Below are 57,671 nucleotides of genomic sequence, written 5' to 3'. Positions count from 1 at the left end.
AAAGAGAAAAATCATAAAAAAGTCTCGCTCATTGCAGATGAGACAAAGCCCAAAACTTTAGCGTTTTATGAGAGTTTAGGTTTTAAAAATATTGGCAAAAAAGAAATTTACAAACACAGATATCATCATCTGATAAAGGAAATAATATGAAAAAATTTAAAGTCGCAAATATCCACTGCCAAAACTGCGCAAATACTATAAAAAACGCACTTGAAGATGATTTTGGAACTATTTTAGTTGATCTAAGTTGTGAACCAAAAGTTGTGAGTGTGGAAATTTCAGATGAGCGCGTGCAGGAGTTTAGGGCTGAGCTTGAGGATCTTGGATTTAGCGTAATAAAAGAGTTTTGATGAGCGAGCGAGTTAAGCTAAATATCGCTGGCATGAGCTGTGTGAATTGCTCAAATTCTATACAAAAGGCAGCTTTAAAAATACCAGGTGTTAGCGAGGTAAATGTCAGCTTTGCAAATGCCAGTGGAGAGTTTGTGATAGAGAGACCAGAGATTTTGCCAGCGCTTGAGGCAAAGATAAAAAAGCTTGGTTTTGAGATTGCAAAAGATATAGATGAGCTTGAGAGAAAACGAAGTGAGCATATAAAATCTTTGCGTGATAAATTTGCTTTTGGTGCAGTCTTAAGCGCTGCTATCATGGGCTTTGAGATGTTTGGTGAAAAAAATTTCATAAACTATTTTATGATGATCATCTTAGCGGCTCTCGTAATGTTTTATAGCGGTAAGAGCTTTTTTGCTCACGCTTTAGCTGCTTTAAAGAGTCGTAACTATGATATGAATGTGCTTGTTGCACTTGGAACAGGCAGTGCATTTTTATACTCGCTTTTTGTGTTTTTGTTTCCCAATGCCCTTGATAGCGAGCTAAATAATATGTATGTTTCAAGCTCAGCTATGATAATTACCTTTGTATTACTTGGTAAATTTTTAGAGGAGCGCTCAAAAGCAAAGGCTGGAGACTACATTAAAAATTTGCTTAAATTTTATCCAAAAACAGCACTTGTTATAAAACCAGATGGGCAAAATGTTGAAGTTAGTGTAAATGAGTTAAATGTAGGCGATATAGTTGTTGTTAAGAATGGATTTAATGTCCCAGTAGATGGGACGATAGTGCAAGGTGGCGCAGAGATAGATGCCTCTATGCTTACTGGTGAGAGTTTGCCAGTTTATAAAGAAGTAGGGGATGTTGTTTTTGCTGGGACGCTAAACACAAATGGCTATATAAGCGTAAAAGTAGAGAAAAAAGCAGCACAAACCCTGCTTTCTCAAATCGTCATACTTTTAAATGATGCGAGTGCAAAAAAGATGCCTATTTCGCGTCTTGCTGATAGAGTCGCAAATATCTTTGTCCCAAGTGTAGTTGCTATAGCTATTCTTACTTTTTTAGTTTGGTTTTTTATGGGTGCACATTTATCATATGCTATATCAAGCGCGATTTGCGTGTTGATAATCTCTTGCCCATGCGCACTTGGACTTGCTACGCCAATAGGCATAATCTCTGCGCTTGCATGCGGGGCTAGGAGCGGAATTTTGATTAAAAATCCCGAGGTCTTAGAGCTTATAAAAGATGTTAAATTTGCAGTTTTTGATAAGACTGGTACGCTTAGCAAGGCTCAAATAAGCGTAGCAAGTCACACTTTAAGCGCCCCAGAGTTTATGCAAATAGCAAGCGTTGAGGCACTTAGCGAGCATCCTATATCAAAAGCTGTTGTGGAATTTGCTGAGCAAAACTACCAAAGAGTAAGAGCTGCTAGTGGTGAGTTTAGCAATATCGTAGGTCAGGGTATTAGCTATAAAGATGAAAACGGGCTTATATTAGTTGGCAACGCAAAACTTTTAACACAAAATAATATTGCTTTAAGCGATGAGCAAAGGGCACAAATTTTAGCTGCTACAAGTGGAGGAAGTGGCGTTGTGCTTTGTGCTATAAATGATAAATTTGTTGGTTTTATAAGCATAAGCGATAAGATTAGAGATGAGAGCAAGAGTGTTATATCACAACTTAAAGCATATGGCGTAACTACTGTCATGCTGTCTGGGGATAATGAAAATGTAGTGAGCTCTGTTGGCTTAAAGCTTGGCGTTGATCAAACCTATGCAAACGCTATGCCACATGAAAAACACGAAGTTATCAGTAAATTTAGCAAAGAGGGTAGGGTGCTTTTTGTTGGAGACGGCATAAATGACTCGCCATCTTTAAAGTCTGCTGATGTTGGCATAGCGATGAACTCGGGCTCAGATATAGCAAAGGCTGCTGGAGATATCGTTCTTATTAAAAATGACCTACAAGGCGTTTTAAGCTCTTTAAAGCTTGGAAAAAACACCATAAGAACGATAAGAGAGAACCTTTTTTGGGCATTTATCTATAATATCATTTGTATCCCAGTCGCTGCAGGGGTTCTTTATCCGATGTTTGGCGTACTTTTAAATCCAGTTTATGGCGCTTTGGCTATGTGCTTTAGCTCTGTGACGGTTGTTTTAAATTCACTAAGACTTCGCTTTTTAAGACTTTAAAACGGTAAAAATTCAGCAAAAATAGTTATAATTTTGCAAAAATTTAAAGGAATACGATGAGAGTTGGAGAGCTTTACGGCGTAGTTTCACTCGTTCTAGCAAGAAATTTTAATTCAGCACCAGACATAACCGATGTTATGAAATTTAGAAAAAGCAATAGCTGGCTGATTCAAAGAGATAGCAAAGCAAATGTTCTTGGAAGTGAGCATTTTGCTAAATTTTTAGCTGGCGAGAGCGTTGCTATAATTAGCGATGACTTTATACATTTGGGTAAATTTCTAAAAGTAAGCCACTATATAAATGGTGCAAATGAGGATCTGACTAAGTTTTACGAAGTGTGTAAATTTGAGCCAAAATTTGGCGAAATAGACTCATTATCAAACCAACTTTTACTCATAGCAAGCGTCTTAAAAAAAGAGCTTGACGAGCAAAATGGTAAATTTTTGATACGCTTTTTAACGGCATATTTTTTGCCCTACGCAACAATAGCAGCAAAAGATATTAGTCAAAATGCTCAAAGTGAGTTTTATAAGGCTCTTGGGTATTTTTTGGATGATTTTTGCATTGCGCTTTGCGAGATGTTTGGCATAAAGCAAAAATAGTTTATATTTTTTCGTAGCCAACTTGCATTATGGCTAATTTTATGCCTAATACTCCAAAATTTAAAAATTTTAGCTATAATCTCTAAAACCTAAAAATAAGATATAAAAATGAGTGAAATTAAAAAACTTAAAGAGCAGGTTAAGGAATTTTTACTAACAAGATACGGACTAAGTGGGCTTATAAACTCAGATATAAAAAATCTTAATTTTTATATAAGCGACAAAACCCATAGTATGATAAGCACGATCCACGAGCCTTCTGTTTGCATAATCTTGCAAGGTGCAAAGTCGGTTGGCTTTGATGGACAGATGTTTGAGTATAACGAAAACACCTATCTTTTAACTTCTACACATATTCCGCTTAATGTTAGCCTTACAAGAGCGTCAAGTACCGTGCCTTATGTGTCTTTATCGCTTAAATTTAGCCTAGAAGAGGTCTATGAGGTTCTAAAAAATATAGACTTAGATGATAAAGCTTTGCAAAAAAATCAAAAAGGTCTGTTTTTATCTGAGCTAAACGATGAGCTTTTAGAACCAGTTTTAAGACTTATTTTACTACTTAAAAAACCACAAAATAACATAAAGTTTCTTGCAGAGCTGATTAAAAAAAGAGATACTTTATTTGTTGGTAACTTGTGAAAAAAGTGGAGCATTTTTAAGGGATTTTGCCTACAAAGGAAGTAGTGCAAATAAAATAAGCCAAGCTGTAGGCTTGATAAAGCAAAATTTTAGCGATAAGCTTAATATAAAAGAGCTCGCAAAAAATTGCGATATGAGTGAAAGCTCGTTTTATCAGCATTTTAAGACGATAACATCATTGTCTCCACTTGCTTTTCAGAAAAAAATTCGCCTTGAAGAGGCTAGAAATTTACTTTGTATGCAAAAGGGTAGTGTGTCGCAAGTTGCTTATAATGTAGGTTATGAGAGTGCGTCACAGTTTAGTCGAGAGTATTCGCGTATGTTTGGTGTTTCGCCAAAGCAAGATTATAAAATTTTAAGCTCTAGCATTGCTTAAATTTAAACTAAATTTTATAAAATTAGCAAAAAACAAAAAGGAAAAACTATGAAAAAGATGTGGGAAGGCAGATTTAGCGAGGCGAGTGCGAAGCTTTTGGAGGAGTTTAACGCCTCTATACATTTTGATAAAAATTTATTCGAACAAGATATTGCAGGTAGCAAAGCACACGCTAAAATGCTAGGCTCACAGGGCATTTTAAAACCAAGCGAGAGCGAGCAGATCGTCGCTGGGCTAGACACTGTTTTAGCTGAAATTCGAGCTGGTGAGTTTGAGTTTCGCGCCGAAGATGAGGACATCCATATGGCGGTTGAAAAGCGGCTAAGTGAGATTATCGGCAAGGAGCTTGGTGGCAGACTTCACACGGCACGAAGCCGAAATGATCAGGTTGCGCTTGATTTTCGCCTTTATGTTTTGGAAAAAAATCAAGAAATTTCAAGCAAAATCAAAGCCCTTATCGCTACTCTAAACAGCCTTGCCGCAACACATCTAAACACGCTAATGCCGGGCTTTACGCACCTACAACACGCTCAGCCAGTTAGCCTTGCGTATCATCTGATGGCGTATGCGTTTATGTTTCGTCGTGACGCGCAGCGTTTTATAAGCTCTTTTGATCGAAATAATCTATCTCCGCTAGGATCTGCGGCACTTGCTGGCACGCCGCACAAGATCGATCGCGAGATGGTAGCGCACGAGCTTGGCTTTGCTGGTGTTACGCAAAATGCGATGGATAGCGTGTCTGATCGCGATTTTGCACTGGAAATTTTATTTAACATCTCTGTTTTGATGACCCACGCTTCACGGCTTTGTGAGGAGCTTATTTTGTGGAGTTCGCAAGAATTTGGCTTTATAACGATTAGTGATGCTTACTCGACTGGAAGCTCAATCATGCCACAGAAGAAAAACCCAGATGTAGCCGAGCTTATCCGCGGCAAAACAGGTCGTGTAAATGGCAATCTGGTTGCACTACTAACCACGATGAAGGGCTTGCCACTTGCGTATAATAAAGATATGCAAGAGGATAAAGAGGGTGTGTTTGATAGCGTTTCGACGGCACTTAGTTCGGTTGAAATTTTAAATGAGATGATAAAAACGGCGAAATTTAATGAAGAAAATATGCTAAGTGCGACAAAAAAAGGGCATTTAAGCGCGACTGATCTAGCGGATTATTTGGTTCGCGAGAAAAATGTAGCGTTTCGCGAGGCGCACTTCATCACTGGCAAAGCCGTGTCTTACGCTGAAAATTTAGGCGTGGATCTAAGTGAGCTTAGTGGGGAGCAGCTAACACAAGTTGATATAAATTTAGGCGAAGACGCTGTGAAAGTTCTTGATCTAAACGCATCAAAAGAAGCGCGTAAGTCAGCTGGTGGCACGGCAAATGCAAGCGTACAGGCACAAATCGATGAGATTTCGGCGTGGCTAGGAGTGCTAAAGTAGCAGTTCTTTGCAAAATTTTTATTAATAAGTTTAATTTTACACGATAGTATATTTTGTACCGTTGACTTATCTAGAAACACCAGATATACTATTTGGAGTAAAATTAAGGATAAATTCACATTTTACAGCTTAAGCGAACCAAAAAATTTGCTTAAGCTTTTATGTCTATGCTAGCTTTAGCCCATGCATTTATGTGTTTCATACTTCTCATCGCCTTTTATATCTAGCACAAGACCGATAAACTCGCTGTTTGATTTATATGCTAAAGAGGTATTAAAGCCCTTGTAGTCGCTTCTGTATTTACCGATTAACTATTGCGTTTGATATTTGATAGAAATGCACTATGTTCTTTGCAAAGTGAGCTATGACGCTTGCGGTTACGAACACCAAGAAGCGCTACTTTTTTACCTGTAAATCAACTTCACCAAAGTTCATCAAGCTTGTCTTTCCAAGCCTTAGTAAACCGCCATCACCGTATGTAAAGCTAGCTAAGACGATAAGCTCAAACTCAGAAATTTTACCACATCGGTATCTGCTATATCAAAAATTTCTGCTCCGCTAAGCTTGCTTGCTAGAATTTTGCACGCAGTTTCTGTAAAGTCCTTACAGTTGCGTAAAATATGCCAGCTTTTGCCATTTTGTCCCTTTTGATTTAGTTTTTACGATGTAAAATTTTACTTTGAATAGCTAAAAATGTAATAAAATTATAACTTATTAAAGTTTTGTTGGCAAACAAAATTTATGCAAAAAAGATATTTAATATGACAAAAAGGGCATATTAGCCCTTTAAATTTGTGTTATTAAAATGTACTTTGTGGATTTGTTGCGCTATCAGTCCAGCCAAGTTTTGCGCCGCTAAGCATATGAAAATGCAGGTGCATAACCTCTTGACCGCCGTTCTCGCCGCAGTTTGTGACAAGTCGGTAGCCGCTTTGATCCACGCCCATGAGCCTTGCTATGCTTTGGATAAATGTAAGCATCTCGCCCATCAGGCTAGCGTCCATCTCTTGGATGTTTGCGAAGTGTTTTTTTGGGATTATGAGTATATGGATCGGTGCTTTTGGGTTTATGTCGTGAAATGCGAGAAATTTATCATTTTCTAGTACTTTATTGCATGGAATTTCGCCAGCTACGATTTTTTCAAATATTGTCATTTTTGCTCCTTTGTTTTTGGTAATTATATCAAATAGGGCTTAATTTTATGTGCTTTTTAATAAAATTTTACTAAAATCTAACAAAAATTATAAAGGTGGTAAATTGCAAGAGTACGTAGATAAAATCCAAGCTTGTAAAGAGCTTGCGGAGCTTGAAAAACTCAGGGTTGAAATTTTTGGTAAAAAGGGCATTTTGACTTCAAAATTTGCTCTTTTAAAGGATATGGATGAGGATGAAAAAAAGGGCTTTGCAGCACAACTAAACAAAGATAGAGACGAATTTACCGCGCTTATCGATGCCAAAAAAGTAGCTTTAACGCAGGGCGAGCTAGATGCCAAGATGAAAAAAGACGCTGTGGATATCACGCTATTTAACGAGCCTGTCGCAAGTGGCGCACTTCACCCTGTGATGGATGTTATGGATAGGATAATTGAGTATTTTGTATCTCAAAATTTTTCACTTGAGACTGGTCCGCTGATCGAGGATGATTTTCATAACTTTGAGGCGTTAAATTTGCCAAAATACCACCCAGCGCGCGCGATGCAAGATACATTTTATCTAAATGATAACAGGCTTTTAAGGACACATACGAGCCCAGTGCAAATTCGCAAAATGCTCAATTCAAAACCGCCTATTCGTATGATAGCTCCTGGAACAGTTTTTCGTCGCGATATGGATCTAACGCATACGCCGATGTTTCATCAAGTTGAGGGTCTTGTTGTTGAGCAAGGCAATGGTGTAAGCTTTGCAAATTTAAAGAGCATGCTTGAGGGCTTTTTAAAGCACATGTTTGGCGATGTAAAAGTGCGTTTTCGCCCTAGTTTTTTTCCATTTACCGAGCCTAGTGCGGAGGTTGATATAAGCTGTATATTCTGTCACGGAGAGGGCTGTAGGGTATGTAAGCACACAACATGGCTTGAGGTTTTAGGATGCGGCGTGGTTGATCCAAATGTATTTAAAGCAGTTGGCTATAAGGATGTAAGCGGCTATGCCTTTGGGCTTGGAGTGGAGCGGTTTGCTATGTTGCTTCACAGGGTGCCAGACTTGCGTTCGCTTTTTGAAGGAGATTTAAGATTATTGGAGCAATTTAAATGATAATATCAAAACATTGGTTAAACGAATACATAGACTTAAGTGCGATTAGCGGCGAGGAAATTTCAAAGATTTTAAATTCTATCGGGCTAGAAGTTGATAGCTACAAAGAGATAAGCGTTCCTAAAGGTATAGTCGTAGGCTATGTAAAAAGTAGAGAAAAGCACCCAGATGCCGATAAACTAAGCATCTGTCAGGTTGATATAGGCGGTGAAAATTTACAGATAGTTTGTGGTGCTAAAAATGTCGAAGCAGGGCAGTTTGTAGCTGTAGCGACGACAGGAACTACTATGCCAAATGGACTTGAGATAAAAAAGGCAAAGCTTCGTGGAGTTGAGAGCTGTGGCATGATATGTAGCTCAACAGAGCTTGGATTAGTAAAGATAAATGATGGGATTATGGTTCTTGATGATAGTATCGGCGAGCTTAAGCTTGGCAAGAGCTTGGCTGAATTTGAGGCTATAAATGATGTTGTCATTGAGGTTGATGTTACGGCAAATAGAGGAGATTGCCAGAGTATTAACGGCATAGCTCGCGATCTAGCTGTAGCGCTTGATCTAAATTTAAAAGAAAACGCCCACTATTATGAGCCTGAAAATTTGCCGGGCATCGGAAGGATCGTATCTATCAAGGCTGACGATGGGCTAAAAAGCTCGTTTTTGTATAAAGCTGTTGAGCTAAAGGGAGGAGTTAGCGAAAATTTACTAAGCAAGCTTCGTTTGGCGATGATTGGCTGTGAGAAAACAAATTCATTTGAAAGACTGCTAGAGTACGCTACTTACAGCACTGGAGTATTGTTTCGTGCGTATGATTTTGCAAGGCTTAGCAAAAACGATGAGCGCGTTACTTTTGAGATTAAAAAGGGTGAATTTTCGCAAAGCATAGTAAGCTCAAACGGCAAAATTTTAAGCGTTGCTGGCATTTATCAAGATGATGTTGCAAAGATTGACGATAGCTCAAAGCTTGTTATCATCGAGGCTAATTACAGCGAGCCTGATGTGGTTGCTGAAAGTGTTGCGTTGGATAAAAATATGCCACGCGATGAGCATCTTTACCGCGCCAGCCGAGGTAGCGAACCTACGCTTAGCTATGGCATGGACTATCTTTTTAAACGACTTTACTCATTTAAAGAGCTTGGGCTTTATGCTGGAGCCTCTGGAGCTGCTATCAAAAAAGAGCAGACTATACTTAGCTTTTCTACTGCAGACATCAGTCGTATGGTTGGTCAAGAGATCAGTCGCGCAGAAATTTTGCGCATCCTTAAAAAACTTGGTTTTGAGATAAATTTCAATCAAGAGGCTGAAATTTTCAATGTCAAAGTACCATTTTTCCGTCATGATATCTTAAATATTCACGATATTTGCGAAGAGATCGTACGCCTTGTTGGCATTGATAATATCGTATCAAAACCGCTAAAATTTAGCGAACAAAATAGGCTAAATGATACATATCAAGAGTATAAATTTGCTCTAAATTTGCGTCGTCGTGCAGCTGGAGCGGGCTTTTTTGAGAGTGTGCATTATGTTTTTGATAACCAAGAAGAGCTTAGTGGACTTGGATTTTTGCCGTGCAAGGCTCAAATTTTAAATCCAATAAATGCCGAGCTAAATATGTTGCGTCCAACTCTTGCAAACCACCTTTTAAGCTCGTGCGAGAAAAATATCAAAAATTCTAAAAAATCAATCAAGCTTTTTGAATACGGTGAAATCTTTAGCGAGCAGGGCGAGCAGAGTATGCGACTTGGATTTGTGATGAGTGGACTCAAGTCTGAACCTACTTTGCTAAATGGTGCAAAGCCAGCTGAGGTCGATTTTATCAGCTTTGCAAGCGCGGTACAAAATGCTATCGGAGAGTTTAATCTCTTGCCAAGCTCTGAAATTTCCTACCTTAGTCCGTTTGAACAAGCAAGGATCATAAAAGATGGCGTGGATGTGGGCTATATCGGCAGGGTGCATATAAGCGTTGAAAAAAGAAGGGATCTGCCAAAAACCTACCTTTGTGAGATAGATTTTGATAGTCTTAAAAATGAGAGCGTTAAGGCTAAGCCATACTCGAAATTTCCAAGCATTTCGCGAGATTTAAGCTTGATCGTGCCAGATGGGTTAGAATTTTCTAAAATTTCAGCTTGTATTGGCGCGCTAAACATTGCTCAGCTTAAAGAATTTACCCCAGTTGATATATATCGCTCAGCAGATCTTGGTGCAAGTGCTAGTATTAGCGTGAAATTTATATTCCAAGATATGGAAAAAACGCTAGAAGACAGCGATGTGGCGGAGTTTATGGATAAAATTTTACAGAGTTTAAAAAATGAACTAAATATAGGGATAAGATGAAAGTTAAAGCCATACAAAATCCTATAAAATCAACACTAGAACAAATCTCAACCGATAAATCCATCTCGCATAGGTGTGCAATCTTGTCACTTTTAAGCGATCAGCCAAGCATAGTAAGAAATTTTTTAAGAGCCGAAGATACGCTAAATAGCCTTAAAATAATTGAAAATTTGGGTGCAAAAGTCGAAGATAGGGGCGAAGAGATTATCATCACACCATCCGCAAATTTGCGTGAGCCAAGCGTAGTTTTAGACTGCGGAAACTCAGGAACCGCGATGCGGTTATTTATGGGATTTTTAGCGGCTAGTGAGGGATTTTTTGTGTTAAGCGGAGATGAGTATCTAAACCGCCGCCCTATGGCTCGTGTTGGCAAACCGCTAGAAAAGGTCGGAGCGAAGATCGACGGAGCTAAAAACGGCGATCTGGCACCGCTTTGTATCCGCGGTAAAAAACTTGATTATTTTAATTACCAAAGTCCGATCGCATCTGCACAGATTAAGTCTGCGCTGATACTTGCGGCTCTAAAATCAAATGGATGTAAATTTTCAGAGCCAGAGTTAAGTCGCGATCATACTGAGCGTATGCTAAAAGGCATGGGAGCTGAACTTATCACTGATGGGCTAAATTTGGAGGTTAAGCCGCTTAAAGAGCCTTTAAAACCGCTACAAATAGATGTGCCAAATGACCCAAGCTCGGCATTTTTCTTTGCGGTTGCGGCGGTGATTATCCCAAATTCTCACATTGTACTAAAAAATATGCTTTTAAATAAAACTCGCATAGAAGCGTATGAAATTTTACGCAAAATGGGGGCTGATATAAGCTATAAAACGACAAGTGAAAAATACGAAATTATCGGCGAGATAGAGATAAAATACGCCCCTTTAAAGGCGGTTGAAGTTAGCGAAAATATAGCGTGGATGATAGATGAAGCCCCAGCCCTTGCCATAGCTTTTGCGTGTGCTAGCGGTACAAGCAGGCTAACAAATGCAAAAGAACTTCGTGTAAAAGAGTGTGATCGTATCGCGGTTACGGTGGCTGCGCTTAGGGCATGTGGGATCGATGCGAAGGAGCTTGACGATGGCTTTGAGATCACTGGTGGGACGGCAAATTCCGCGATCATCGATAGTCACGGTGATCACCGTATAGCGATGAGTTTTGCTGTGCTTGGGCTAACATGCGGTATGGTTATTGAAAAGAGCGAGTTTATCGCCACAAGTTTTCCAAATTTTAGTAAAATTTTGCGTCAGTTAGGAGCTAGTGTTGAAGATTGAGCTTGCGAGCAGTTATGGTTTTTGTTTTGGTGTAAAACGCGCCATAAAAATCGCCGAAAACGCTAAGGATGCCGTAACAATCGGTCCGATCATACATAATAATGATGAGATAAACCGCCTGAGTTTAAATTTTAATGTAAAAACTCTTGAGGGGATAGAAGAGATAAAAGATGAGAAAAAGGCAATCATCCGCACACATGGTATCACAAAGGGCGATCTAGCCGAGCTTCAAAAAAGTGATGTTAAGGTTATAGACGCCACTTGCCCTTTTGTTACAAAACCACAACAAATTTGCGAAAAGATGAGCAAAGATGGCTATGATGTCGTAATATTTGGCGATGAAAATCACCCTGAGATAAAGGGCGTAAAAAGCTATGCTGTCGGAAATGCCTTTGTTGTGCTTGAAGAGAGCGAACTTGATGGTGTGAAGCTGTCTCAAAAAGTTGCTGTCATAAGTCAAACAACTCGCAAAGTTGAGAAATTTATGCAGATTGTAAATTATTTAATGTTGCGCGTAAAAGAGGTGCGCGTTTTTAACACGATTTGTAATGCCACTTTTGAAAACCAAGACGCAGTGAGAGAGCTTTCAAAAAGGGCTGATGTGATGGTTGTTATAGGTGGTAAAAATAGTTCTAATACAAAACAGCTTTATCTCATATCAAAAGAATTTTGTCCTGATAGCTATCTTATAGAAAATGAAGCAGAGCTTAATGCAGCATGGTTTGATGGTAAAAATCTTTGTGGGATTAGCGCTGGAGCTAGCACTCCTGATTGGATCATACAAAATATCGTTTATAAAATAGAGAATTTTACACAAAATTCATAAAATGAAGCCAAAAGGGACTACATGCAAAGCTATGCGCTTATTTTAGCTTGCTTTATCATAGTTTTTTTGCTCTTTAAAAGCCGAAAAAGCGAGCTTGAGATAGCACTTTCAAAAACACCAAATTTAGCTCTTTTGCTAACTGATAAACATAATCACATAAAATTTATAAATAAAAAATTTGAAAGCATTTTTGGATTAAAAAGTAAAGAATTTATTGGCAAAAGCTTAAATGATCTTCTTAAAAGACTAAAATTTAGTGAGTTAAACGAGCTTTTTACGCTTCATGCAAAAGAACAAAATTCGCGTGAAGTCGTTATAAAAAATGGCGAAAATTATCTTAGATTTCGCCTTTCAAATGTTCTAAAAAATGCTATAAAATTCGAGGGCTACATCCTTAGCGTAGCTGATATAACACACGAGAAAGAGCTTGAGCTTGCCAAAGTAAAAAACGAGCAAATGCTACTTTTAAACTCCAAGATGGCGATACTTGGCGAGATGGTAAGCGCTATATCGCATCAACAGCGAAGTCCGCTAAGCTCGCTCATGCTTTGTCTTGATGAGATAGATGAGCTTGCTATGAGTGGGCAGACTGAGGGCATAGATTTACAAGTAAATCGTGCTAAGCAAAGCATAAAACTTATAAACGAAACGATCGGTTCTTTTGCTAAATTTTACAAAAATGACGATAGTGTAAGAGATGTTGATGTTTTGCAGATTATTGCAGAGCTAGTGCTTATTATTAAGCCAAAGCTAAATGAGCATGGCATAAAATTAGTTTGCGTGTGTGACAAAACTCAAAAATTTATCACTAAAAGCGTATCATCATATATAAAGCAAATTTTACTAAGTCTCATCTCAAATGCAAAAGATGAGCTTGTAAAATTTGCATCACAAAATTTTGAAGCAATACCTGAAATCACGATAAACTTAGAACAGATAGCGGATGAAATTTGCATAAGTATCAGTGATAATGGCACAGGCATAGATGATGCTAGCCGTATTTTTGAGCCATTTTTTACAAACAAGGAAAACGGCACTGGAATGGGGCTTTATGTTGCCTGTGAACTTTCAAAAAAGCTAAATGCTAGACTTAGTTTGCAAAGTGCGAAAGCACCAACCAAATTTTGTCTTTTTTTAAAAAATAGAAAAATTATTTTTTAGTCATACTTTTTAAGTATTATACCGCTATCGGAGAGAAGATGTATAGTAAAATCAAAGAAATTTTAAAAAATGTGAAACTTTTAGTTGTTGATGATGACGATATGCTTAGGCAGGGGTTAGAGGTTTCTTTAAGGAGTTATGTTAGTGAAATTTTCCTATGCAAAAATGCTGCTGATGCGCTTGAATGCTTTAAGAAACATAGCCCAAATTTAATACTTTCAGACATCCAAATGCCAAAAATGAACGGCATACAGATGGCTCAGATCATAAGAAAAGATGATGAAAATGTGCCCATTATATTTCTTACAGCATTTGATAGCGATGAAAATATGCTGGGAGCTTTGGAGTTAAAAAGCCAAGCTATGCTTAAAAAGCCATTTGATAAGCGTGAGCTGGTCATGAGTTTAAGCTTTGCTGCTAATAAATTTCAAAATGACTTTGCTAGTGTAAATTTGCAAAATGGTTTTACATTTAATGCGATGACCATGGAGCTTTTTAAAGATCACGAGCTTGTAGCGCTAACAAAAAAAGAGCAAAAATTACTTCATCTTTTGCTAAAAAACCAATCAAGAATGGTAAATTTTGAGATGATAGAAAATTATGTATGGTGTAGCGATGGCTGCACGCCAGATACGATACGAAATTTCGTTCATAAACTTCGTAAAAAACTCTATCCAGAGCTCATACAAAGCTGTCATGGCTGTGGATATACGCTAAGTTTAAAGCATGAAAATTTACGCACTGTTTCAAATATTAGTTATATTTAATAAAAAATTATATTTTAATCATATTTTTTCATTATAATTGCTTAAATTTTTAAAAGGAGATGTATGAAAAAACTTGTAATGTCCGCTCTTTTGGCATGTTTTTTGTATGCTGATGGTGAGGTTTATTCTGATGTTGTTAAGCCAGTTTTTGCTGATGCGGCATCTAAAACATCCATAGGTAGGCTGCTTCCAACAAATGCAGTCAAAATTTTAGAAAAATCTGGCGATAGAGTAAAGATAGAAGTTAGTGGCTATCAAAACCCAGCTGTGCCAAATGTTATCTATTTTAGCGATTCTGAGCGTGTTTTTACACTAGCTTTCGCAAAGACAGCTGAGTTTAAAACCCAGCTTGTTAAAAAGGGAGAAAATGGTAAGTGGGATATGGTAAAAACTACTGTATTTACGACAGATAGCGACTTTTATGATGATGTAAAACCTATGCTAACTCGTGCTGAAGAGCTATATAAAAATAGCTGTGGAGTATGCCATAAGCTTCACGATACTGACCACTACAAAGCAAATCAGTGGCCAAGCTTGTTTAAGTCGATGCTAAGCAGAACAGCGATAGATAAAAAAGATGAGTGGCTTGTTATTGAATATCTACAAAAAAACTCATCTGATGTGAAGATAAAATAAAAGGAGAAAAGATGCAAAGGCGAACTGTATTAAAAGGTATGGCAAGTTTACCACTTCTTTCAGGCGTAACAGCTACAAATTTGATGGCTGATGAAGCTAAAAAGTCGCTTATAAAAAATGGCAAAGTTCTTACTGCAGCACACTGGGGTATGCTAGATGTTGAGGTTAAGGATGGTAAAATTTTAGGCTCAAAACCATATCAAAAAACAAGTGAAATTTATAATGCACTTCAGTACTATACTCACGATATGGTTTATAAAACTCGTATAAAATATCCTATGGTGCGAAAAAGCTATCTTGAAAATCCAGATAGCCCAAAGCCAGAGCTTCGTGGCAAGGATGAGTGGGTTAGAGTAAAGTATGAGGACGCTATAAAGCTTGTGGCTAGAGAGCTTAAAAAAACAAGAGAACAAAAGGGCAATCAAAGTGTATTTGCAGGAAGTTATGGCTGGAAATCAAGCGGAAATGTGCATAATAGCAGAATTTTACTCCAGCGCTTTATGAACCTTAGCGGTGGCTTTGTAGGAGATTTAGGGGACTACTCAACTGGCGCAAGTCAGGTTATCATGCCACATGTTATGGGAAGCATTGAAGTTTATGAGCAGCAAACTAGCTGGCCTGTCGTACTTGAAAACTCAAAAGTTGTTGTAATGTGGGGCATGAACCCACTTGCTACGCTTCGTATAGCATGGACTAGTGCTGATGAGCATGGCTTTAAATACTTTGAAGAGCTTAAAAAGCGCAAAGATATTGAAGTTATCATCATTGATCCTATACGCAGTGATACTGTAAAATTCTTTGACAAAGCAAAACATATAAGACCAGTGCCAAATACCGATACAGCAATGATGTTAGGTATGATGCACTACCTATATACAAGTGGTAAGTATGATAAAGAATTTATGGCTGGCTATACTTATGGATTTGATAAATTTCTACCTTATTTGCTTGGTCAAACAGACAAAACGCCAAAGTCGCCTGAGTGGGCAGCTAAAATTTGCGGCATAGATGCTAAGCTTATAAAATCACTAGCTGAGAAATTTGTAAGTAATCGCACTATGCTAATGTCAGGCTGGGGCATGCAAAGAGCTCATCACGGCGAGCAACCACACTGGGCACTTGTAACGCTTGCTTCAATGATCGGTCAGATAGGTCTTGCTGGTGGTGGATTTGGTCTTAGCTACCACTACTCAAACGGTGGCGTGCCTACTTGCAAGGGAGGTGTTATCGGCGGTGTTAATGCAGCAAGCGTGGGTATATTTAATGATAAGGGCGAGTTTATCGGTACAGCTGATAGCGAGATAAAAGATGGTAAATTTGTAAAAAAAGCGGTTACAGCTGGCGAAGATGTCCCTGCGTGGCTTATTAAGACAACAGAATTTGCTTTCCCTGTTGCTCGTATAGCTGATGCTTTGCTAAATCCAGGAAAAGTTATAGACCATAATGGCAAAAAGATAACTTATCCAGACATTGACTTTATCTACTGGGTGGGTGGCAACCCTCTTGTTCATCATCAAGATACAAATACAAATTTAAAAGCATGGAGAAAGCCAAGAACAGTTGTTGTAAATGAGCCATACTGGACACCAACAGCAAAAATGGCAGATATAGTTTTCCCTACAACAACATCTTATGAGCGTAACGACATTACGATGACTGGTGATTATTCAAATATGAATATTGTTCCTATGAAGCAAGTAGTTGATAAATTTGAAGAGTCAAAAGATGATTATCAAATTTTCTCTGACCTATGCAAAGCATATGCAAAAGACCTTGTTTTGGCATATACAGAAAACGGCAAAGAGGAATTTGACTGGATAAAAGAGTACTATGACGCTACTTACGAGCAGGTAAATTCTATACCTGACTTTATCCATGAGATGAAGCCATTTAGCGAATTCTGGGCAACAAACAAGCCTGTTACATTTAGTTCTACGCCTGAGAGCGATGCATGGATAAGATATGGTGAGTTTAGAGAAGATCCTATCCTAAATGCACTAGGAACTCCATCTGGTCTTATCGAAATTTATTCAGATACGATTGAAAAGATGGGTTATGATGACTGCAAGGCGCACCCTATGTGGTTTGAGCCTATCGAATGGCTTGGCATGAAGGATAAGCCGGCTGAATTTCACATGCTAAGCCCACATCCAACGGATCGCTTGCACTCACAGCTTAGCCACACAAGTTTGCGTGATAAGTATGCAGTAGCAAACCGTGAGCCAGTTTGGATAAATACAAAAGACGCGAAAGCAAAAGGTATTAAAAACGGCGATTTGGTTCGTGTGTTTAACGCTAGAGGCGAAGTTTTGGCTGGCGCTGTTGTAACTGATGATGTTATGCCTAGCGTTATAAAGCTTTGCGAGGGTGCTTGGTATGATGGCTTTGATAGTGGAATTTGTAAAAATGGCTCACCAAATGTCCTAACTATCGATATCCCAACATCAAAGCTAGCAAATGGAAACATTAGTCATACTGCTTTGGTAAATATTGAGAAATTTAATGGCAAAGCTCCTGAGCTAACAGCTTTTAAAGATCCGAAAATCGTAAAATAATCCCATTGCCCCGCCGCTCATTATGGTGGGGCAAATTTAAATAAAATTTCTACACCAAACTAAATTTTTACTAAAATTTCAACCGAAAATAAGCCTTTTTTAAATATAATAAGTAACTTTGCCGCAAGGTAATAGAAAATTTAAAAGGATCAAGATGGCTGTGAACAGAAGCGTTCAGATTGAAGCAAATGAAGAAGAAGATTTTGCTGCGATGTTAGAGGAGTCCTTTAAGAGGACTGAGGAAGATAGCGAAGGCGTTATTGTTGGCGTTAAAGGTGATGTTGCGATCGTAAATATCGGCATAAGAGGCGACAAAGAGCTTGCCTTGTCTGAGATTACTGATGCAAGCGGTAAGCTATTATATAATGTTGGCGATAAGATAAAAGTTGTCATCACTGGTCGTGGGCAGGTTTCGCATAAAAAAGCCCTACGCAAAGAGAAAGTTAAGGCTTACATAGATGCTTATAGCCCTGAAAATCAAGACGAGATTGAAGTAAAAATCGTCGGCAAAAATAAGGGTGGCTTTATCGCGACTGACGAAAATGGAGTAGAATTTTTCCTACCAAAAACTCAAAGCGGCTTTAAAAACGCTAACGATATCGTTGGCAAGAGCTACAAGGTAAGAGTTATCAAGGTAGATAAAGAGGAGCAAAGTATTGTTGTTTCTCGCAAGAAAATTCTCGACGATGATCGCAAAAAACGCAAAGAGGCACTCTCTAGCATAATTGATAACGCTGATGTTATGGAAGGTGTGGTCAAAAAGATCACAACTTACGGTATGTTTGTTGATGTGGGCGGCGTTGATGGTTTGGTGCATTACAGCGAGATAAGTTATAAAGGACCAGTCAATCCTAGTACAATTTACAAAGAGGGTGATAAAGTTGCCGTTAAAGTTATCAGTTATGACAACGAAAAGCGCCACTTATCGTTATCTATCAAGGCTGCGATGCCAGATCCATGGGATGAGATTAAAGATGGACTAGAAGTCGGTGATACGATCAAGGTTATCGTAAGTAACATTGAGCCATACGGCGCATTTGTCGATCTTGGCAATGACATCGAGGGCTTTTTGCATATCTCTGAAATTTCATGGGATAAAAATATCAAAAATCCAAAAGATCATATCACTGAGGGCGAAGAGATCGATGTTGAGGTTATTGAGATCAGCGCAAAAGATCGTCGCTTAAGAGTGAGTCTTAAAAATCTACTTCCAAAACCATTTGATGAATTTAAAGCAAAATTTAAAGAAGGCAGTGTCGCAAAAGGCGTTGTGACGACAACTACTGCATTTGGTGCATTTGTTCGTATTGATTGCGTTGAGGGCTTATTACATAACGAGGATGCTTCTTGGGATAGAAATGATAAGTGCAAAGATCTGTTTAAAGTAGGTGATGAGATTGAGGTTAAGATTGTAAAAATCGACGACAAAGAGCAGAAAATTTCTCTTAGCCTAAAAGAGTTAAAGCAAAGTCCAGTTCAAGAATTTACTAAAAAACACAGTGTTGGTGAAGCTGTAAAGGGCAAAATTCGCGACATCAAAGACTTTGGAGTGTTTGTAGAGCTTGGCGAGAATGTTGATGCACTTATCCGTAAAGAAGATCTTGGAAGTGTTGATGCTAACACCCTAAATATAGGCGATGAGATAGAAGCAAGCATAGCATTTATAGATGATAAGAAAAATCGCATTCGCCTTAGCATCCGTCAGCTTGCACGCGCAAAAGAGCGCGAAGTGCTAAATGAGATAAACAGTGACGACAAGGTAACGCTTGGCGACATTATAAAAGAGCAATTAAAATAAATTTGCATGGGCAAGCACACTTTACTGGCAGTTGTTTTGTTTTTACTATTGCTAGTGGTCGTGCTTGGTATATATCTGTACAAATTTGCAAACGCGAACCAAACGGCAGTAGCTTATGCTCAGCCAGAGGTGCTAGATAACGAAACTGTCCAGCCAACTAGTATAAATGATGGCTGGATTTCTCAGCTTGCAAACATAACAAAACAGGACTTTTCGCTTGCTGTAAATGAAATTTATATCCAATACAAGCGTCCAAACAAAAATGCTTCTCTAAAAACAGCTTTTGAGCTTTTTATCGATAAAAACGATATTTACTCTATGTTTTGCCTAACTCAAACTCTAAAAAATACAAATGTAAATTTCACTATTGTTAAAGATGGTGTAAAGAGTAAAATTTTTCTAAACACACAAGACTCTGAATTGCTGCAGCGCATCATTTTGGAGCTTAAAACTTACAATATACACTCAAGCATAACGGAGGTAAAGATATGAAAACCATCATAGTTTGCGATGCGATCCATGAGGCTGGATTTGCGCTTTTAAATAAAGAGCAAGACATAAAAGTCATTGATACTGTAAATACGCCAAAAGATAAGCTGCTCGAAATTTTAAGCGAAGCTGATGTGGCGATCACTCGTAGTTCGACCGATGTTGATGAGAAATTTCTAAACGCAGCTAAAAAGCTAAAAGCGGTTGTACGAGCTGGAGTTGGTGTGGATAATGTTGACATAGACGGCTGTTCTCGCAGAGGCATCATCGCGATGAATGTTCCTACTGCAAACACCATTGCCGCCGTTGAGCTAACGATGACGCATATGTTAGCTGCTGCTAGAGCATTTCCTTATGCGCATAACGATCTTAAAGAGGCTAGAATTTGGAAGCGTGAGAAGTGGTATGGTGTTGAGCTTTTTGAGAAAAAGTTGGGCGTGATAGGCTTTGGCAACATAGGCTCAAGAGTCGCCACGCGCGCAAAAGCATTTGGTATGCAAATCATTGCCTATGATCCATACATCGAGCCTTCAAAAGTACTTGATATGGGTGGAGTTTATACGACAAATTTTGATGATATTTTGGCATGTGACTTTATCACAATTCATACTCCAAAAACTAAAGAGACGACAAATATTATCGGTGCAGAGGAAATTTCAAAGATGAAAGATGGCGTGCGTCTTATAAATGTCGCTCGTGGCGGACTTTACAACGAAGAGGCGCTTGTGGCTGGGCTAAAGAGTGGAAAAATAGCATTTGCTGGCATTGATGTGTTTAGCAAAGAACCAGCTACCGATCATGCGCTGCTTGACCTGCCAAATGTAAGCGTAACGCCGCATCTTGGCGCAAATACACTTGAAAGCCAGCGAAATATCGCGATCGAGGCAGCTGAGCAAGCAATTAGTGCGGCGCGTGGCATCAGCTATCCAAATGCTTTAAATTTACCGATAAAGACCGAGGATTTACCGCCATTTGTTGAGCCTTACATCGAGCTGGTTAGTAAGATGGCATTTTTGGGTGCGCAGATAAATAAAAAGGCTATCAAGGCAATCCGTATCGAAGCCTGCGGTGCCATTGCAGACTATGCAAATTCGCTACTTACATTTGCGATCGTTGGCGCTCTAAAAGAGAGTTTAGGTGATGGAATAAACTATGTGAATGCGAAATTTTTGTGCGACGAAAAGGGTATTGCGACAGAGGCTAGCGTGGGTGGCGAGAGTATATTTAAAAACCGTGTAATCGTAAAGATCACGACCGAAAGCGAGCTTGTTAGCATTAGCGGTACGGTCTTTGGCGAAAACCAGCCTCGTATCGTAAATATCAACGGCTTTAAGACCGACTTTAAGCCAAAAGGCAAGATGATCATCTTTAAAAACAACGATGTGCCCGGCGTTATTGCAAGCATTAGCTCTATCCTTGCAGCTGAAAATATCAACATCGCAGACTTCCGTCTAGGACGCGACGATCACGGCATGGCACTTGCAGTAATCTTAGTTGATGAGCATATCAGCAAAGAGGTGCTTGCTAAGCTAAATGCGCTAGATGCTTGCGTTTGGGCAAGTTATGTTGTAGTTTGATAAATTTTGGTGGCTTTTTAGCTGCCAAAATTCTCTGTTTTTATAAAATTCTGCCAAAAATTAAGATTTTAATTACAATTTCATAATATTTTATATAAAAATTTTGCTAACTTTCTAAGAAAATTTATAATTATTAATCTTTATAAAGCCGATAAAAACGGCAAATATACTATAATTTTTACTAGAAAACTTAAAAAAATAATTAAATTCTAGCTTGTTTTTATTTTTGTTTGTAATATTTATTTTGTTCTGCAAATTTTCCATATCTTTAAATATCCTTAAAGTAAAATTTATCTTAAATTTGCCAAGTGTTTAATAGAATTTTACTCAAAAACATAAAAACTTATTGCTAAAACTTCATTGAAAATATTTTAAGTTATAAAAAAGAAAAATAATAAAGCCTAAAATTTGAAATTTTTAACAAATTCTTAATAAAACTAATTAATGATATTTTTAGTTTGTATTAAGTTTAAAATTGTAGTAGAATTTCGTCATAAATTTATAAAGGAGACAAAATGGAAGAGTTATTTGTGCAAAACTACAATCCTTTTGGTGACATATGGCTATCTGCCATAATTGCTGCAATGCCGATTTTTGTATTTTTGCTTTTGCTTGTTGTGCTTAAATTGAAGGGATATGTTGCTGCATTTATAACGGTATCTTTTAGTATAGTCATTAGCGTTTTGTTTTATGATATGCCACTTATAAGAGCATTTATGAGTTTTATTTACGGATTTTTGTATGGGCTTTGGCCGATTGCGTGGATTATTTTATGTGCAATTTTGCTGTATAAGATAAGTGTAAAGTCAGGGCATTTTGAGAATTTAAAGACTAGCATCACGATGATCTCTGCGGATCACAGAATTCAAGTGATCTTAATCGCCTTTTGCTTTGGTTCATTTTTAGAGGGTGCCATAGGCTTTGGTGCGCCAGTTGCCATTTCGGCAGCGCTTTTAATGGGGCTTGGTTTAAAGCCTTTAAGTGCAGCTGGATTAAGCATGATAGCAAACACAGCTGGTGCGGCGTTTGGAGCAGTGGGGATTCCAGTTACTGCCTTAGCTGGAACGGTCAATGTTGATCCCCAGCTTATCTCGACGATGGTTGCTCGTATGCTACCTCCTATCACATTTACATTGCCTTTTTTGCTTGTGCTTTTGGTAAGTGGGCTTAGAGGGCTTCTTGGTGCATTACCGCATGTGATTATTGTGGCGGCAAGTTATACTATTGCTCAGTATGTAACAGCAAAATTTATAGGACCTGAACTTGTTAATATTGTGGCGGCCATAGTTTCGATATTTTTACTATCTATTTCGGTGCGAATTTTTAAAATCAAAGAAATTTTTAGAGTTGAGGGCTCTGGGCACATGACACAAACTAAAAAATTGTCCTTTGGTGATATTATTAAAGCATGGTTGCCATTTATTTTAATTATCGCAGCTATTGGACTTTGGAATTCATCTACATTTAAAAGCTTTGCGGCATTTGCGACTATCAAATTTGAGGTATTTAATCTACACAATCTAGTCGCTAGCATGCCACCAATAACTACAGAACAGCAAGCGATGTCGGCAGTGTATGGATGGGATATTTTGCGAGCCACTGGAACAGCTATTTTGCTTGCAGTTGTTCTTTCTGTAGGAATTTTACGCATAAATTTTAACATTGTTGTTGATAGTGCAAAAGAAACAATCAAAGAGATGGGATTGCCAATTATAACGATTGGTTTTATTGTTGCTTATGCCTACATCGCAAAATACAGCGGACAGGCCGCTACAATGGGGCTTGCACTTTCAAATACAGGCAATGCTTTTGGCTTTTTCTCGCCAGTTATAGGTTGGCTTGGTGTGTTTTTGACTGGCTCTGTTACGAGTGCAAATTTACTATTTGGCACACTTCAGCAAGTTACCGCAAGTCAGCTTGGGGTGCCAGATGTAATATTTATGGCAGCAAACACTGTTGGCGGTGTTGTTGGTAAGATTATAAGCCCACAAAGTATAGCTGTGGCTTGTGCTGCGGTTGGAATGGCTGGTCGAGAAAGTGAAGTTTTAAAATTTACATTAAAATATTCGTTGTTATTTATCATTTTGGCTGGAACTATAACTTGGAGTGTTGTAAATATATTCACATTTCTTGTGCCAGTTGTGGCAAATTTTAACTAAAAGGAGTAAAGATGAAGAGAGTTTATATGTATTCTACTTGTCTTGGCACTGCGATTATGGGCAAAACCGTAACAAATGCCATTTCACTGTTGCAACGCGAAGGAGTTGAGGTGGTCTTTAAAAAGGATCAAACTTGCTGTGGTCAGCCTTCGTTTAATACGGGCTATTTTGAAGAGACCAAAAAAGTTGCCCTTTATAATGCTCGCCTTTTTGACAAGGACTATCCAATCGTAGTTCCTAGTGGATCTTGTGGCGGCATGATGCAGAGTGATTATTTAGAGCTTTTTCATGGTGACAAGGATTATGAGTTTATCAAAAACTTTAGCTCTCGTGTTGTTGAGCTAAGCGTATATCTGGATAAAATTTTAAATGTCAGCTATGAAGACAAGGGCGAGCCAATAAAAGTAACTTGGCATAGCAATTGCCATGCCTTGCGTGTCGCAAAAAGTGTTGAAAGCTCGAAAAATCTAATTCGAAGATTTAAGAATGTCGAGCTTGTGGATTTGGAATTTGAAGAGGAGTGTTGTGGATTTGGTGGAACTTTCTCTGTCAAAGAGCCTGAAATTTCAAACGCAATGGCAATGGCAAAGATCAAGGATATTGAAAATTCAAAGGCAAGTTGTGTTGTAAGTGGTGATGGCGGTTGCTTGATGAATATCTCAGGCACTATGCGTCGAAATGGCAAGGACATAAAAGCCATGCATCTTTATGATTTTGTAGCAAATCGCCTAAATGGAGTAGCAATATGAGTAATCCACACGAAAATATAGTAAAACAAAAGCTAAACGATGCTCAGCTTAGAGAAAATTTAACAAATGCCATGCACACTTTACAACGCAACCGCAAAAATCTCATTCGCAGGCGTTTTAACGAGTGGGAAGGTTTAAGAGAGCGTGGTAAAAAAGCAAAAAACAACGCCCTTTCAAATTTGGGTGAGCTACTTGTAAGGTTTGAAGACAATGCTACAAAAAATGGCTTTAAAGTCCATTGGGCTTCGACACCGCAAGAGGCCTGTGAGATTATACATACTCTAATGATAGAAAAAAATATCGGCAAAATTTTGAAGGGCAAGTCGATGGCAAGTGAGGAAATTCACCTAAATCACTATCTAAAACACAAAGGTATGGAGGCAATCGAAACTGACCTTGGTGAGCTAATAATTCAGCTAATCGACGAGCCGCCTGTGCATATCGTAGTTCCTGCTATTCATAAAAATCGTTACGAGATCGGTGAAATTTTCCACGAAAAACTTGGAGCAGCCAAAGAGAGCGAGCCAGAAAAGCTCAATGCTATTGCTAGAACGCATATGCGAGAGGAGTTTAAAACGCTAAAAATGGGGCTTGGCGGCGTAAATTTTGCTATCGCAAACGAAGGTGCTGTCTGGATGCTAGAAAACGAGGGTAACGGCAGGATGTGCACCACGATCCCTGATGTAACAGTGCATATTTGCGGTATAGAAAAAGTTGTCGAGCGCTTTGAAGATGCCGTTACGCTTGATACTCTGCTAATCCCATCAGCTACAGGACAGTTTATAACAAATTATAACAACATCATCTCTGGACCACGCAAAGATGGCGAGCTAGACGGACCTATGGAGTGTCATATTATCATGCTTGATAATCACCGCACCGATATGCTTGTAAATGAGGAGTATTACGAAGCGTTGCGATGCATTAGATGTGGAGCGTGTATGAATTTTTGCCCTGTTTATGATAAGATCGGTGGACACAGCTATCAGACGGTCTATCCTGGTCCTATCGGCGAAGTGATTAGTCCATGGCTATTTGGTATGGATAAACACGGAGATGTTGTGTCGCTATGTTCGATGTGCGGGCGTTGTGGCGAGGTTTGCCCAGTGCAAATTCCACTTCCTGATCTTATCCGCAAACTACGCCGAGATAAGGTAAAACAAGGTAAAAATCCGCCAACAGGAACCAAAAATTTAGACAGCAATATTACTGAGGCTATGATATTTAAAAACTATGCAAAAGTGCAAACCAGCGGATTTATGTTTAGAACAGCGATGAAAGGTGCGATGCTTGGCAATGGTATGGTTAAAAAATTTGGCAACAGCATACCAGTTATTAACAAGTGGCTTGAGTTTAAAGACCTTATGGACTTTGATTATGACTTGCATAAAGAGGTACAAAAGATCCCAGGAGTGATTTATGAGTAGAGAGAAAATTTTATCAAAGATAAAAAATGTTCCAGTTGATATGAAATTTCAAAGCGTAGATGTTGTTGATTTTATCAAAGATGAGGTTGGCGCGGACTTGGTTTCAGAATACATTGTAAGGGCGACGGAAAACAAAGCTTTTGTGCAAACTAGCAGTGATCTTGTCACTGATATAAATGCCATCATCACAAAGGAAAATGTTAAAAATCTAATCTATCCAACAAACTTGCCGATTGATCTAGACGCTGTTTTAGTGGAGTCAAAATTTGCATTTGACAAGCCTATAGAAGAGTTTAAGTCAGAGCTTTTTAGTTACGATGTTTCGATCATTCAGGCTAGAAAGGCGGTTAGTTCGCATGGCGTATTTTGCGTTACTTCTAGTCCTGCTCAGCCTAGACTGCTTAGCCTTACGCCAAAAGTATGTATAGTGCTTTTAAAGAGAGAAAATATCGTAAAAAGCCTATCTGTAGCTTTAAATGAGATAAAAGCCGAGGATGGGCGCCTACCGACAAATGTCCTTTTTATCTGCGGTCCATCACGCACATCAGACATCGAACTGGTGCCAGTTTTAGGCGTTCACGGTTCGCAGATTGTTTATGTTTTAGTATATTAAATTTGGAGGCGAAAGCCTCCATGTCCTTAAAATTTATCCATATTTTAAGTCGATTTTCGTTAGAATTCAATAAAAGTTAAACGAAAGAAAAGTATGCTTTTTAACTCATATGAATTTATATTTTTGTTTTTGCCAATTGTATTTTTTGGCTATTTTTATCTAAACAAAAAACGCCTTATTATCCTAGCTAAAGGCTTTTTGGTTGCTTCATCTTTGTTTTTTTATGCCTTTTGGAATGTGCTTTATCTTGTGCTTATTTTAGCTTCTATGGTTTTTAATTTTTTCATTGGTAAAAGGCTTATAGAGTGCGAAAAAACGCAGAAAAAACGCAAAATTTTAATATTTGGTATAAGTGCAAATTTGGCTCTGCTTGGCTATTTTAAATATGCCGATTTTTTCATAGATAACCTAAATTTTGCCCTAAACTCCGACATTTCAAGGCTAAATTTACTTTTGCCACTTGCCATTAGCTTTTTTACATTTCAACAAATCGCTTATTTAGTCGATATGTCTAGCGGGGGGGGGTACGAAGCAGTATAATGCATTAGATTATGCACTTTTTGTAACATTTTTTCCGCAGCTTATCGCAGGACCCATAGTGCATCATAAGCAGATGATGCCACAATTTGAAAACATTCGCAACAAACTCATAAACTATAAAAATATCGCACTTGGACTTTTTATATTTTCTATTGGACTATTTAAAAAAGTTGTCATAGCTGATAGCTTTGCTGTTTGGGCAACAAACGGCTTTGATAAGGCAGAAATTTTAACATTTTTTGAGGCTTGGACAACAAGTCTTAGCTATACATTTCAGCTCTATTTTGATTTTAGTGGATATTGTGATATGGCAATTGGTGTGGCACTACTATTTAATATTCGTCTGCCGATAAATTTTAACTCTCCTTATAAATCGCTTGACATTCAAGAGTTTTGGCGTAGATGGCATATAACACTTGGTAAGTTTTTAAAAGACTATATCTATATCCCACTTGGTGGCAATCGCCAAGGAAAAGCGCGAACATATATAAATTTAATGATTACTTTTATAATCGGTGGCATCTGGCACGGAGCCGGCTGGACATTTGTATTTTGGGGATTTTTGCATGGCTTGGCGCTTGTAGTGCATAGATTTTGGACTTCATTTGGGATAAAGATGAATAAAATTCTTGCTTGGTTTATCACATTTAACTTTATAAATTTTGCTTGGATATTTTTCCGTGCAAAGGAATTTGATGATGCAATAAAGGTAATAAATGGCATGGCAGGGCTTAGCGGAGTAGTCGTGCCAACATTTTTTGCAAGATTTGCCTTTTTAAGTGAACTAGGTATCGAAAGTGGAGCTTGGCTTACAGCTATTGCAAATAATGATAGTAAGAATTTAATCATATATCTTATACTCTCTTTCGTTTTTATTTTATATTTTAAAAATAGCATTGAAAAAATAGTATGTTTAAAATTTGGTGTTGCAACTTCTATATTTTGTGGATTTTGCCTTGCTTTGTCTGTTTTGTCGTTAAATAAAATCTCTGAGTTTTTATATTTTAATTTTTAAGGTCTAAAAATGTCTGTTAAAAAATGGCTAGTCTTGTGCTTTTTTACATCGTTTTGTTTTGTTTTTATTATTTTTATATTTAATTTTAAAGTAGATAGTTTGGGAATTATTGCAAGCGATAAAAATTTTTTATCGAGGACTGCATTTGAGTTAGAAAATGGAAAAATAGTCGCTGGAATGCAAGACTATGATGATAGAATTTTAACAAAACACAGGCTAAATCACGCCACAGTAAATCCAAAAACCATTGCCATAGGTTCATCTAGAACGATGCTTGTAACTAAAAATATGTTTTCTGAGAAATTTATTCCTTTTAAAAATTATGCAGTTTCTGGTGCTTCGATTGAAGATTATATGGCAATTACCCAAATTTATCTAGATAAATTTAACAAATTCCCTGAAAATATCATAATCGGAGTTGATCCTTGGATTTTTAACTTTTATAATGGACAGACTAGATTTGTCTCTATTTATGATGAGTATCAAAAGATGTTGGAAAAATTAGCCATAAAAAGTAAAGATAATAAAAATAAAATATTTAAAAATTTTTTATATCTCTTTTCGCTTGAATATGCAATTAAAAACTATAATAATATGGATTTAAATTTTTATATTTCAAACACTATACAAATCGATGATTTTGTAATAGATACCGATGGAGCTAGGTATAACAAAATAAGATCTTTAAATCCCAAAAAGGTTAAACATGAGGCAGTTGCATACACCAAAGGCGGTGTTTATAGCTTGGAAAATTTTAAAAATATTAATAAAGAAGTATTTGAAAAATTTATAATATTTTTGCAAGAAAATGGCACAAATGTCTATATTTATCTTCCGCCATATCACCCTTATGTTTATGATTTTTTATCTCAAAATGCAAAATATAAGATTATAAATGATATTGAAAAATATCTGATTGAATTTGCTAAAGATAAAAACATTAAGCTTTTTGGATCGTATAATCCGCATATTTTAAATCTTGACGACTCTTATTTTATAGATGGAATGCACCCTTTGCAAGAGGCTTATTTTAAAATTTTTACAGATTTATTTAATTAAATTTATCATAATAAAAACAAAATTTAGCTAATATCTCACAAAAATTTAAAGGCAAAATTTTGCAAAGATACCCAACAAAACAGATTAAAATCAGAGATGTAAAGATCGGCGGCGATGCTCCGATATCCGTGCAGTCAATGACATTTTCAAAGACAAAGGATGTAAAAGGCACATTAGAGCAGATAAATCGGCTCTATTTTGCTGGTTGTGACATCGTGCGTTGTGCGGTTTTTGATAAAGAAGACACGATCGCACTTCGCGAAGTGGTTGATCAAAGTCCGCTACCAGTCGTGGCTGATATTCACTTTAATCACAACTATGCTTTGATCGTGAGCGAATTTGTCGATGCGATCCGTATAAATCCTGGCAATATCGGCTCGGCAAAGCACATCAAAGCGGTCGTTGATGCGTGTAAGCAGCGAAATTTACCGATACGAATCGGCGTAAATTCTGGCTCACTTGAAAAGCAGTTTGAAGATAAGTATGGTCGCAGTGTCGAAGCTATGGTGCAAAGTGCGCTGTATAATATAAAACTGCTTGAAGATTTTGATTTTACAGACATTAAAATTTCGCTTAAATCAAGCGATGTCGAGCGGACTATGGCGGCATATAGGGCACTTCGTCCGCTGGTTCATTATCCGTTTCACCTTGGCGTAACTGAGGCTGGAACGACATTTCACGCGACCATAAAGTCAGCCATAGCACTTGGCGGACTTTTGATGGAAGGTATTGGCGATACGATGCGGGTTAGTATAACTGGAGAGCTTGAAGAGGAGATTAAAGTAGCAAAAGCGATCCTAAAAGATAGCGGTCGTCAGCGTGAGGGGCTAAATATCATCTCGTGTCCGACCTGTGGGAGGCTGCAAGCGGATTTGATGGCGGCTGTAAAGCTAGTTGAAGAAAAAACAAAGCACATCAAAGAGCCATTAAATGTGAGCATAATGGGCTGTGTGGTAAATGCGATTGGCGAGGCAAAGGGTGCTGATGTAGCGATAGCCTTTGGGCGTGGTGATGGGCTTATAATGCGTCACGGCGAGGTTGTAGCAAAGCTAAAAGAAGCCGAGCTAGTCGATCGCTTTTTGGCTGAGATTGATGATGAGATAAAATCAAGAGCGTGAGTTTAAATCGCTTTGAAATTTTAAGAAATTTGGCTTGGTTTTAGAGCTAAATTTAGCTGTATTAGGCAAAATATAAAACAAGCAAAGGCGGCAAAGTAAGGCAAATTTAAGCCGCCAAAACAAAAGGAAAAATATGGCAAAAGCAAAATTTGAAAACATAGACATGCACAATCTTTATGACCTTGATATGGAGCGAGCCATCTTAAGCTCTGTGTTGCTAAACAACGATGCACTGGGAGAAATTTTTGATATTATCCGAGCAGATGACTTTTATCTAAAGGGCCATGCTGATATTTTTGCTGCGATGATTGAGTGTTTAAATGCAGATCAGCCAATGGCTGTGGCATTTTTAAAAAATAAATTAGGAGATAAATTTGATGATAATTTGATGTCGGAGATATATGGTACAAGTCCTATCATTGACATCGAAAAGTACGCTACTGAACTTAAAGAAAAGTCGATCAAAAGAGGTATAGTAAAGGTTGCGCAGTCTATGCCAGCCACTGTAAATGAAGATAAGCCAAGCCGTGATATGGTTGATGAGATAAGCGCAAAAATTTACTCATTAGTTGATGGAGAAAAAAAGGGTGCGATCAAGCAAAGTCCACAAATCGTTGAAGATCTTATAGAGTATATAAAAAAGCAAGCTGAGCTTGAAGGGCAAGCAGTTGTTGGACTTAGTACTGGTTTTCGCAGTTTAAATGAAAAGACAAATGGCTTTAAGCGTGGTGATTTAGTCATTGTCGCAGCTCGTCCGGGTATGGGAAAAACCACGCTTTGTTTAAATTTTATAAATCAAGTCCTAAAAGAGAACTTGGGTGTTGTCTTTTTTTCGCTTGAGATGCCTGCTGAGCAGATCATGATGCGCATGCTTTCTGCTAAGACATCTATCCCATTGCAAAATATCATTAGCGCAAATATGAGCGACGAGGAGCTTTCAAGGCTAAATTCTGCCTGCGAGGAGATGGCTAGCAAGAAGCTTTTTGTGCATGATAGTGGATATGTAAATATCCATCAAGTCCGCACACAGATGCGAAAACTAAAGGCAGCACATCCTGAAATTTCACTTTGTGTGATTGATTATATTGGTCTTATGATGAGTACAAGTAACTTTAATGAGCGACATCTGCAGATAGCTGAAATTTCGCGTGGATTAAAGCTTTTGGCAAGAGAGCTTGACATGCCTATCATAGCACTTTCTCAGTTGAACAGAGGGCTTGAAAATAGGGCAAACAAACGACCTATGTTAAGTGACTTGCGCGAGTCAGGTGCGATAGAACAAGATGCGGATATGATACTTTTTGTTTATCGTGAAGAGGTTTATCGAGAGCAAGAAGAACGCGAAAAAGAGCAGCAGGCAAAGGCTGATGGCAAGGAGTATAAGAGTAGTTTTGAGCGTAATAAGATTGAGGAGAAAGCAGAGATTATCATTGGCAAGAACCGAAATGGCGAGCCAGGGCATGTTGATGTGGTCTTTCAGTCAAGATTTACTCGGTTCGTAGATCCTGTTAGCCAGCCCATAGCTGAGGTTGCATTTCAAGGATAGTGAAGCTTTTTTATACTTGGGGTGAGCGCGGTTGGTGCTATTTTATCTTGCTTATGGTTTTTGGTGTAAATTTAGCCTACGAGTTTACAAGATACCATGAGTTTATGAGTGAGAGCGAGCGTGAAATTTTAGCAAAAGTGGTGCATGTTAGCGAGCGTGAAAAGAATGGCTTTAAATATACAGTCCTAAGACTAGAGCATGAAAAATTTATTATTTTTACCACTTCAAGATCTTTAAAATTTAAACAAAATGATGATATAAGCGCCACCATCCATACGCTAGATATCAGTTTTACTGACTTTTTACGACAAAGATTTTTTGCACCCACAAGCAACTTACAATTTGTTAAAAATGAAGAAGGTAAGAGCTTGAGGGCTAAAATTTTAGCAAATATCGCCGCACAACACAAAAGTATCAAAATCACAGAGCTTTACTCCGCACTTTTTATGGCGGCACCAATTTCACAAGAGCTCCGTGATGATGTAATGAGACTTGGAGTTAGTCATCTAGTTGCTATCAGTGGTTATCACTTGGGTGTTATAATGGCATTTTTCTTTGTGCTTTTAACGCCTGTTTTTCGTTTTGCTTATGCTAAAATTTGTCCGTGGCGAAACTATAAATTTGATATTTTCTTACTTGCTTTTTGTTTTTGCGCTATCTATTTTTTGCTTATAGGTTTTGTTCCTAGTTTTTTGCGTGCGTTTTTTATGGCTCTTTTTGGATTTTTTCTTTTGGTTAGAGGTGTGAGAGTTGTTGATTATGAGATGTTGTTGTTATGTGTTTGCGTTTTAGTTGCAGTGTTTTTGGGGTTACTTTTTAATATCGGTTTTTATCTTTCTGTAGCTGGCGTATTTTATATATTTTTGTATTGTAGATATTTTGGTGATAAATTTGGACTTTTAGCACACTCCTTTTGGCTAAATTTATATCTTTTTTGTGCGATGCAAGTATGCGTGCTTTACTTTTTTCAGATACTTGCGCCCACTCAAGTTTTAGTCATACCTGTAAGTTATATTTTTAGCATTTTTTATCCAGTAAGTTTTATTTTGCATATTTTTGGTTTTGGTGGTTTATTTGATGTTTGGCTTGAAAAATTTTTAAATTTAACCGCTACCACAAGCCAGATAAAGATAGAATTATGGCAGTTTTTGCTTTATAATGTTATCAGTTTATCGGCTATAAAGTCAAGGGCGTTAATGATTTTTGTAGGAATGATTGGAGTCTTTATTTTTGTTGTTTTTCAAATTTAGACGGGCAAAAGACCCGCCTTTTATCTCTCTTCATCTAGTAAATTTTCATAGTGTGCGTCGTAGTTATTGATATGAGAGCTATCAAGTTTATAAAAAACCGTATCTATGTCGCGTACCCTAGTGTAAAACGGTAGCTGGTAATACTCAACTTCGCCAGTTTGAAACTCTTTTATAACCTTAAAGCTTTGGCAATCAGCAAATACACTGCGTCCATCCATAGCGATAAATATAAGTCCAGCTGCACTTTGTGAGCACATCTTTCTAAAGTCATCACGGCTTGGGTTCGGCTTGTATTCATAGCTTAGATAAGCACCGACGATGTCTGGGTGGATAAATGTAGTTCCCCTAAACGCACTTGTAACTTCGTCATAAATTTCTTTATTTGGCACGATGATGACTGAGCGATGATAAAGGTAGTTTAGTATGACTGTATCGTTTGTTTGTGGTGCTACGCCGGGTATAGGAAGGGCTCTTTGCTCTAGCGTGTCAAACACTTCAAAGCGAATTTTTGCAAAACCACCACCTTTTGATATGACACTTGTGCGAGCTATAATAGAGCTTGTATTTTGGCTAAAAGTATGCACTACAACGCCACTAGAACCAACAACTATATCAGGACTATCTATAATGGTTGCAACATCATTTTCGTCTATGCTAATAATGGGCGTTTTATACTCACGCATCGAGAAATCTAGTGAAAAAGCAAGGCTTGAAATAAGCGTAAGAAGCAAGAAAATTCTTTTCAAATTTATCTCCTGTAAAATTTTTGCTCAGATTATAGCCTAAAAAAGCTTTATTTTTTGCAAAACCAAGTATTATTTTTAATATAAAAAGTATTAGTTTAACTTGATATATAAAAATATAAGTAATTTTTTTGTAAAATACTGCATAAAATTTTCAAAAAGGCTGCTGATGCTTCGAATTTTGCTGGTTTTTTCGATATTATTTATCAATTTATATGCGTTAAAACCAAGCGTTAGCGAAGAAAGCTGGGAAAGTGGCGTATCTTTACTGCGTTTTTTTGAAAAAAACTCCATCCCCGTTTCACTTTTTTACTCACTCCCACAAGAGGATAAAGAATTAGCCGCTGAGATTGTGGCAGGTACTAAATACCAGATACTACACAGAAAAAATGGTGAAGTTTCACAAATTTTAATACCCGTAAGTGATGAGCTTCAAATTCATATTTTTAGGGATAGTGAGGATATATTTAGGCTTGAGTTCGTGCCAATAGCTTATCAAAGCGAGGATAGGGTAGATGTTGTAGAGATAACTCGCTCAGTAACTCAAGATATACATGAAAGTACTGGCTCTATCGGGCTTGCCTTTGCTTTTAGAGATGCTTTTAAGAGCGAAAAAAATATAAATTTTAATAAAGTACAAAAAGGCGATAAGGCTGTTATAGTTTATTCACAAAAGATACGCATGGGTCGAGTTTTCGGTACTCCTGAGATACATTCAGCATCATTTGAGACCGGTGGTAAAAGCTATAAAGTTTATAAATATGAGAATAAATTTTATGATAAAAACGGCAAGCAAAGCGATAAATTTTTTCTAACCAGACCTATCTCAAATGCTCGTATAACATCTGGTTTTACGCTAAAACGCTATCATCCTGTATTAAGACGCTATAGAGCACATCTTGGAGTTGATTACGGTGCTCCGCGTGGTACGCCTATACGCTCGGCTGGAGATGGAGTAGTAAAATTTGTTGGAAACAAAAATGGCTATGGCAAGACCTTAATCATCTCTCATACAGGTGGCTATGAGACACTTTATGCTCATTTAAATGGTTTTGCAAAGGGAATTTCTGTTGGCAAAAAGGTAAAGCAGGGCACTCATGTAGCTTTTGTCGGTAGTACTGGTATGAGCACAGGTCCGCACTTGCATTTTGGTCTTTATATAAATAACAAGCCGATAAACCCTGAAAGCATGCTAAAAGTTGTAAAACCAGCTATGGACAAGAAAGAGACTGCGGTATTTAAGGGCATAGTTGATAAAAATGATGTTTTAATAAAAAAAGCCGTTGATAGTGGTAAGATTTTGCAAAAGATAGAAACTTTTCCAGATGTAGTTAAGGTTGAATTTTAAGGATAAAAATGGTCGAATTAAACGAAGCAAAAGAGCTTATACAAACGCACATTGATAATGAGGACCAGGCTATTTTGACCCCTTATGAGCTAGCTCAGCATCTAAAAACTATTAAAGCGCATGATGAGGAGCTGTTTGCCGACTTTCTAGCTCGTCTTGATCCAGAAAGTCTTGGCGATGTAGCGATAGAACTTCCTGAACATATGCTAAAGGATGTCATCGAGACCGTGCCTAGCGAAAAGATGGTTCAGGCATTAGAAGAGTTAGAAAGTGACGATGCTACTGAGCTTTTAAAATATATTGAAGATATTGACGAAGAGAAGGCAAAAGAGCTTTTTGATAGTCTTGATGAAGATGATCAAAGCGAAATTTTACGCCTTAGAAGCTACGATGACGATGAAGCTGGCGCATATATGCAAACGGAGCTTTTTTGGGCTACTGGAGATGAGATTACTGGTGATGCGGTGGCTAGGCTTAGAGAGCTTAAGAGTGAAGGTGAGCTTGAAAATGTCTCCCAGCTTTTTATCATAGATAAGGATAAAATTTTAAAATTTGCCGTTGCTCTTGAAGAGCTTATACTATTTGACTTTGCAAAAAGCCTTGATGAAAACATCCAAAAATACGATGATGTCGATAAATTTAAGCCACACACGGCATTTGACAGTGACTATATCCAAGATGTTGTAGGTGTTGTTGAGGATTACGATCTAAATGTTATACCAGTTATTGACAGCAAGGGTGTCTTACTTGGTCGTATCACGGCAGATGATATCCATGACTTTATTCAAGAGAGTGCCACCGAGCAGATGTATAACTTGGCTGGTGTCAGTGATGAGGCAGAAGAGGAAGATACCCTTGTAAAGGCTGGCAAGGCAAGAGCATTTTGGTTGCTGATAAATTTAGGCACGGCTATCATTAGCTCATTTATTGTTGGGCTTTTTGATGAGGCGATAGCAAGCTATGTGGCACTCGCCATCTTAATGCCAATAGTCGCATCCATGGGTGGAAATACTGGAACACAGGCTCTTGCGGTTACGGTGCGTCGTATAAGCCTTGGAGAGATAGAATTTAAAGACGCAAAACATGTTTTAAAGCGAGAAGTAAGTATATCGCTTACAAATGGCATTATCTTTGGCGTTGTTATGGGACTAGTTGCTTGGGCTTGGTTTGGAGCTTGGCTTCTTGGAGGGGTTATTGCCTTAAGTATGCTTATAAATTTATGTCTAGCGGGTTTTTTTGGTACCATCATACCACTTACACTAAAACGCCTTGACATCGATCCTGCAGTAGGCTCTTCTGTGGTGCTTACAACCTTTACTGATAGTATCGGATTTTTTTGTTTTCTAGGACTTGCAAAATGGATACTACTATAACCGACCTTGAAATTTTACCCCTTGATAATCCAAAATTTCTAAAACCATTTTTGATGCGCTTTAAGCAAAATGGTATAAAGCGTAGCTGGGAGTGTGCAAAAGCTATGAACAGTGTTTCTACGCTGCTTTATCACACTCAAAAAGATGCGTTTTTATTTGTTAAACAGTTTCGCCCAGCGGTTTGGCTGGCTCAGCAAGATGAGGGGTTAAAATTTAATGAAAGTGGCTATACCTATGAGCTTTGCGCTGGATTAAAAGATAAGGGCTTAAGTGATGAGCGCACGGCTTATGAGGAGGTCATCGAAGAGTGTGGCTATGCGCCAAAACATATTGAGCGTATAACCACTACTTATGGTGGTTTTGGCTTTAGCGGACATATGCAAACGATGTTTTATGCAAGTATAGATGAGAGTATGCGAGTAGGCGAGGGTGGCGGTGTTGATGATGAGAGTATTGAGCTAATCTTTGTACCTAGGCAAAGTATGCAGAAGTTTATCTTTGATGAAAGCAAACCAAAGGGCTTTGGGCTGCTTTTTGCGTATTATTGGTGGAATGATAAATTTAGCCCGATTGATTAAAATTTAGGTGACTTTATGCAACATTTTTCACAAACGATGGTAGTTTTTGTAGTTGTAGTCGCGCTTTGCTTGCTTATAGATATTTTCTCTCATAAAAAAGATGAGGCTATAAGTCTAAAAAATGCTTCACTCTTTTCGCTGTTTTGGCTTAGCGTGTCGCTTTGTTTTGCTGGATATTTATATGTTGTTGAAGGGCGAGAATTTGCAAGTCTTTTTCTGGCAGGATACGCACTTGAAGAGGCTTTGTCGATAGATAATCTTTTTGTAATCATGGCTATATTTAAATGGTTTAATATACCTGAAAAATACCGCCACAGAGTTCTTTACTATGGTGTTTTGGGTGCGATATTTTTCCGACTTGTTTTCGTCTTTATCGGAACATCTTTGCTCTTGCTTAGTCATTGGGTTGAGGTTGTTTTTGCTGTTATCATAGCTTATACAGCGGTCTTGATGTTAAAAAATGATGAGAACCAAAAGAGCGAGGACTACTCTGAGCACATTGCTTATAGGACTGTTCATAAATTTTTTCCAGTGTATCCAAGGCTTGTTGGGCATAAATTTTTTATCACACGCAAGTATCTTACAGAGGTTTTAAGCGATAGTGTAGCTAAAAAAGGTGCGTTTATAGCTACTCCATTATTTTTAGCTCTTTGTGTAGTTGAGCTAACTGATGTAATGTTTGCTTTTGATAGCGTTCCAGCAGTCATTGCCATATCAAAAGAGCCGCTTATAGTTTATTCTGCTATGATGTTTGCTGTTCTTGGACTAAGATCGCTATATTTTGTGCTTGAGGCGCTTAAAAACTATCTAGTTCATCTTGAAAAAGCTGTTATAGTTCTTTTATTTTTTATCGCATTTAAGTTATTTATGAGTGCGATGAGTCATATTTTTGGATTTGGATTTGAAATTTCAGCAGGTGCTAGCCTTAGCATCGTGCTTGGAGTGCTTTCTTGTGGAATTTTGGTTAGTCTTATATTTAAGCCAAAGGAGTAAGTGAGCTAAGACTCACTACTCGTTGTTTTGTCTTTTTATTAAATAAAATTTTCCACGACCGCTCTTTTTAGCTTTGTAAAGTGCATCGTCAGCCCTTTGAAGTAACATATCAAATGAGCCGTGAAATGGCTTACCTTTGGCTATGCCAACACTCATCGAAAGTCCTTGAAATTTAGGCTCTTTGTTACATTCTTGGCTAAATTTGTCTATTAGTTTTTGTATGCGTTTAGGTATATTTTTTATATCAGACTTATCAGTAAATACACAGATAAACTCATCGCCACCCATTCTTACATTTAGTGCGTCTGGGAAAAGCTCTTGTATTAGTTTTGCAGCAAGTACAAGCACTTCATCTCCAGCATGGTGACCGTATGTGTCGTTTATTTGTTTAAAATAATCAAGATCGATACAAGCTATGCTCATATAAGAGGTTTGAAGCTTGCTTAAGAAAAGGTCAAGCTGGTTGCGATTAGCAAGTCCTGTGAGTTGGTCGTAGTGAGCTAGGCGCTCGATCCGTTGTAAGTATTCAAATTCTTTTGTAACATCGCGCGCAACACCAACTGTCCCAATAATCGTATCACCATCAAATATCGGTGTTTTATATGTTTTTAACTTACATAAATTGCCATCTGCCTTCATGACCTCTTCGTCAAAAAGTACTGTTTTTCTAGCTGCGATGACATCATCTTCGGTTTGCACGCAAACATAATCAGTTTGCTCATATACTTCTTTTGGTATATCCCAGATGTAGTAGTGATCTTTGCCTTTGATGTCCGATTTTGTTTTATTGACAGCGGTACAAAATGAGTCATTAACTTCTAGGTGAAGACCGTAGTAGCTTTTAAACCATATCATATCAGGTAGTGTGTTTATAGTTGCTTGAAACCATGTAGAGGTTTGCCATGCCTCTTTGCGTTCATAGATTAAAGATAGGGTTTTTTCAAAGCGAAATTTATCAAGCTCTAGTGAGCCTGAGAGCCAAACATCATCAGCTATGGCTAAAATTTCAGATGAAATTTCATCTGCATTATTTGCATAAACTATAAAAATGTCATCTTTGCTTATTCGCTCTTTTATCGTTTTTGATGAAATTTTGCTTTTAGTATGGGCGATAATTAGATACTGATGGGTATCAGGCGCTGGACTTGCGATCTCATTTGCGCTTTTTATGCTTTGAAATTTGTGCTCAAACTTTGGCATTAAAGCACATTTTTGCCAAGATACAAGCCTATCTTTAGGCATATCAGCTAGACATATATTTAGTAAAACTTTATACAAGAAGCTACCTTTTAAGATATTTTGATTATCATGTCATACTAAAATGAATATAAATTTTTGCTTTTAATTTTAGCAAAGGCTTTAGTAAAGCCTTTGCTTTGTTATCTTAATTAAATAATCCCTTTAAAAGCTCCTTGACGGCATCTTTTTGTGTATTTTGTCCGCCTTGATTGCTGTCGTTGTCAAACTGCTTATCTAAAAACCTACCAATTTCTTTTGAAATTTTATTCTTTATGTATTCTGAGCTAACAGTGTATTTTGGTTCTTTTGTTGTGCCTGTGATGTTGATTTTGGCATCTGTTTTTTCATAGCGAAAATCAAGCGGAATATTTATAGCCGAAGTTGCGGTATTTAGCATGGCTTTGGTGGTGTTTATATCGCTTCTTTGTGCTTGCATCTGTGCATCAAATGTGATAAGAGTCTTTGCTATATTTCCACGAACAAGACCATCTTTGTAAATTTCGCTTGTTATATCTCGTTGTGTTAGTGTTTTTATAGCCTTTGTAAAGTCGTTTGCAACGAGCTTGCCCTCTTTTATAGTTATGTCAAAGTCACCATTTTCATTTTTGGTGCTGTAGTTTAGCTTTGCACTTCCTATGCCTGAGTAAAAATGTGAGTAGCCAAGTAGGTCGCTAAGACCTTTAAAGTCAAAGCTGTCTAAATTTGCCTTTAGTTTTTCATCCTTAAATATTACATTAAGCTTGCCATTTGCAATATTTTGCGAGCTTACTTTTGCACTTAAATTTTCTCCGTTTTTTTGAACTTGTGCCACAAGCTCAAGACTTCCAAAAAGTGGGGTTTGTGTAAGAAATTTAAGCTTGTTTAGTTCACTTATAGTCGCGTTTAGGGAAGCATTTGCATTGTTGCTATTTAAGTCGTAGCTTCCTTTGATGTTTGTTAGGTTTGCTAGTGAGCTTAGGAGTTCGCCACTAAAATTTGCCACACTTTTTTGGATGTTTGTATCTATTTTGCCATTAAAGTTAATATCTTTTGGTATAGGTTTTTCAAGAATTTTACTGGCTTGAGCTTCGTAAATTTCGCCATTTTTTAGCTCTATTGTAGCGGTTCCGTTTAGATTTTTCATATCAAGAGAGTCTAGTTTTGTATTTAGATTTATGCTTGCGTTTGCAAGTGGTTGCTGGCCAACTAGCAAAAATAGGTCTTTTAAGTTTAAATTTGCTAGTTCTGCGATAAGTTTTTGCTCTATCATCTCAGCCTTTACATCTCCGCCAAGCGCCTTTCCATCAAGCCTTAGAGTGCTTAAGGTATTATCTTTTATGTTTGTTTGTGCTTTTAAATTTACTGCTCTGCTAAGCTTTGCGCCTACTATACTTTCAAATTTAGCTAAATCGCTTACATCAAGTAAGAACTCAGCATTACCGCCTTTGTTTTCGATATTATAACTGCCGTTTAAGTTTTTTATATTTAGCAAAGAGCTAAGCAAATTTGCGCTAAAATTTGCCACTGAGTTTTTAACATCAGCATTTATATCAAGCCCAAAATTTACCCCGCTTGGCATACTTATTCCAAGCTCTTTAAAGCCATTTTGATTGAGCTTGCCGGTGTCAGTTTTGAGATAAATTTTGCCAGCCATATTTTTGTTATCATTTATATTATCTATGCTTGCAACTCCGTTTATGTTGGCGCTAGCAAGGGCTGGTTGGGCGGCTAGCTTTAGTATCTCATCAAGTTTTATGGCATTTATCTTTGCGTTTAGTGTTGTGTCATTTAGGTTGGCTTGGATATTGCCGCCAAGACCATTTATGATGGCATTTAGCAGTGTTAGTTTATTGTCTTTGGTGGCTATATCAGCTTTTACAGTAAGTGAGCCTGATAGCTTTTGCTTTATGATAGGCTCAAGTTTTGCAAGGTCTGCAATGTCTATATTTAGATCTGTTTTTAGCTCTTTTGTTGCGATATTATAGTGTGTGTGGCTTGTATTTGCATTCGCTATGGGTGTTGAAATCTGAGTTAGCGTGGTTACTTCATTACCATTTATATTAGCTTTTGAGTTTGCCAAGATAGTGAAATTTGCTGGTAGTGTTATATTAAAATCTCTTTGAAAAAGCGCATTATTTGTTTTTGCGTTAGATAGCGTTATGGTTGCGTTTCCATCAGGCTTTGAGTTATTTTCTTTGATATCGGCAAGCACATCAACAGATCCACTAAGGTATTGAGGTTGTTTGGCTAGGGCTAAAATTTCAGATATACTAAATTTTCTTGCATCTAGTGTAAGCGTGAGTGGTTTATAGTCTTTAATGTTTGCTAAAAAGCTAAGGTGTGAGCCTAGAATTTCTCCGGCTCCATTTGTGTCAAAGTCGCTAAATTTGCCACGAATTTGACCCTTTATGCCGATAGGTTTTGTTAGGCTTAGACCAGCTGTTTTTAGATCGTTTGCGCTTATTGTATAGTTTAGATCCATTTTTTGGCTAAAAAGTGAGAATTTTCCGCCAGTTTGAACTAAAATTTCATCATTTATCGTAGCTATAAGATTTAACTCGCTTAAATTTAGCTGGAATTTTGCAAATTTTACATCAAAACCACTTTTTTCTTTTATGGTTTTTTCAACATAGCTTATTAAAAATGAGTTACCAAAGCTGGTAAAAAGTGTAAGATATATCGCGCATATAATCACTGCGAAAAATGCGAGAATATAGGTTAAAATTTTCATATTGTTATCCTTTAAATTTAGTTTATCGTATCATTAATATTGAGCCTATTTGACTAAAGTTATCTAAAAATTTTATATAAAATATTGACTTTTATACAAAAAAATGATAGTATTTCATCACTCAAAAATAAAGAGTGCTAAAAATAACTTAAACCAAAAGGAAGAAAAATGAACTTTCAACCATTAGGCAAACGCGTTCTTGTTGAGCGTGTGGAAGAGACTAAAACCACAGCTTCAGGTATTATTATACCCGACAATGCTAAAGAAAAACCTTTAAGCGGCAAGGTTTTAGCTGTTGGCGCCGAAGTAGAGGGCGTAAAAGTGGGCGATAGCGTTGTATTTGCAAAGTATGGTGGCACTGAAGTAACTCTTGATGATAAGGCGTATTTGGTGCTAAACATCGATGATGTTTTAGGTGTAATAAAATAAATTTATAAGGAAAAACAATGGCAAAAGAAATTTTTTACTCAGATGATGCAAGAAACCGCCTATATGAAGGTGTTCGTAAGCTAAATGATGCTGTAAAAGTAACAATGGGACCACGCGGTAGAAATGTGCTTATCCAAAAGAGTTTTGGCGCTCCAGCTATTACAAAAGATGGCGTAAGCGTGGCAAAAGAGGTTGATTTAAAAGATACGATAGAAAATATGGGTGCGAGCCTAGTTCGCGAAGTTGCAAGTAAGACTAATGACCAAGCGGGCGATGGCACTACAACAGCAACAGTTTTGGCTCATGCTATCTTTAAAGAGGGTCTTAGAAATGTAACGGCTGGTGCAAACCCTATCGAAGTAAAGCGCGGTATGGATAAAGAAGTAGCAGCTTTGGTTGAAGAGCTAAAAAATATCTCTAAAAAAGTTTCTGGTTCAAAAGAGATAGCACAAATCGCGACAATATCAGCAAACTCAGATGAAAGTATCGGCAAGCTTATCGCTGATGCGATGGAAAAAGTTGGCAAAGATGGCGTTATCACAGTTGAAGAAGCTAAGTCGATAGAAGATGAGCTAAATGTGGTTGAAGGTATGCAGTTTGACCGTGGCTATCTAAGTCCGTACTTTATCACAAATACCGAGAAAATGCAGGTTGAGCTAAGTAACCCATATATACTTTTGTTTGATAAAAAAATTACAAATTTAAAAGATCTTTTACCAGTTTTAGAGCAAATCCAAAAAACTGGCAAACCGCTTCTTATCATCGCAGAAGATATCGAGGGTGAGGCGCTTGCGACACTTGTGGTAAATAAACTTCGTGGCGTGCTAAACATCTCAGCTGTAAAGGCACCTGGTTTTGGCGACAGAAGAAAAGCTATGCTTGAAGATATCGCTATCCTAACTGGCGGTGAAGTGATCAGTGAAGAGCTTGGCAGAACGCTTGAGAGTGCTAGCTTGCAAGATCTAGGTCAAGCATCAAGCGTTGTGATAGATAAAGATAATACAACTATCGTAAATGGCGATGGACAAAAGGCTGCCATTGATGCTCGTATAAATCAGATAAAAGCGCAAATCGCTGAGACTACGAGTGATTATGATAAAGAAAAGCTTCAAGAGCGTCTAGCTAAACTAAGTGGTGGTGTGGCTGTTATCAAAGTAGGTGCAGCAACTGAAACTGAGATGAAAGAGAAAAAAGACCGTGTAGATGATGCATTAAGCGCAACTCGTGCAGCTGTTGAAGAAGGTATAGTAGTAGGCGGTGGTTCTGCGCTAATACTAGCTTCAAAACGTGTTAAACTAGAACTAAAAGGTGATGAGGCGATAGGTGCTGAGATAGTGCGCCGTGCGCTTCGTGCTCCACTTCGCCAAATCGCTGAAAATGCGGGCTTTGATGCTGGCGTAGTGGCAAACGCTATCGAAACTAGCTCAAATGATAACTACGGCTTTAATGCTACAACTGGCGAATATGTAGATATGTTTGAAGCTGGCATTATAGACCCTGTAAAAGTTGAGCGTGTAGCACTTCAAAATGCTGTGAGTGTGGCAAGCTTGCTTCTTACAACAGAAGCTACAATCAGCGAGATAAAAGAGGAAAAACCATCTATGCCAATGCCTGATATGGGCGGAATGGGTGGCATGGGCGGTATGATGTAAGCCCAAATTTGCCCCGTTTTAAGATGGGGCAATCTTCTTAAAGTACACATAAAATATCTATTTTTTAATAAAATTTTAACTACAATTACTCTATAATATCAACTTAAAATAAATTATGATAAGAATTTGGTAAAATTTAATGATAAACGAAATTTTTAGAGAGTATGATATACGCGGAATCTTTGAAAAAGACCTAAATGAAATTAGCGTAAAGGCGATAGGTTTTTGCCTTGGTCTTGAGATGAGTATGCGTGGCGTAAAAAGCGTAAGTGTAGGCTATGACGCGCGCCTTAGTGCGGATTTGCTCTTTAAGTGGCTAGTTAGTGGGTTAAACAAAGCTGGCCTTAGCGTATATGATATAGGTTTGCTGCCTACGCCAGTTGGATATTTTAGTGTTTATGCAGATCATTTTGATGCAAATATCATGATAACTGGCTCGCATAATCCAAAAGAGTATAATGGCTTTAAAATAACCATAAAAAAAGATAGCTATTTTGGTGAAGATTTACAAATTTTGCGCAAAAAAGTTAGCGAGTTTATAGGTAGCGGCAAAGAAGTACAAGATGATGTCAGATGTAAAAAATTTGATATTTTAAGCATATATGTTAGCTATTTTGTTGAGAAATTTTGGCACTTAAATGGTATGAAGCTGCCTTTTGTGGTTGATTGTGGTAATGGAGCTATGGGTGTTGCGCTTATGCCTATCGTTGAAGAGCTTGATTTAAACGCTAGAGTGCTTTACGCTCAGCCAGATGGAAATTTCCCAAACCACCACCCAGACCCAAGCGAGAGAGAGAATTTAGCCGATATTTTTGCTTGTTTGGAACGAGGAGAAAGTGAGCTTGGTTTTGGATTTGATGGAGATGGCGATAGGATAGCTGTCATCACACCAAAAAGAAATATAAAAGGCGACGAGCTAGCTTATCTTTATGCGCTTAATATGGAGCATCCAAAGGTGCTTGGCGAGGTTAAATGCTCACAAGTGATGTATGATGAGATCGCTAAGGTCGGTGAAGTTTTCATGGGTAAAACTGGGCATAGCAACATCAAAAAGATGATGAAGGAGCTTGATGTTGATCTTGCAGCAGAGGTTAGTGGACATATATTTTTTAAAGAGCGATATTTCGGCTTTGATGATGCGCTTTATGCGATGATGAGAGTACTTGAGCTTGTGAAAAAGGGCTTTGATCTTGATGCTGAGCTTGATAAGATGCCAAAGGTTTATAGCACTGATGAGATAAAGATACATGTTGATGAAGAGGGCAAATTTAAGATAGTTGAGAAATTTAAACAAGCTATAAAAAATAAAGAGTGCGATTTGCCTGAAATTTTAAATATTATCGAAATAGACGGCATTCGTATCCAGTTTGAAGATGGCTGGGCGTTAGTTCGTGCATCAAACACAACACCAGTTATTGTGACTAGGTTTGAAGCAAAAAGTGAAAAAAAGCTTAGTGAGATACAAAACATAAGTTTAAATATCTTGGGTGGCTTACAATAAAAAAATACTTATAGTTTTTGGTACAAGACTAGAGACCATAAAAATGACCCCACTTGCAAAGGTTTTGCAAAAAGAAAATGTATTTGAAGCTAAAATTTGCGCAACTGAATAGTGCTGATAGATGTTGTATTGTTTTGATACTGATAAGATTTGCTTGATTTGATGATTGCAATTTTACCGAATGTTTGATGTTGTAGAGGATTTTAGACTTCATATGGTTTTAGTCTATTATTGGCATACTTTGTTGTTTTTAAAGAGAGGCGAGTTTGTTTTTGCTAAATTATAGTTTTATGTTGAAACAGGGCATGAAATGGAATTTATTAATATAAAATAAAATATAAAATATTGGTAGAGGCTCGTCGTAGACACACTATGTTTAATGACTTAAAAAATTGTTTTAACAGAGAATATAGGTGTAAAATTTTGGTAGGAGATTTTTAAATATTTGTAAGATATTAAAAGAATTAGTGCTTGAAAATATAATATGAATATTGTTAATAAATCTATTAAGTCTACAAAACATTTATTTCGCGATGCCACTTGAATAATATAGTGGGTTTGTATTTATAGTGAATAATGGTATTTTATTGTGATTGATGGTGGCAATATCCAAAAAAAGTTTGTGTGGGTTAGTTTTTATTGCCAGAGATGCTATAGGGTATTTAAGGGGCTGCAGGTTAAGGGTATTGAAGTAAAGATGATATAGTTTTCAAGAATCAAAAAAATACTTGATGATAGCAATGCTTACAAAGCTATATCTATATGATTGTAAAGAAAGTGATTAATTATATTTATAAGGTCAAGAAAAAGAAAAAGTAATAAATAAAATTTTGATTTGTTGAGCTTTTTGTGGCGATTTTTGTTTGTAATATGTATAAAATACAATGTATAGAAGTAGTAAAGGGAACTTGGGGAATTTTTAGGAGGCTTTATTGAATTAAAATTAAAAGATAAGTTTTTCCTTCTGAGTATTTATCTTTATTTGCAAATTTAACAATTTGTCAAATGCAAATTGAAAGAGATTGTAGCGGAGTGCTAATATTGCATTGTAAGCCTGAAGGTATTATAAACTCGCTATTAGACAGAAAAACTTGATGGAATTAAACAGAATGGTCAAAAAGCAAAATGTATGAAATATAGTTCTGAAAAATTATTGACTGAGCTAATAAATATGGTTAATACATTGATGCAATAAACAATACATGTTTTATGATGATTTGGCTTATTGGATGAATACTGATTGGTCTTTGGGGCGATACCATAATCATTAATGATGAAGTTTATAATTTAGGATTTTTATAAAGATATTGAAAAGAGCTAAAAAGATTACATGATGGGATAATTTAATCCTAGGCAATCAAAAGCAATGAGCTAAATATCTTATTGCTTTTAAAAAGTAGAATGGATATGATCTTTTATATGACAAGACACTTCATCTATAAAGATGTAGTATCTTATACAAAAAACTAAACTCTGTTTAAACATCAAACAGATAAGAAGTTTACAGTTGTAATACAATAGTTCATGGAGAGATTAAAGATAAGAGATAAGGATAAATGGTGAGCGATAAGTTAAGAACAGAAGTATATTGATGAGGGTATATATGAAAGGATATTTGTATTTCGAGATCTACATGGTTTGCTTAATCTGTATTACGATATGATTAAGAAAGATATCATTAGCTAAAGAGATTTGGCAATCATCCTTGATGATAAAAAGTAGATATAGCATAAAACACACAATGATATATAACAGATGATTTTAAAGATTGTTGCATAATAGACATTTTATATAAGACCAGTAATGGGACGGTATATAAAAAAATATACATACTTTTTGCAAGATTGTTTGTTGTATACAATTTGCACTCGCAAAAATAACTACGATATAAATTCTAAATTTTGGGAAGTTAGCGATAGCTACTTTATAAAAAGTGTAAAAATAGCGAAGTTTACTAACTATATAAATAGCTATGTAATAAAATTAATTTAAATGGTTTAAAGAGTATAGAAAAATATAAGAAAAATGGATATAGCAAATTATGGCGAGAACATAATCTATACCCAAAAGCAGTAAAGTCAAAAGTTGAGCTTAGAAATTTACACTTAAATATAGTTTGATCTAAAATGCTTAAATATTGAGATATCAAAACAAGTCATTAATCAGTGCTATTAATTTATTATTTGTGTGTTTGCTGCATAATAATTAGTTTTAGTTAGAGTTAAAATTATATTAAATAAAAAATTACAGAAATTATTTTTGTTGATCAAAATTAAATTAATTAAAGATGTATTTGAGCGGTATATTTTATAAAAAATATAAATATTAATATAAAATACGGTTTTAATTTTTTGTATTTTTTGATATAATTTCCAATAAGTGTAAAAATGTATTTTTTTATAAATAAAGTATAGGATTTGGATGCAAGCATGAATAATTCGAAAAATGTTTTAAGGTATATGTTTGGAAGCGGTGCTTTAAATAATCTTGGCAATATTTTGGAAGCAAAAAAGTCAGAAAACAATTATGTTGTTTATTGTATAGATGAGTATTTTGAAAATTCAGATCTAATAAAGAGATTGCCAATCAAGAATGGTGATGAAATTTTTTACATTCAAACAAACGATGAACCAAAGACAAAGGATATAGATAATCTTCGAGATAAATTGATTAGCAGAGATAGAATTGAGCCAAAGGCAATAGTTGCCATTGGCGGAGGTTGTACTCTTGATACAGGCAAAGCTATTGCAAATTTACTTACAAATCCAGGAAATGCAGAGGATTACCAAGGTTGGGATTTGGTAAAAAATCCTGCTATATATAAAATAGGCATACCGACCATATCAGGCACAGGCGCAGAAGCTAGCAGAACATGCGTAATGACAAATCCCAAAAATGGCTTAAAACTTGGTATGAATAGCGATTTTACTATTTATGATCAGCTTATACTTGATCCGGATTTGACGAAAACAGTTGAAAGAAATCAATATTTTTATACGGGTATGGATACATATTTACATTGTGTTGAATCTTTAAATGGCAACCATCGTAATGCGATAGGGGATGCATTCTCGCATCAATCTATTTCTCTTTGTAGAGATATTTTTTTAAGTGAAGATATGATGAGTGATGAAAATAGGCAAAAGCTAATGGTTGCATCTTATCTTGGTGGTTGTGCGATAGCAAATAGTTTTGTTGGTCTTGTGCATCCATTTTCGGCAGGACTTAGTGTGGTTTTTGGTACGCATCACTGTATAGGAAATTGTATAGCCATGAATGCTCTTGGAGAGTTTTATCCAAACGAAATTATAGAATTTAGGCAAATGGCTTTAAAGCAGGGTATTGTTATACCAAAAGGCATTGCAAAATATGTAAGTGAGGATGTTTATGAGAGACTTTATGACTCTACAATTATTCACGAAAAGCCACTTAAAAATGCACTTGGAGATGATTTTAAAGAGATATTAACTTACAAAAAAGTTAGGGAAATTTTTAGGAATATGTAATGGCAAAATACCACAAGTATGTTTTTAATTTGGAGAATAGAAAATTTGTAGGTGATTTTGAGCTAATGTATCAAAACGAAGCTATTGAAAATTTTGACTCTTGGCATCAAGATGATTCAAGGCAGTTACAAAGAAAGATAGATTTAGCGATATTTGATGAGTATAACTTTAAGACAATCTTAGATATTGGTTGCGGCAAGGGCTCTTTTACACATCATTTAAAAAAGAAAAACAACTATTGTTTGGGTGTAGATATTTCGCCAACTGCGATAAATATAGCAAAAGAGCGTTTTTTGGATATAGATTTTGAAGTTTGCGATATAAGCAAGAGCGGTGAAATTTCAAGGCTGGCAGCACAAATAAAGCAAATCGATTGTTGTGGGGGGGGGTAGAGCTTATATTTAGTAGTGAGGTATTGTCATATGTACAAAATTACAAGGAATTACTTTTTGAAATATCTAAAAATTGTAAATTTTTTATGCTTAGTTTGTATATTCCAGACAATCCAATTGGTTTTGTTAAAAGTGAAAAAGAACTTGTAGATGAAATTGGTAAAAATTTTGAAATTTTGGAGCATATTAGTTTAAAGATTTCAAAATTTGTTATAATATTTGCAAAATCTAAATTTTGAATTAATTTGGTTAGGATTTGATTGTGGATTTTAAAATAAATTTTAGTGGAACGGGACATAAGTATACAAAAGAAGAAGTTGATGTTGTGGTTAAGGCTATGAATGATGCCGATCCTCTTACGCAAGGACGATATAGAGATGAGTTTGAGACAGCATTTTGCAGGTATAATGGCAATAGATTTGCTTTTAGTCTTTGCAACGCAACTGCTGCATTAGAGATTACTGCTCAGTTATGTTTGTTTAAAAAAGATGATGAAATCATCGCTCCTTCTCATACTTTTACTTCAAGTGTATATCCTTTTGTTAAAAATGGAGCAAAGGTTGTTTGGGCTGATATTGATCTAAATACTCGCGTGATTACTCTTGAAAATATAAAAAAATGCGTTACAAAAAATACAAAAGCCATCGTCGTAGTCCATCTTTATGGTTTTATTATCCCTGAAATTTCACAAATTGCCGATTTTGCAAAGCAGAATAATATTTTACTTATCGAAGATGTAGCTCAGGCTATGGGAACTCAAATGAACAAAAAAAAAGCTGGAAACTTTGGTGATTTTGCCATCTTTTCTTTTCATTCACATAAAAATATAACAACATTGGGAGAGGGCGGAATTTTGGCTGTTAATGATAAAAAATATGCAGATATAATTCCGATGCTAAGACACAATGGTCATTGTTCTTTTGATTATGAAAGAGCTGTGTACTGGAAGCCAGCAATGGGCAATGTTGATATGGCTATGCTTGATGGCGAAAATTTAATGCCAAATAATTATTGTCTTGGCGAAGTTGAATGTGCTTTGGGAACAAAGTTGATTGAGCGGCTTGATGAAATGAATGAGTTTAAGCGAAAAAGAGCCATTAAATTTATAGATGAGCTTTCAAATTTTAAAGATATTGTGTTTCATAGGATTGATGATGATAGGCACAATTACCATCTTTTGGTAGCATACATAAAAGCGGCAAAAAGAGATGAACTAATGAAAAAACTAGTATATGAAAAAGCTATAAAATGTGTAGTTCAATACTGCCCATTGAATCGTTATCCACTTTATCAAAAGCTTGGTTTTGGAAAAGCAAATTGTCCAAATTCTGATGAGTTTTTTGATAATATGATCTCATTTCCATTTCAGTACTGGATGAGCGATGAAGATTTTACTTATATGTTAAAGGCAACAAAAGAGGCAGCATCTGAGGTTGGACTGAATTGAAAAATTTACTAGTTGTTATTTCGGCAATTAAAAAAAATGCAATCATACCAGATCAGCTTGTAAAAAAACTAAATGGTGTAACACTTATACAAAGAGCTATCAATATGGCTTTTGAACTAACAAATAATATTTTAGTTATTACTGACTCTGAAGAAATTGCATTAATTTGCGATAGAAATAGCGTTATGGTATATAAAGACAAGGATTTAAGATTTAATTCCGATGATATTTTGCAGAAAGTTATTGATATTATAAAGCCATATGATGGTGAGCATATTTTGCTTTATTGTGCAAATACTCCGCTTGTTGATGGTGGAATTTTAAAAAATGCTTATGCAGTATTTAAAAAAGATACATCAAAAGTTTTAACTTCTGTAAAATTAAAAAATAAAGGTATATTTTTTATTAAGAACAAAATACTTACTAAGATGGAGAAGGATATTTATTATATAGAACTTAAAGCATTTTATATATTTTCTAAATCAAACTTTCATTCTATGGAATTTTTACCATATGTTATAGAAAATGAAAAATCGATAGAGATAGAAGGGTATCAAGACTGGTGGGTATGTGAAAAGGTTCTTCAAAGGAAGAGAATTATTTTTAATGTAATTGGTGATAGTAAAATAGGTACTGGGCATATACATAGGTCGCTTACAATAGCCAAAGAGATAAGCGATCACGAGATTATTTTTGTTTGCAATGATAAATATAAGTTAGCAGTTGATAGTATAGCACTAAGGGACTATATGGTTATTGCAACCAAAAATGTTGCACAAACGATTATTGATTTAAAGCCTAATTTAATTATAAATGATTGTTTAAATACAGATTCAAAAATGATAAAAAAATTTAAAGATTATGGAGTTAAGGTAGTAAATTTTGAAGATTTAGGAAGTGGGTCAAAATATGCAGATTTGGTTTTTAATGAGCTTTTTGAAATACCGCAATTAGAGGGGAAAAATTACTTTTGGGGACATAATTATACACTTTTAAGAGATGAGTTTGATGCAGCGAATGCACATACTAAACCAAGTATTATAAGCGAAATATTACTAACATTCGGCGGAAGTGATCCAAATAATTTAACAATGATAGCTTTAAAAGCGATTTTAAACACCTGTAAAAAGCATAATATAAGAATAAATATAGTTTGCGGAAGTGGTTATTTGTTTGCAGATGAACTGAAATGCTTTATAAATAAAAGTGGATATGAAAATATAAATTTAATTCTTTCAAGCACAACAATTTCAAAAATAATGGAAAGATGTCAATTTGCTATTTCATCAAATGGTAGAACTATCTATGAGCTTGCAGATATGCATATTCCTGCCATTGTTGTATCGCATCACGATAGAGAAGCAACTCACACATTTGCAACAACACATAGAGGTTTTATTAATTTAGGGGTATTTGATCAAAAAATACAGGATAAGATAGAGGAAAAATTTAGGAAAATTATTGAAGATGCTGATTATGTTGAGTTGCTGTTTGAGAATATTTCAAGGTATAATTTTAGAAACAATACAAAGAAAGTTATTAATAAAATTTTGGAGCTAATATGAAAACTATTGGTATTATTCAAGCTAGAATGGGTTCAACTAGACTACCAAACAAAATGATGCTTTGTCTGCACTCCTATCCAATAATCGAGTGGGTTGTGAGTAGGGTTTTAAAATCTGGTCTTGATGATGCTGTGGTAGCTATTCCAAATACAAAAGACAATGATGTGCTTGAGAAATTTCTTAAAAAATTTGATATTAGAGTTTTTAGGGGTGAACAAGATAATGTTTTAAAGCGTTTTTATGACGCTGTAAGATTTTTGGATCCAACACATATAGTTAGAATTTGTGCAGATAACCCATTGATAGATCCAGTTGAAATAGATAATTTATTGGATTTTTATGCAAAAAATTCTTGCGATTATGCCTATAATCACATACCAAAAAATAATCTATATCCAGATGGTCTAGGAGCAGAAATTTTATCTTTTGATTTATTTTCTTGGATTTATGAAAGCGTGATATTTCAGAAACATAAAGAGCATTGTTTGTCTTATATTTGGGATAATTGTGATAAAATTGAGATTAAAACTTTTGATCCAAAAGAGGATTTTTTAAAAAGACCAGATTTAAAATTTGACATAGATACTTTTGATGATTATTATAAATTATCTATGCGAGATTTTGATATTGATATTAGCTCAAAAGAGATAATTAAAATTTTTGGAGAATAAAATGAGATTAAAAGAATTTATGCAAAGCATAAATCCATACGAGGCAAAGCTTTATAGACCGTTTATAATAGCCGAAGCTGGTGTTAATCACGAAGGCAGTATGGATACCGCTAAAAGGCTTATTGATGAGGCTATGCAAGGCGGAGCAAATGCGATAAAATTTCAAACATATAAGGCAAACACTATCGCTTCAAAACGATCGCCAGTCTACTGGGATACGACAAAAGAGCCAACCAAAAGCCAATATGAGCTTTTTTGCAAGCATGATAAATTTTGGAAGAGTGAAATGGAGGATCTTAAAGTTTATTGTGATAAGGTTGGAATTGAGTTTTTAAGCACACCTTTTGATATAGAAAGTGCAAAGTTTTTAAATGATCTAATGGAAGTATTTAAGGTCTCGTCAAGTGATTTGACAAATAAACCGTTTATAGAGTTTATGTGTGATTTTGGTAAGCCGATTATTCTTTCGACCGGCGCTAGTTTTTTATATGAGATACAAGAAGCTGTAAGTTGGATAGAAAAAAAAGGTAATTTACTTGCTCTTCTACACTGTGTTCTTAATTATCCAACACCTGATAAAAATGCAAATTTGGGTATGATTTTAGGTCTTAAAAGGACCTTTCCTGATAAGATTATAGGATATAGTGATCATACTTTGCCAAAAGATATGCAGATATGCAAAACAGCTGTTTTACTCGGAGGCTCTATTATAGAAAAGCATTTTACACATGATAAAACACTTCAAGGAAATGATCACTATCATGCTATGGACAAAGATGATTTGAAGAAATTTATTAATGATTTGGATATTGTTTTTCAAACTTTGGGTAGTTTTAGAGTTGAGGCTTTGGATGATGAAAATTTGGCTAGGCAAAATGCCAGAAGAAGTCTTGTGGCATCAAGGGATATTAATAAAGGCTCAATCATAACCAATGATGATTTAACATTTAAACGCCCAGCTTACGGCGTAAGTCCAAAATTTATTAATGATATTGTTGGTCGCATAGCAAATTGCAATATAAAAGAAGACGATGTGATTAAATGGGATATGATAGGGGATGGTTTGAATGCAAGATAATATATCAAGATTTACAGAAAATGATATACACGATATTTTAACAAAAGAACTAGGAGTAGAATATTTTCAATACAGAAAAGAGTGGGATTCAATAAATCCTAAAAATTTCCCAAATTTTCCTTTACATATTGATTTTGAAATGCAAGATAGATGCAATCAATCTTGTGTTATGTGTCCTAGAAATCATCAAACTCATCCAGATATAAATTATAAATTAAATAAAAAAACAAATACAACATTTGAAAATTTTAAAAAGGTTATAGACGAAGGTAAAGATAATGGTCTTAAATCAATAAATTTAGGAGCATTTGCTGAGCCACTGATAAATGATGATGTTTTTAGAATGATAAGATATGCAAAAAATCAGGGGGGGGCGATTGTGGATATTAGAATTATAACCAATGGGCTTAAACTTGGTGAGTATATCGATGAGATTTTGGATTGTGGATTGGTAAATTTATTTGTTTCTGTTGATGCTTTTAGTGATGAAACATATAGAAAAATTAGAGGTTATGGTTTTGAAACGGTTAAAAGCAACTTACAACTTCTTTTGCAAAAAAGGGCTGAAAGAAATAAAGTTTTACCTATAACAAGAGTATCTTTTGTTGATATGATGGGTAGAAATAGTAATGAAAAAGAGAATTTTATAGCTTTTTGGAAAGATAAAGTTGATTTTATAGATATTCAAATTTTTGATGATTATAATGTTGATATAAATAAGGATTATGATTTTAGCAAAAAGAAGAAATGGCAATGCTTTTCACCTTTTTCAAGAGTGGCTATTTTGTCAAATGGTGATATTTTGCCTTGTTGCAATTTTTTTGGTAGAAATATTCCTATTGGAAATATTAACAAAACAACAGTTAAAGAAGCTTGGAATTCTGATTTTATGAGCAAAATTAGAACTGGTGTATTTGATGATAGTATTAGGAATTGTGCAATATGTCAAAGGATTGGAGATTGAGTATGAAAATATTTAAAAAAATAAAATTATGGTTTTATGTGAATTTTATTTTTGATTTTATATCCCTTATGCCAACTTATTTTGGTATAAAACTAAGAAGGCTTTTTATAAAAAAATTTGCAAAAAAATGTGGTAAAAATTTTACTGCACATGATGCCGTTTTTTTCTTTTATCCAAAAAATTTAGAAATTGGAGATAATGTAAGTATAAGCAGAAATACAATTATTCAATCTATGTCTAGACTTACAATAGGAGATAATGTTATGATTGCGTCAAACTGCAATATAATGACAGCTCACCACGGTTATAGTAGGTCTGATTTGCCAATGAATTTGCAGCAAAATACTACAAACGAATTGATTATAAATGATGATGTATGGATAGGAAATGGGGTTGTTTTAACATCTGGTGCAAGAAAGGTTGAAATAGCAAAAGGTGTTGTTATAGCGGCAAATTCTGTCGTTACAAAAAGTATTTTAGAAGAAAATACTATATGGGGGGGGGCAACCAGCACATTTTATAAAGAAAAGATTTGTGCATAATGAGTAAAAAATTTTTATGCACTACTGGACTTGAAGAAAGTTGGGATTTGAATGCTCAATCATATATTTTGCTTGGAGAATATTATGAATCTATTTTACGGAAAAAATTAAGTCAGAATTCAGAAATTATAGCTCTTGATTATCTTTGGAAAGATGAAGAGAATATAGACAAAGGGATTTCTTTTTGCAAGAATACATATGAAAAGACAATTGAGTATTTGACTAAAATTTTAAATCAATATCATGGCGTTAATAAGGATATTTTATATTGGAAAAGGCTAATGGGATCTTGGCTGTACTTATATATTATGGCAATATATGACAGATATTCGCATTTAAAATTAGCTTATAGTAAATTTGACGATCTTTTTACAAATACTATGGATACAAAAGCATACTCTTTTATTGGAACTAGTGATGATTACTTTAAGCTTATATGTACAAATGATTATTATAATTTGCAACTTTATTCTCAAATTATAAATTATTTAAATTTAAGAAATAAAATAATAGATGTAAAGCCAAATTTTGTAATTTCTGGCATCAGAATAAATCAATCCAAATTTTCAATAAAATCTACCTTAAAAAAAATTGTTTATTTTATTGTAGCCCGTGGCAGTAGTTTTTTAAATTCACTTTTTTCTAAAAATTCTGTCTTAGTTGTTCAGCCATATTTTAAAAGTGATTTTTTCAAAAAATTATTAAAATTGACTTGGAAATCAAAATTTCTTTTTATATTTGACAATTTTCAGTATAAAGTTTCAATAGATGCAAACCCAAGTTTGGAGCAAAGAAAGAAGCTCTTTGGAATAAAAAAATTCGATAATGAGTTTGAAAATTTATTATTTGATACTATGGTTTATAATTTTCCAATGATTTTTTTAGAAGCTTACCATAAGTTTAATTCAAGTGTTAAACGATTAAATATAAAAAAAATAGATGCTCTTTATAGTGCAAATGCATTAAAAAATAGTGAAATTTTTAGATTTTATGCATCTGAAAATATGGATAATATAAAAATAATCTATTCACAACATGGTGGCAATTACGGAATTGATAAAATTAGTATAAATGAATTTTTAGAAATCGATTTTTCAGACTTTTACTTTACATATGGTTGGACTAATGATGAAGGAAAACGCATTAGACCCATTTCTCAACCGCCAATTTTATCATCAAATAAGAGCAGTAATGATATAGTTTTGATAATGAATTATTTTTCAAAGTATTTTTATATATTTCATTATCTAGAAGATGCTGGAAAAAGTATAAAATATATTGAAAATACAAAGAATTTTTTATTAAATTTTAAATATATTGATAGTGTTACTATAAGACCATATATGATTGATGATGGCTGGAATTTTAAACAAAGACTACTTGATACTGGATTAAAATTAAAATTTGATAATTCTACCAGCTACTATAAACAGATAGCTGAGTCAAGACTTAATATTTTTGATCATATGCATACTGGTTTTATGGAGTCTTTATCTATAAATAAGCCAACAATAGTATTCATTGCAGATGTTTATGCTTTTAGAGATGATGCGAAAGATTATATCAATCTACTGATTGATGCAAATATCCTATTCCTAAATGCAGAACGGTGTGCTATATTTTTAAATAAAATATATGATAGTGTGGAAAAATGGTGGGATAGTGATGCGGTTCAAAAAGCTAGAATGATGTTTTTGGATAGGTATTTTAAAACATCTGATAATTGGGTAGATGAATGGGTTGCCGAGTTTAATGGCATTTTGGAAAAATAATGAAAGAGACAAGTTTTAAAAAGAGATATGTTTTTAAGCTCGTTTCAAGTATTATAAATGCAATTATTAATACTGTAATGGTTGCCATTGTTCCTAAATATTTGGGACCCGTAAATTATGGTTTTTTTACATATTTCCAAAATTTTTTCAGTCAAATGATTGGTTTTTTAGATTTTGGCTCATCTACGGCATTTTTTACAAAACTTAGTGCTGATGGCAACAGAAAGTCTTTGCTTGTATTTTATACTTTATATATTTTCTTTATTTTTTTGATTTGTATCGGATTTGTTTTGGTTATAAAGTTTATACAAATAGAGAATTTATTTTTTCCATATATGCCGCATGAATATATTTTTTATGGTATGTTTTTTGGATTTTTGACTTGGTTGACTCAAATTTGTATTAAGATTTCAGATGCTTATGCTCTTACGGTAAGTGTAGAAATGATTAAAATTTT

The 57,671-nt window shown here is 35.8% G+C and carries 47 protein-coding genes and 1 pseudogene (2 of these 48 only partly in view); 44 read left to right on the top strand and 4 right to left on the bottom strand.

Annotated elements, in window-relative coordinates:
• The 7 genes from U5B17_RS04950 to argH form a co-directional block, all read left to right on the top strand.
• Positions 1-150 carry the 3' end of a GNAT family N-acetyltransferase gene (locus U5B17_RS04950; RefSeq protein WP_430804256.1) on the top strand. 405 nt of this gene lie to the left of the window's left edge, so 150 of the gene's 555 nt are visible here — the last part of the coding sequence; its start codon lies off the left edge, out of view; it ends in the stop codon at positions 148-150.
• Positions 147-350, top strand: coding sequence for a heavy-metal-associated domain-containing protein (locus tag U5B17_RS04945; RefSeq protein ID WP_430804255.1), 204 nt, complete (start codon positions 147-149; stop codon positions 348-350). Before U5B17_RS04950 ends, U5B17_RS04945 begins: the two co-directional genes overlap by 4 nt.
• Positions 350-2,521 carry a heavy metal translocating P-type ATPase gene (locus U5B17_RS04940; RefSeq protein WP_430804254.1) on the top strand — a complete coding sequence of 724 codons (2,172 nt, stop codon included), beginning with the start codon at positions 350-352 and terminating at the stop codon, positions 2,519-2,521. Before U5B17_RS04945 ends, U5B17_RS04940 begins: the two co-directional genes overlap by 1 nt.
• 56 nt (positions 2,522-2,577) lie before the next feature.
• Positions 2,578-3,123, top strand: coding sequence for a hypothetical protein (locus tag U5B17_RS04935; RefSeq protein ID WP_430804253.1), 546 nt, complete (start codon positions 2,578-2,580; stop codon positions 3,121-3,123).
• A 108-nt stretch (positions 3,124-3,231) separates the two neighbouring features.
• Positions 3,232-3,762 carry an AraC family transcriptional regulator gene (locus U5B17_RS04930; protein WP_430804252.1) on the top strand — a complete coding sequence of 177 codons (531 nt, stop codon included), beginning with the start codon at positions 3,232-3,234 and terminating at the stop codon, positions 3,760-3,762.
• Positions 3,749-4,138: a helix-turn-helix domain-containing protein gene (locus U5B17_RS04925; RefSeq protein ID WP_430804251.1), complete on the top strand. Its 390-nt coding sequence runs from the start codon at positions 3,749-3,751 to the stop codon at positions 4,136-4,138. The genes U5B17_RS04930 and U5B17_RS04925 overlap by 14 nt, the downstream gene beginning before the upstream one ends.
• A gap of 48 nt (positions 4,139-4,186) precedes the next feature.
• Positions 4,187-5,575 (top strand): argininosuccinate lyase, encoded by a 1,389-nt coding sequence (argH, locus tag U5B17_RS04920; RefSeq protein ID WP_430804250.1) that lies wholly within the window; start codon positions 4,187-4,189, stop codon positions 5,573-5,575.
• Between the two features lie 800 nt (positions 5,576-6,375).
• On the opposite strand, the gene U5B17_RS04915 is transcribed toward argH, so the two are convergent.
• Positions 6,376-6,729 (bottom strand): histidine triad nucleotide-binding protein, encoded by a 354-nt coding sequence (locus U5B17_RS04915; protein ID WP_430804249.1) that lies wholly within the window; start codon positions 6,727-6,729, stop codon positions 6,376-6,378.
• A 103-nt stretch (positions 6,730-6,832) separates the two neighbouring features.
• Between U5B17_RS04915 and pheS the strand changes: the two genes are divergently transcribed.
• The 20 genes and pseudogenes from pheS (at position 6,833) to U5B17_RS04815 (ending at position 32,711) form a co-directional block, all read left to right on the top strand.
• Entirely contained in the window at positions 6,833-7,825 is a 993-nt protein-coding gene (pheS, locus tag U5B17_RS04910; protein WP_430804248.1) for a phenylalanine--tRNA ligase subunit alpha, read from the top strand.
• Complete coding sequence (gene pheT, locus U5B17_RS04905) at positions 7,822-10,155, top strand: phenylalanine--tRNA ligase subunit beta (RefSeq protein ID WP_430804247.1); 2,334 nt, start codon at positions 7,822-7,824, stop codon at positions 10,153-10,155. The genes pheS and pheT overlap by 4 nt, the downstream gene beginning before the upstream one ends.
• On the top strand, positions 10,152-11,426 hold the full coding sequence (gene aroA / locus U5B17_RS04900; RefSeq protein ID WP_430804246.1) for a 3-phosphoshikimate 1-carboxyvinyltransferase: 1,275 nt from the start codon (positions 10,152-10,154) through the stop codon (positions 11,424-11,426). Before pheT ends, aroA begins: the two co-directional genes overlap by 4 nt.
• Entirely contained in the window at positions 11,416-12,252 is an 837-nt protein-coding gene (locus U5B17_RS04895) for a 4-hydroxy-3-methylbut-2-enyl diphosphate reductase (protein WP_430804245.1), read from the top strand. Before aroA ends, U5B17_RS04895 begins: the two co-directional genes overlap by 11 nt.
• A gap of 21 nt (positions 12,253-12,273) precedes the next feature.
• A complete protein-coding gene (locus U5B17_RS04890) occupies positions 12,274-13,413 on the top strand; it encodes a sensor histidine kinase (RefSeq protein WP_430804244.1) in 1,140 nt (379 codons plus the stop codon).
• A 38-nt stretch (positions 13,414-13,451) separates the two neighbouring features.
• On the top strand, positions 13,452-14,180 hold the full coding sequence (locus U5B17_RS04885; protein ID WP_430804243.1) for a response regulator transcription factor: 729 nt from the start codon (positions 13,452-13,454) through the stop codon (positions 14,178-14,180).
• Positions 14,181-14,243: 63 nt separating this feature from the next.
• Positions 14,244-14,816, top strand: a complete 573-nt coding sequence (locus U5B17_RS04880) for a cytochrome C (protein ID WP_430804242.1) — start codon at positions 14,244-14,246, stop codon at positions 14,814-14,816.
• An 11-nt stretch (positions 14,817-14,827) separates the two neighbouring features.
• Positions 14,828-17,371 (top strand): molybdopterin-dependent oxidoreductase, encoded by a 2,544-nt coding sequence (locus U5B17_RS04875; RefSeq protein WP_430804241.1) that lies wholly within the window; start codon positions 14,828-14,830, stop codon positions 17,369-17,371.
• Between the two features lie 154 nt (positions 17,372-17,525).
• On the top strand, positions 17,526-19,169 hold the full coding sequence (locus U5B17_RS04870) for a 30S ribosomal protein S1 (protein ID WP_430804240.1): 1,644 nt from the start codon (positions 17,526-17,528) through the stop codon (positions 19,167-19,169).
• A gap of 6 nt (positions 19,170-19,175) precedes the next feature.
• Positions 19,176-19,661: a hypothetical protein gene (locus tag U5B17_RS04865; protein ID WP_430804239.1), complete on the top strand. Its 486-nt coding sequence runs from the start codon at positions 19,176-19,178 to the stop codon at positions 19,659-19,661.
• Positions 19,658-21,235: a phosphoglycerate dehydrogenase gene (gene serA / locus U5B17_RS04860; RefSeq protein WP_430804238.1), complete on the top strand. Its 1,578-nt coding sequence runs from the start codon at positions 19,658-19,660 to the stop codon at positions 21,233-21,235. Before U5B17_RS04865 ends, serA begins: the two co-directional genes overlap by 4 nt.
• A gap of 515 nt (positions 21,236-21,750) precedes the next feature.
• A complete protein-coding gene (locus U5B17_RS04855; RefSeq protein WP_430804237.1) occupies positions 21,751-23,394 on the top strand; it encodes a lactate permease LctP family transporter in 1,644 nt (547 codons plus the stop codon).
• A gap of 11 nt (positions 23,395-23,405) precedes the next feature.
• Positions 23,406-24,143 carry a (Fe-S)-binding protein gene (locus tag U5B17_RS04850; RefSeq protein WP_430804236.1) on the top strand — a complete coding sequence of 246 codons (738 nt, stop codon included), beginning with the start codon at positions 23,406-23,408 and terminating at the stop codon, positions 24,141-24,143.
• Positions 24,140-25,570 carry a LutB/LldF family L-lactate oxidation iron-sulfur protein gene (locus U5B17_RS04845; protein ID WP_430804235.1) on the top strand — a complete coding sequence of 477 codons (1,431 nt, stop codon included), beginning with the start codon at positions 24,140-24,142 and terminating at the stop codon, positions 25,568-25,570. Before U5B17_RS04850 ends, U5B17_RS04845 begins: the two co-directional genes overlap by 4 nt.
• On the top strand, positions 25,563-26,183 hold the full coding sequence (locus U5B17_RS04840) for a LutC/YkgG family protein (RefSeq protein WP_430804234.1): 621 nt from the start codon (positions 25,563-25,565) through the stop codon (positions 26,181-26,183). The genes U5B17_RS04845 and U5B17_RS04840 overlap by 8 nt, the downstream gene beginning before the upstream one ends.
• Before the next feature lie 93 nt (positions 26,184-26,276).
• A pseudogene (locus U5B17_RS04835) lies at positions 26,277-27,738 on the top strand (MBOAT family O-acyltransferase).
• A gap of 99 nt (positions 27,739-27,837) precedes the next feature.
• Positions 27,838-28,797: a hypothetical protein gene (locus tag U5B17_RS04830; protein ID WP_430804233.1), complete on the top strand. Its 960-nt coding sequence runs from the start codon at positions 27,838-27,840 to the stop codon at positions 28,795-28,797.
• 59 nt (positions 28,798-28,856) lie between these two features.
• Complete coding sequence (gene ispG / locus U5B17_RS04825) at positions 28,857-29,915, top strand: flavodoxin-dependent (E)-4-hydroxy-3-methylbut-2-enyl-diphosphate synthase (RefSeq protein ID WP_430804232.1); 1,059 nt, start codon at positions 28,857-28,859, stop codon at positions 29,913-29,915.
• A gap of 133 nt (positions 29,916-30,048) precedes the next feature.
• Complete coding sequence (locus U5B17_RS04820) at positions 30,049-31,461, top strand: replicative DNA helicase (protein ID WP_430804231.1); 1,413 nt, start codon at positions 30,049-30,051, stop codon at positions 31,459-31,461.
• Positions 31,461-32,711 carry a ComEC/Rec2 family competence protein gene (locus tag U5B17_RS04815; RefSeq protein WP_430804230.1) on the top strand — a complete coding sequence of 417 codons (1,251 nt, stop codon included), beginning with the start codon at positions 31,461-31,463 and terminating at the stop codon, positions 32,709-32,711. The genes U5B17_RS04820 and U5B17_RS04815 overlap by 1 nt, the downstream gene beginning before the upstream one ends.
• A 20-nt stretch (positions 32,712-32,731) precedes the next feature.
• Here U5B17_RS04815 and U5B17_RS04810 read toward each other — a convergent pair whose 3' ends face one another.
• Positions 32,732-33,457, bottom strand: coding sequence for a plasminogen-binding N-terminal domain-containing protein (locus U5B17_RS04810; protein WP_430804229.1), 726 nt, complete (start codon positions 33,455-33,457; stop codon positions 32,732-32,734).
• A 166-nt stretch (positions 33,458-33,623) separates the two neighbouring features.
• Here U5B17_RS04810 and U5B17_RS04805 point away from each other — a divergent pair, with 166 nt between their 5' ends.
• From U5B17_RS04805 to U5B17_RS04790, 4 genes are read left to right on the top strand one after another with little or no spacing between them, the layout of a single operon-like run.
• Positions 33,624-34,802: a peptidoglycan DD-metalloendopeptidase family protein gene (locus U5B17_RS04805; RefSeq protein ID WP_430804228.1), complete on the top strand. Its 1,179-nt coding sequence runs from the start codon at positions 33,624-33,626 to the stop codon at positions 34,800-34,802.
• An 8-nt stretch (positions 34,803-34,810) separates the two neighbouring features.
• Positions 34,811-36,175 carry a magnesium transporter gene (gene mgtE / locus U5B17_RS04800; protein ID WP_430804227.1) on the top strand — a complete coding sequence of 455 codons (1,365 nt, stop codon included), beginning with the start codon at positions 34,811-34,813 and terminating at the stop codon, positions 36,173-36,175.
• Positions 36,160-36,753, top strand: a complete 594-nt coding sequence (locus U5B17_RS04795) for an NUDIX hydrolase (RefSeq protein WP_430804226.1) — start codon at positions 36,160-36,162, stop codon at positions 36,751-36,753. The genes mgtE and U5B17_RS04795 overlap by 16 nt, the downstream gene beginning before the upstream one ends.
• Positions 36,754-36,768: 15 nt before the next feature.
• Positions 36,769-37,746, top strand: coding sequence for a TerC/Alx family metal homeostasis membrane protein (locus U5B17_RS04790; RefSeq protein WP_430804225.1), 978 nt, complete (start codon positions 36,769-36,771; stop codon positions 37,744-37,746).
• 15 nt (positions 37,747-37,761) lie between these two features.
• On the opposite strand, the gene U5B17_RS04785 is transcribed toward U5B17_RS04790, so the two are convergent.
• Positions 37,762-39,024 carry a sensor domain-containing diguanylate cyclase gene (locus U5B17_RS04785; RefSeq protein WP_430804224.1) on the bottom strand — a complete coding sequence of 421 codons (1,263 nt, stop codon included), beginning with the start codon at positions 39,022-39,024 and terminating at the stop codon, positions 37,762-37,764.
• 106 nt (positions 39,025-39,130) lie between these two features.
• The gene (locus U5B17_RS04780) at positions 39,131-41,695 is read right to left on the bottom strand and encodes a translocation/assembly module TamB domain-containing protein (protein WP_430804223.1); all 2,565 of its coding nucleotides are present in this window, start codon (positions 41,693-41,695) and stop codon (positions 39,131-39,133) included.
• A gap of 168 nt (positions 41,696-41,863) precedes the next feature.
• Here U5B17_RS04780 and groES point away from each other — a divergent pair, with 168 nt between their 5' ends.
• The 13 genes from groES to U5B17_RS04715 form a co-directional block, all read left to right on the top strand.
• Positions 41,864-42,124, top strand: a complete 261-nt coding sequence (gene groES, locus U5B17_RS04775) for a co-chaperone GroES (protein WP_430804222.1) — start codon at positions 41,864-41,866, stop codon at positions 42,122-42,124.
• 17 nt (positions 42,125-42,141) lie between these two features.
• Entirely contained in the window at positions 42,142-43,776 is a 1,635-nt protein-coding gene (groL, locus tag U5B17_RS04770) for a chaperonin GroEL (protein ID WP_430804221.1), read from the top strand.
• A 139-nt stretch (positions 43,777-43,915) separates the two neighbouring features.
• Positions 43,916-45,277 (top strand): phosphomannomutase/phosphoglucomutase, encoded by a 1,362-nt coding sequence (locus U5B17_RS04765; RefSeq protein ID WP_430804220.1) that lies wholly within the window; start codon positions 43,916-43,918, stop codon positions 45,275-45,277.
• A gap of 2,429 nt (positions 45,278-47,706) precedes the next feature.
• A complete protein-coding gene (locus U5B17_RS04760; RefSeq protein ID WP_430804219.1) occupies positions 47,707-48,783 on the top strand; it encodes an iron-containing alcohol dehydrogenase family protein in 1,077 nt (358 codons plus the stop codon).
• A complete protein-coding gene (locus U5B17_RS04755) occupies positions 48,783-49,175 on the top strand; it encodes a methyltransferase domain-containing protein (protein ID WP_430804218.1) in 393 nt (130 codons plus the stop codon). Before U5B17_RS04760 ends, U5B17_RS04755 begins: the two co-directional genes overlap by 1 nt.
• Before the next feature lie 262 nt (positions 49,176-49,437).
• Positions 49,438-50,622: a DegT/DnrJ/EryC1/StrS aminotransferase family protein gene (locus U5B17_RS04750; protein WP_430804217.1), complete on the top strand. Its 1,185-nt coding sequence runs from the start codon at positions 49,438-49,440 to the stop codon at positions 50,620-50,622.
• A complete protein-coding gene (locus tag U5B17_RS04745) occupies positions 50,619-52,187 on the top strand; it encodes a hypothetical protein (RefSeq protein WP_430804216.1) in 1,569 nt (522 codons plus the stop codon). The genes U5B17_RS04750 and U5B17_RS04745 overlap by 4 nt, the downstream gene beginning before the upstream one ends.
• Positions 52,184-52,858: a cytidylyltransferase domain-containing protein gene (locus tag U5B17_RS04740; RefSeq protein WP_430804215.1), complete on the top strand. Its 675-nt coding sequence runs from the start codon at positions 52,184-52,186 to the stop codon at positions 52,856-52,858. Before U5B17_RS04745 ends, U5B17_RS04740 begins: the two co-directional genes overlap by 4 nt.
• Before the next feature lies 1 nt (position 52,859).
• The gene (locus tag U5B17_RS04735) at positions 52,860-53,936 is read left to right on the top strand and encodes an N-acetylneuraminate synthase family protein (protein WP_430804214.1); all 1,077 of its coding nucleotides are present in this window, start codon (positions 52,860-52,862) and stop codon (positions 53,934-53,936) included.
• Positions 53,926-54,900 (top strand): radical SAM/SPASM domain-containing protein, encoded by a 975-nt coding sequence (locus U5B17_RS04730; protein WP_430804213.1) that lies wholly within the window; start codon positions 53,926-53,928, stop codon positions 54,898-54,900. Before U5B17_RS04735 ends, U5B17_RS04730 begins: the two co-directional genes overlap by 11 nt.
• Before the next feature lie 2 nt (positions 54,901-54,902).
• Positions 54,903-55,442 carry an acyltransferase gene (locus tag U5B17_RS04725; protein ID WP_430804212.1) on the top strand — a complete coding sequence of 180 codons (540 nt, stop codon included), beginning with the start codon at positions 54,903-54,905 and terminating at the stop codon, positions 55,440-55,442.
• Positions 55,442-57,214 carry an LIC12162 family transferase gene (locus tag U5B17_RS04720; RefSeq protein WP_430804211.1) on the top strand — a complete coding sequence of 591 codons (1,773 nt, stop codon included), beginning with the start codon at positions 55,442-55,444 and terminating at the stop codon, positions 57,212-57,214. The genes U5B17_RS04725 and U5B17_RS04720 overlap by 1 nt, the downstream gene beginning before the upstream one ends.
• On the top strand, positions 57,214-57,671 hold the beginning of the coding sequence (locus U5B17_RS04715) for a lipopolysaccharide biosynthesis protein (protein WP_430804210.1). 1,042 nt of this gene lie beyond the right edge of the window; 458 of the gene's 1,500 nt are visible here — the first part of the coding sequence; its start codon is at positions 57,214-57,216; the stop codon falls past the right edge of the window. The genes U5B17_RS04720 and U5B17_RS04715 overlap by 1 nt, the downstream gene beginning before the upstream one ends.

Source organism: Campylobacter australis (assembly GCF_050586305.1).
Taxonomy (GTDB): domain Bacteria; phylum Campylobacterota; class Campylobacteria; order Campylobacterales; family Campylobacteraceae; genus Campylobacter_A.
The sequence above is the reverse complement of the archived record's forward strand: the minus strand, read 5'-3'. Positions and strand labels throughout refer to the sequence as shown.

Coding starts and splice junctions, on each gene's coding strand:
- U5B17_RS04885 (WP_430804243.1), top strand. CDS start 13,452: ATGTATAGTAAAATCAAAGAAATTTTAAAAAATGTGAAACTTTTAGTT.
- U5B17_RS04940 (WP_430804254.1), top strand. CDS start 350: ATGAGCGAGCGAGTTAAGCTAAATATCGCTGGCATGAGCTGTGTGAAT.
- U5B17_RS04760 (WP_430804219.1), top strand. CDS start 47,707: ATGAATAATTCGAAAAATGTTTTAAGGTATATGTTTGGAAGCGGTGCT.
- aroA (WP_430804246.1), top strand. CDS start 10,152: ATGAAAGTTAAAGCCATACAAAATCCTATAAAATCAACACTAGAACAA.
- U5B17_RS04870 (WP_430804240.1), top strand. CDS start 17,526: ATGGCTGTGAACAGAAGCGTTCAGATTGAAGCAAATGAAGAAGAAGAT.
- U5B17_RS04820 (WP_430804231.1), top strand. CDS start 30,049: ATGGCAAAAGCAAAATTTGAAAACATAGACATGCACAATCTTTATGAC.
- serA (WP_430804238.1), top strand. CDS start 19,658: ATGAAAACCATCATAGTTTGCGATGCGATCCATGAGGCTGGATTTGCG.
- U5B17_RS04840 (WP_430804234.1), top strand. CDS start 25,563: ATGAGTAGAGAGAAAATTTTATCAAAGATAAAAAATGTTCCAGTTGAT.
- U5B17_RS04805 (WP_430804228.1), top strand. CDS start 33,624: ATGCTTCGAATTTTGCTGGTTTTTTCGATATTATTTATCAATTTATAT.
- U5B17_RS04845 (WP_430804235.1), top strand. CDS start 24,140: ATGAGTAATCCACACGAAAATATAGTAAAACAAAAGCTAAACGATGCT.
- U5B17_RS04790 (WP_430804225.1), top strand. CDS start 36,769: ATGCAACATTTTTCACAAACGATGGTAGTTTTTGTAGTTGTAGTCGCG.
- U5B17_RS04915 (WP_430804249.1), bottom strand. CDS start 6,729: ATGACAATATTTGAAAAAATCGTAGCTGGCGAAATTCCATGCAATAAA.
- U5B17_RS04880 (WP_430804242.1), top strand. CDS start 14,244: ATGAAAAAACTTGTAATGTCCGCTCTTTTGGCATGTTTTTTGTATGCT.
- mgtE (WP_430804227.1), top strand. CDS start 34,811: ATGGTCGAATTAAACGAAGCAAAAGAGCTTATACAAACGCACATTGAT.
- U5B17_RS04755 (WP_430804218.1), top strand. CDS start 48,783: ATGGCAAAATACCACAAGTATGTTTTTAATTTGGAGAATAGAAAATTT.
- U5B17_RS04725 (WP_430804212.1), top strand. CDS start 54,903: ATGAAAATATTTAAAAAAATAAAATTATGGTTTTATGTGAATTTTATT.
- U5B17_RS04930 (WP_430804252.1), top strand. CDS start 3,232: ATGAGTGAAATTAAAAAACTTAAAGAGCAGGTTAAGGAATTTTTACTA.
- U5B17_RS04720 (WP_430804211.1), top strand. CDS start 55,442: ATGAGTAAAAAATTTTTATGCACTACTGGACTTGAAGAAAGTTGGGAT.
- U5B17_RS04850 (WP_430804236.1), top strand. CDS start 23,406: ATGAAGAGAGTTTATATGTATTCTACTTGTCTTGGCACTGCGATTATG.
- U5B17_RS04890 (WP_430804244.1), top strand. CDS start 12,274: ATGCAAAGCTATGCGCTTATTTTAGCTTGCTTTATCATAGTTTTTTTG.
- pheT (WP_430804247.1), top strand. CDS start 7,822: ATGATAATATCAAAACATTGGTTAAACGAATACATAGACTTAAGTGCG.
- U5B17_RS04855 (WP_430804237.1), top strand. CDS start 21,751: ATGGAAGAGTTATTTGTGCAAAACTACAATCCTTTTGGTGACATATGG.
- U5B17_RS04780 (WP_430804223.1), bottom strand. CDS start 41,695: ATGAAAATTTTAACCTATATTCTCGCATTTTTCGCAGTGATTATATGC.
- U5B17_RS04865 (WP_430804239.1), top strand. CDS start 19,176: ATGGGCAAGCACACTTTACTGGCAGTTGTTTTGTTTTTACTATTGCTA.
- U5B17_RS04935 (WP_430804253.1), top strand. CDS start 2,578: ATGAGAGTTGGAGAGCTTTACGGCGTAGTTTCACTCGTTCTAGCAAGA.
- groL (WP_430804221.1), top strand. CDS start 42,142: ATGGCAAAAGAAATTTTTTACTCAGATGATGCAAGAAACCGCCTATAT.
- U5B17_RS04765 (WP_430804220.1), top strand. CDS start 43,916: ATGATAAACGAAATTTTTAGAGAGTATGATATACGCGGAATCTTTGAA.
- U5B17_RS04795 (WP_430804226.1), top strand. CDS start 36,160: ATGGATACTACTATAACCGACCTTGAAATTTTACCCCTTGATAATCCA.
- U5B17_RS04945 (WP_430804255.1), top strand. CDS start 147: ATGAAAAAATTTAAAGTCGCAAATATCCACTGCCAAAACTGCGCAAAT.
- U5B17_RS04730 (WP_430804213.1), top strand. CDS start 53,926: ATGCAAGATAATATATCAAGATTTACAGAAAATGATATACACGATATT.
- U5B17_RS04735 (WP_430804214.1), top strand. CDS start 52,860: ATGAGATTAAAAGAATTTATGCAAAGCATAAATCCATACGAGGCAAAG.
- argH (WP_430804250.1), top strand. CDS start 4,187: ATGAAAAAGATGTGGGAAGGCAGATTTAGCGAGGCGAGTGCGAAGCTT.
- groES (WP_430804222.1), top strand. CDS start 41,864: ATGAACTTTCAACCATTAGGCAAACGCGTTCTTGTTGAGCGTGTGGAA.
- U5B17_RS04740 (WP_430804215.1), top strand. CDS start 52,184: ATGAAAACTATTGGTATTATTCAAGCTAGAATGGGTTCAACTAGACTA.
- U5B17_RS04875 (WP_430804241.1), top strand. CDS start 14,828: ATGCAAAGGCGAACTGTATTAAAAGGTATGGCAAGTTTACCACTTCTT.